The following is a 54,717-nucleotide window of genomic DNA, read 5'->3' on the forward strand; positions in this document are numbered from 1 at the left end:
GTGGCGGTCCTGGGCCACGCTCCGGTGCGGACGGGCGCGCCGTACTGGATGGACGCCGCGCTGATGGGAGATGCGGGGATCGACGCTGTGGTCCTGGGCCCCACCGGCGCCGGTGCCCACGCCACCGAAGAGTGGGTGGACCTGGAGTCGGTACGGCAGACGGCGGAGATCCTGGCGAAGACGGCGGCCTCGTTCTGCGGCTGACGAGCCGAGGGGGGCGGCTACCGCGAAATCATCGGCCCCGCACCTCGATTTCGAAGTGCGGGGCCTCGTCCTCTGCAATGGGTCTGCGCGCTACGTGCCGCGCCGGGCCAGCGAGAACGCGTATGCCGAGACGGCGCGGATCTGCTCGTCGGTGAACTTGCCGTTGCCCTTGGGCGGCATCGGCACACCGAACTGCTCCGTGGCCGGGGCGCCTTCGGTCACCACGCGGATGATCTCCTCGTACGCGCCGGTGCCCTGGCTCCACTGGTCGTCCACCAGGGAGGGCCCCAGCTGCGTTCCCTGCCCCGCCTCGCCATGGCACATCACGCAGGCCGAGCGGTACAGCCCGCGGCCCTGGCCGCCCTGCACGGGGGTGACGCCCTGCGGCAGCTGCCCGGGCGGAGGGCCGGAATCTCCCGGCGCCACGTCCGCGGGCCCGCCCTTGGCTGCCTCGCGGCCGCCCGCGCGCCGCGCTTCCCTGTCGCATCCCGAAACGGCGGCCAGCACCAGCGCCGCCGCCATCCATGTCCACTGCTTCCGCATCGGCTCCGTCCGAAACGTCATGACCGGACCGCCGCCGAACCGAAATGTCCCGGGCGGGGCCGCTGATGGGCGTTCGCTACCGCAAGCGTTGTTCCGGGCGTGACGGAGGCGGGCTTCCCGCGCCCGCCGTACGCGGCGCGCCGCAGGTGGCGCAGAAGCCCCACTCGGGCTCCAGCATGGCGCTGCAGTCCGCGCAGGGCACGGGCACCAGCACCTTGCCGCAGAAGGGGCAGAAGCGCGCCTGCCGCTCCACCGGCAGGGGCGAGCGGCACGCCGGGCACGGCTTGGGACGCGGGCGGGGAGGATCGGCGGGGGGCGCGGCGTCTGCCGGCTTCTCCACGGCGGGCGCGGATGCGGTCCGCGGCGCGGCGGACGCCGGGGCGGAGGCGACCACCGGCGGCGCGGTAGGATCGGGCTGCGGCGGCTGCGCGAAGGGGTTGGGCTGCACGCCCACCTCGGCGTAGTCGCGGTAGATGCCCAGGATGGGGTTGGGCGCCTGCAGCTCGCGCCGGAACTCGTCCATCACCTCCGCGCGGTCCGTTTCCAGGTACTCGCGCTCACCCGAAAGGAGGCGCAGCAGGGCGTGCTCGTACTCCGCCAGCTCCGCGAAGCCCAGCTCCGAGCGGATCAGCCGGTACGGCACCACCTCCTGGTACAGGTCGCCGATGGTCAGCGCCCGCCCGGGGTCGCGCGCAAGCGCCGTGGCGATGCGCCGGTACAGCCGGTCGAGTGCGTCCACTGAGGGTGCGTGAGTGCGGAGGTGCGTGAGTGCGGAAGCGCTGGGCTTCCGCGCGTCAGGGTTGGGCCGGCGCCGGCTCGCGCGGGGCCGAGCGCATCAGCGTGCGCAGCTCGGCGGGGGCGCGGCGCAGCTCCTGGTCGGCCTCGGCGGCGCGGCCCGACTCGCGAAGCGCGCGCACCAGGCCGCCCCACGCGCGGAGCGACTCGCGGTCGTGCCGCAGGGCCACGCGAAAACGCTCCACCGCCTCGGGGGCGCGGCGCGCGTCCAGCAGCAGGTATCCCAGCTCCGCGTGAAGCTCTGCGTGCTCGGGATTGGCGTCCAGCCCCGCCTGCAGCTCGCGCCGCGCGTCCGCCGGGCGACCCGCTTCGCGGTAAATGCGGGCCAGGTACACGCGGGCCAGAGCGTCGCGCGGATGCTCGCCGGCATGGGCGCGGAACTCCCGTTCGGCCTCGGTCACGCGGCCGGCCAGGAACGCCTGCTCGCCCCGCTGCAGTGCACCATCGTCTTCGCCCCCGCGCATGCGGACCGCGGCGACGAGCAGGAGGCCCAGCACGCCGAGCGCCAGCAGCGCCTGCCAGGGAAAGCGGCGGCGCGCCTCGGCGGGCACGGCGTGCACGGGCGCCTCGTCGTCGCGCACCAGCGGCTCGTCGTCGTCAGGGAGCGCGGGGTCTTCCAGGTGCGCCGGCGGGAGCGCCAGGACGTGCGACTCGATTCCGCCCGCGACGGACAGCGCCAGCTCGGCGTCGCGGGGCAGCGCATCCGCCCCGCGGCCGATGCGCTCGGCGGCGCCGTGAAGCTCGTGGAACGCCGCCGCCAGCTCCATGGGCACGCGGTTGCGGCGCCGCAGCTCGGCCAGAAGGTCGGGGGTGGAAAGGTCGTCCTCGGAAAGCGCGCGCAGTCGCAGCTCCACCGGGGCGGTGGTGTCGTCGCGCAGCATGCGGCGCAGCGTGGTGTCGGCCGCGTGGGCCACACGCACGATGGCCCCGGGCGCGCTGGCGCCCGTGCGCAGCGCGTCCAGGTCGGAGGCGCGCTGGCGCAGCGGGCGAAGCGTGCTCTCGGGGCCGAAGGTCACGGGCGGCGGAGCGGGAGGGTGAGGGGCAAGCCGGTCACTCCTCGATGCGCAGCAGGCCCATCCGCGCGCCCGCCTTGAGAAAGGCCTCGGCGCTGTGGACGGGAACGTCGCGGCCGGTGCGCTCGCGGATCTGCCGCGCCGCGCGCCGCATGAAGGCGCCCAGCGGCATCTGCGGCTCGCCGCACGAATCGCGCATCCCCCGGACGATCTCGTCCCAGCTGCCCTGGAAGATGGAGCCCTCGGCCGTGCGCACGCGGTGCATGGACGGCAGCGCGGCGTCGGGCGAGGGCGGGCCCAGGATCTTCATCATGAAGTCCATCTGGGCCGACAGCTCCAGCGCGGCCTGCGCCTGCTCGTCGACCGCGCCCTCGAACGAGGCTTCCACCTCGGCCAGCAGGTGGTCGATGTCGTCGGGCTCGGCGTCGAACTCGGCCAGGCGCTCCTTCCACGGCGCGAACCAGGGGTCGCCCTCGGCCACGCCGTCCAGCTGCATCTTCAGCTCCACGTAGCGCCACACGGAGAGCGTGTCCCAGTGCTCGGCCGGGGGCACCTGCTCCAGCTCGGTGAGCGCGCCGCGCAGGTCGCCGCGGTCGTGAAGCAGGTGCGACAGGTAGATGCGCGCCTCGTGAAGGTCCGCGTCCAGCCGCGTCGCCCGGCGCAGCTCGCGGCGGGCGCCCAGGTCGTCGCCCAGCGCGTGAAGCGTGTAGCCGCGCGCCGCCGCCAGCTCGGCATTGTCGGCGTGCGTCGTCGACAGCGCGGCGAAGCGCGCCCGGGCGTCGGTGAACAGCCCCTCACGATAGAGCGCCCGGCCCACGGTAAGGCCCAGCTCCAGGTCGTCGCCCAACCCCATCTCGTCGATCTGCCCGAAGCAGCTGAGCGCTTCCTCCACCCGGCCGAACTTCAGCAGGGTTTCGCCCAGCCCCACCCAGGCGTCCTCGTACTCCGAGTCCAGCTCCAGGGCCGATTCGAAGCACTGCCGCGCCCATGCGTACTCTTCGCGGGCAATGCGCGTGTAGCCCAGCCCCACGTGCAGGAGCACGGAGTCGGGATACTGCGCAATGCCCTCGCGAAGCACGCCCAGCGCCTCGTCGTAGTCGCCGGCGTCGTAGTGCTTGTGCGCCAGCTCGTCGTACTCTTCGGAGCTGAGATATGAGGTTCCCATTCAGCCTTTGCCCTGGTCAATCCATCAGGCGGGAAATGGGGCACGGACCCGGAGCGGGCCGTGGGGAACGGCGGGCGGGATCGCCCGGACAAATATACACTGGAACAGCCCCGGCATCCAAGCCCTTGCGCGGCCTTGCGGGTGTGGGGGCCGCCGGTCAGATTGATGCCGCTGCACAACCGCTACGGATCGACAACGGGGGACGATGTTCGACTGGCTGCGGCGCCGCCGCCTGAGCAACGAGGCCAAGCGCAAGCTGCTGATCGCCGCCGCGCGGGCGGAAGAGGCGATCGTGGAGACGCACGTGGCCAACGTGCTGGAGCTCATGGCGCTTCTGGGCACCGAGGTGGACGTGGACCGTGGGCTCGAGCTGTACCACGAGATGCTTCCCATGGACGAGCACATCTCGGCGACGGTCACCAACCGCGTGCTTGCGCGCTACGATTCGCCGGGCGTTCCCCCGGCGCCGGGCCGCCGCTTCGAGAACGTGTTCCGCGACGGGGGCCGCTGACGGCCACCTTTTCCGTCACGGGCACGCCTGAATCTCGCAGGCTTCGCGCCCCGGCCAAACCAGAGCCGCCGACCGTGTGACCCATGCAACGCCGCCCTCCCGGGGCGGCGTTCTTCGTTCCCTTTTTCCCGAACCCCGGCGCTGCCGCCGGTCGGTGGACATACACTCGACAGCCGTTCGGGTGCCCCTCCCCCGGCCCCTCCCCGCACAAACTGCGTGCGGAGAGGGGGGAACTTCGATCGGGGTTCGACTGGACCCGGTGCAGACCGCGAGGCCCCCCATCCCCAGCCCTTCCCCCGCAAACTGCGCGGGGGAAGGGAGCCAGTGCCGTGCGTCGGACCGGCCTCTTCGCACAACCCTGTCATCCTGAGCCCCAGGCGCACCGGACCAGCCCGTACAACATGCCTCGCGGGGCGAGGGATCTAGCCTGGGGCACTTCCCCGCCCGGGCGCGGCAGCGGGCACCCGTGCAGAGGCCGCGACCTTAGGGCGATTCGAAGCGGGCCGGCGCATTCCCCGGCTGCCCTCTCCCCCGGCCCCTCTCCCGCAAGCGGGAGAGGGGAGAATTCGATCGCGCTTCGGCAGGTACGGCGCACATCCAAGAGAGTGGACGCGTGTCAGCGCGACCGAGTGAGGAAGTCCGCGAAGGCGGACTTTGGGCCCTTGTTGCCGCGACTTCAGTCGCCCCAGCACAGCTCGGGGGCGATCCGACCATGGGCCGCGGCTCAGGGCTTCGTGCCGCTGCCGCGCCCAGGCTGGTTCGTGGTTCAGGCTAGATCCTTCGGCCCGCATGGTGGCGGCGTAAGGGCAGGTTTGGTGCGCTCGGGCCTCTGGATGACAGACGCTAGGCGCGCACCAGAATGCAACTCGCGCGAAGGCCAGCCAGTCCGCGAAGGCGGACTTCGTGTGGTTGTTGCAGCGAATTCATTCGCCCGGCGAGGCGTGGTCTTTCGTCCGGGCTGGCTCGGTGCGCTCGGGCCTCTGGATAACAGAATCTTGGGCGAGTCACAGATCGTCGGCCGACGCGCGGGTCACCGCACCACCCGGCCAATCAGCTCCGCGGCGCGCTCCAGGCAGTCGATCTCGGCAGGGTTCAAAGCGCGCAGGCGCTCGGCCAGGGAGTGCACGCGCCGGGCGCGGCCCTCGTGCAGAATCCGCCGCCCCTCGTCCGTGGCTCGCAGCACGATCGCGCGGCCGTCGTCGGGGTGCGGCTCGCGCGTCAGCAGTCCGTGCGCCTCCAGGTTGCGCACGATGCGCGTCATCGACGGCGGACGAACCTGCTCCGCGGACGCCAGCTCCCCCAGCGACATCGGCCCGCCGAACACCAGCACTGAGAGCGCCGACAGGTGCGGCGCCGACAGCCCCGACCCGTCGTCCTCGCGGCGAAGGCGGCGCAGCAGGTGAATGCTCGCCGAGTGCAGCCGGTCCGCCAGCTGCTCCACCCGCCCGTCCGTGTCTCTTGCGCTCGTCGCGTCCATGCATCACAATATGCTTAGGAAGGCTAACGAAGCAAGTTCTGTCGATCAACCACGGACGGGAGCGGACACCATGAGCTTTGCGCAGCTGGCGGAGGTGGTGAAGGCGGGTGATGCGGAGGCGCTCCGCGCCCTGCTCCAGGGGGACGGTCACGCGGCACACGCTCGCGGAGACGATGGAGAAAGCCCGTTGCTGATGGCGCTGTACCACGGGCGGCGAGACCTGGCCGAGATGCTGGTGGCACACGGCCGCCAGCCGGACGGGTTCGAAGCCGCGGCCATGGGCGACGTGGCACGCGTGCAGGCGCTGCTGGATGAAGACGAGGGGCTGCTGACCCGCTACACGCACGACGGGTGGACGGTGCTGCACTACGCGGGCTTCTTCGGCCACCTGCCGCTGCTGCGCCTGCTGCTGGAGCACGGCGCCGATCCGCACGCCATCTCCCGCAACGGAATGAGCAACACGCCGCTGCACGCCGCGCTCGCCGGACCGCTGCCGCTGGAAGGCGTCCGCCTGCTCCTGGATGCCGGCGCGGATCCCAACGCACGCCAGCACGGGGGATTCGTGGCGCTGCACTCGGCGGCGCAGCGCGGGGCCATCGACCTGATCGACGTGCTGCTGGACGCCGACGCCGACGTCAACGCCGCCACGGACGACGGACGCACCGCCATCGACTTCGCCGAGGAGAAGGGGCACGCCGCCGCCATGGAGCACCTGCGCAGCCGCGGTGCCGACGAGCCCTCCGCCACTCCCGGCGATTGACGGGGTACGACGGCCCTCGGTAGTGTTGCCGGTCGCCAGGAACAGCAGTCCATCGCGGGAATCGCCATGCAGGTACGCACCGTTCTTCTCGTTCCGCTGATCGCCCTCGCCGCCGCCTGCACACCGCGGCAGCCGCCAGCGCCGCGCCCCACCATCTTCATCCCCGCCGCGCCGGTGGAAGACAACGCCGAAATGGCGTCTCGCGCCCTGATGTCGTGGGAAGAGGGCGTTGTCCTTGGCCGCCAGGCGCGCTGGGGCGAGGCGTCGGAGGCGTACCGGCGCGCGGCGGAGCTGGATCCTGGCGAGGTGCGATATCACATGGCCCTGGCCGACGCGCTGCTGCAGGGCGGGCGCGAGTGGGAATCGGCGGACGCGCTGATGGCTGGCATCCGCGCCGAGGAGGCGAAGCCCAACCCCAACCACCGCGTGCTGGGGGTGGATTACGAGCGGCTGATCCGCCTGCTCACCCGCCTCAACCGACTGGACGAGGCTCGCACCGCGCGCGCGCGGCAGGAGCACCATCGAAGGCTGCGGGACGCGGCCCCGCCGAGGGAATAGTGCGGGAGTACGAGGTAAGGCAGTGCTTCTTGAGCGGAGGGGACGGCAATGGGGCCGTCCCCTCCTTCGTTCTAGTCGTACGCTTCGGGGGTGCGAATCACTGGGTCAGAAAGACACCGACACGGCGGCCATGCCCCCGCGGGACAGGTCCGGGGAAAGGTGAAGCCGGACCTGCTCTCGCCGGGGCTCCTCCCGCTCGGGCATTCCGATGATGCCGCCGACGATCGCACCCGCAGCGCCCCCAACCGCACCACCCAGGAACAAGGAAAGCACGGTGTACTCGTCACGGGGGCCGCTCGTCGTGAACGCGTAGTTCATCCCGGCGAAGCCGACCCCGCCGACCAGTGCTCCGATAGCAAAACCTGTGAGCGCTCCCTTCCCGTGATCCCGACGTTCTTCGTCCCGCTTTGCTGGAGCGAACGAAACGGACGGGTCCGCGGACACGATGGCCGCACCTGGAAGCGTGGCCAAGGCCGCGAGAGGGGGCGTGACAGGTGACGTGCCGAGGTCCTGTGCCTTTGCCGTCTGGACCGACGGCAACAGCAAGCACATGAGAAGCATTACGACTGCTCGCATGAAGTCTCCTGGGATGCAGTGGGTAATCGGTGGATGGACGTGGTCCAAGCCTCGGCTCGCTGCCGAACGCAGAGCGGTGAGGTCAGCGCCTCGGCGCCGAGTCAACGTGGGCCACCGTCCCCTCTCGTGTTCAGCCACGAACGGCGTTGCCTTCGAACGAGGTCTGATACGTCTGGAACTCGCACCCGGGACGCACCGGGACCAGGAGGAGTGCGGGAAGGCGATCTCCCGTTCCCGCTTCGGTGAACAGCGGCGTTCCCTGGTACTCGCCCGCACGCTCCACCTCCCATACGCCGAACACGCGCGGCCGGCCGTACTTGATGTACCGGTACCCGCGGAAGGGGATGGGCTCGTTCAGGATCATCCACGGGGCGGATGCCGCGTACCCGGGCGCGTCGGGCGGAAACACCTCGGCGTAGGGCCGGCCGTTCACCGTCGTGTCGCCCGTGCGCGTGTTGTAGCGGACTTCTACCTCTCGCAGGTTCCCGTTTTGCAGCACGCAGACGCGCAGTTCATGCCTCGTGTACGGGTTCACAGGCAACCGGAGAACAGAATCCGCCTGTGCACGGACCGGCGGCTCGGGTTCAGGCCGCGGCTCAGCCGCTTGACTGCGGGTACACGCCATCGCCGCAATGCCGAGCGCGACGACCACCAAGTGCCTTTGCCGCGGATTCATTCATCCCGCGCCCGGAGCGGGGGACGATCCGAACGCCTCGTCCGTCTTCGCGGCCATGACGAAGTCGTTGCGATGCAGGCCCCGGATCTTGTGCGTCCACCATCCGACGGTGACGCGCCCCCACTCCGTCAACAGCGCGGGATGATGGTCTTCGTCCTCCGCGATGGCGCCTACACGATTGGTGAACTCCAGCGCGCTCGCGAAGTCGGGGAAGGTGAACACGCGCTCCAGCCGCGGGATTCCGCCGGGCTCCACGATGGTCCACTCGGGGATCTGCGGGTGGAGTTCGGCGATCTCGTCGGCGGTAACGGTGGGCGCGCCCTTGCGGCACGGCTCGCAGGTGCGGGTTTTCAGCGGGTCCATCGGGTGCCTTCCGTGAGATGAGGAGGAACGGATTCGGTGTGGCCGCGGCGGTGGGGCGCGGCCGGGGTGTGTGGCGGATCCCTCAGTCGCTGCCGTCTTCGGTGTGCGGGCAGGTTGGCCTTGGCCGCTCCATCGGGATGACATCGCGCGCGAGCCTCGCCCGATCCACGTACCGTCAGCCTTCCCAGGGCTGGGAGTCGGCGAGGTGCTGGCGGAGGGCTTCGTCGCTCAGGGCTGCCAGTTCGCGCTCTGCGTCGCGGACCGTTTCGGAGGCCAGCAGCGAGGTGCGGTTCTCGTTGTCCGTCCGCAGCGAGAACATCAGCAGGGCCGTGCCGTACGACCCGCGGCCGATCGCCACGTCCCACGCGCGGCCCCGTTCGTCGGTGATGGTTCGCATTCAGGTGGCGGCGAGCGACTTCTCGATCAGCCCGCGCAATTCCTCGTCCGTGGCGTGAACCGGGCCCACCTTCTTCCACAGCAGCGTTCCGTCGCTGCCGATCAGAAAGGTGTTGGGCACGCCGACCATGCTGAACTGGCTGGTGACGTCGCCGCTGGGGTCCAGCCATACGTCGAACGACACGCCGTACTCCTGCATGAACTCGCGGACGGCCTGCTGCTCGCTCGCCTGGTCGATGCTGACGCCGACGACGCGCAGCCCCTTGGGGCCGTACTCGCGGTGCAGCGCCTCCAGCGCGGGGATCTCCTGCTGGCAGGGGCCGCACCAGGTGGCCCACACGTTCAGCAGCACGGGCCGGCCTTGCAGGTCCGCGAGCGACGTGCGGTCGCCATCCAGCACCTGCGCCACGTACGGCGGAACCGGCTTGCCCACCGCCACCGCCCCCGCCGGCGCGTCGCCGCAGGCCGTCAGGAGCACGACGGCCGCGGACAGCACCTTCATCATCCGCATCACGTCCCTCAATCCACGGGGAGCGGCATGCGCGCCGCGTTCACGGTGGACGGCTCGCCCGCGGCCGTCCACGCCATCACCAGCTCGTTCCCCGCACGCACTATGCGCGGAAATCCGCTGGACCGCGTGGCGCTCGACGCGGTGACCGTCCGCGGCGCACCCAGCTTGCCATCCGCCCCCACCCGCCGCACCCGCACCTCGACGCCCTTCCCCGCCGCGCGCTCCATCCAGCTCACCAGCGCGGCCCCGCCGTCCAGCATCAGCACGTCCACGCGGCCCTCGGGGTTGCCGCCGTCCACGCGCACCGGCGGGCCGAAGGTGGCGCCCGCGTCGCCGGAGAAGGCCACCTTCACCTGCTGGCTGTCGCGCGCCGCGGTGTACCAGGCCACGGCGACGCGGTTACCGTCCGCCGCCGCCTGCGGGCCGTTGACGGGGCAGGCGTCGATCTTCCACCCGTCGGCGTGCACGGGCCGTCCCTCCGTCCACGCGCCGTTGACCATCCGCGTGTAGTAGATGTCGCGGATTTCGCCCGGCGAGCGGTCGCGGTACACCACCAGGGGACCGCTGGACGTCATCGTCGCGCCCGTCTGGCAGCAGTCGCAGACGCGACCGTCGATCTCCCGCTCCGGCGCGGCCCGCCCGTCGTGCGCAATGGTGGTGTACTGCAGCGTCATCTCGTTCCCCGGCGCGTGCTCCTTAGCCGACGCGCCGTACTTGCGGCCGTCCAGCCACACCATCCCGACGGAATCGCCCTGCTGCCACATCGACACGAACCCGTGCTCGCTGGCCGTGGCGTCGCGGTGGGGCACGAGTCCCTGGCTCCACGTGGCCCCGCCGTCGCCGGAGACGGCCACGCGCACGTCGTAGGCGTACTTGCCGCTGCCGCTCTTCTGCAGCCAGTGCGCCGCCATCCGCCCGCCGGGCAGCGGCGCCAGCGAGGGGAAGTCCGCCCAGTTGACGAACCAGTCCCTGCCCTGCGCGATGGTGCGCGGCGTGGACCAGCCGCCGCCCTCCAGCACGGAGAAGCGCAGGGCGTGCGTGCTGTCGGGGCCCGGCTCGATCCACGACATGTACACGCGCCCGTCCGGCGCCACGCTCAGGTTGGGCTCGCCGCTCCCCGGCGCGGCCGGCGCGGGAATCACCTGTACCCGGACGGTGGATTCCACCGGCTTCGCGTCGTCGCCGGAGCCGCCGCAGGCCGCGAGGGCGATGGCGAGGAGCACGGGGAGGGATGGATGAGCACGCATGCGAAAACCTCAGTCGGGGTTGTCGACGGCCAGGTCGAAGCCGTGGAACGCGCGGGCCACCATCCAGGTGGTAACCCAGCAGGCCGCCAGAACCACCAGCACCGAGGCGGATACGCCGCCCGCGCGGCCCGCCAGCATCCGTCCGGGCACCGCCGCGAGCAGCGCCGCGCCCACGACGACTGTCAGCAGCATGAACTTGCTGAGCATCTTCAGGAACAGGCGTCCCGAAAACGAGTTCTGCTCCGTGCCGGCCGGCGTCACCCGGGTGGGGAACAGCAGGAAGAGCCAGTTCTCCAGCCCCACGCAAATCCACGAGATGGGCCCTGCCAGCAGCATGGCCAGGATCAGCATCATCGGGCGGACGTGCCACCGCACCGAGATTGCCGTGCCCACCAGCAGGAGCAGGCTGGCCAGCGTCAGGATCGCCGCGGGGGTGAACACCTGCGCGACGGCCACCGCCCCCGGCCGCAGCGGCAGCGAGCGCAGGAAAGGGATGCGCTCGGCGTCGCGGCGGAAGTCCAGGTTCAGCGAGCCGCTTCCAAACATGGCGAACACGGCCACCATCACCACCAGGGCGACCCCCAGCGGACGCGGGGTGGACGCGTAGTCGCTCGTCCACGGCAGGACGATGCTGTAAAAGAACGCCAGCCCGGCGGAGAACGCCAGTCCCAGCAGCGGCCGGGGCGCGCGGCCCAGCTCGTACACGTGCCGGCGCGCCAGGGGTGCCGCGGTGCCCAGGAACCCGAACGAGGGCACGGGGATGCGGCGGTGGGTGACCCGTCCCCCGCGACCGCGCACCCGCTGCCACTGCGCCACCTTGCGCGCGCTGAGCGAAAGCGAAGCCTCGCGAAAATCCACCGGCAGCAGCGCCGCCGCGCTGAAGGTGACGGCGATCACGCCCATAGAGGCGGCGGACCAGAGGACCAGCTCCACCAGCCCTTCCGCCGCGAACGCGCGGGCGAACGGCTGCAGCGGCAGCGACAACGCCCGCAGCGGCGCCGACGCCAGCACTTCGCCCATGGCGTCGCCCAGGCCCACGGCGCGGGCGCGGAGGTACAGCAGAACGACGAGCGCCGCCGCGCCGGCGTAGAACGCGGGCTTGAGCGCCTTTACCGCGCCAGGCGCGCGCTGCGCCACGGCCATCTTCGCCAGCGCGGCCAGCAGCCCCGCCACGTTGATGAAGGTGATCGCCAGGATTGCGGTAGAGAGCGCCGCCGCCGGCAACGGCGCGCTCCGCATTCCGATGGTCCCCACCCACAGCCCGGAGAGCAGCTGCAGCCAGGCGCGGCTGGCGAGCTGGTACGCCAGCAGCTCGCGCCGGCCCACCGGGGCGGCAAACAGGTGCTGCACCTCGGCCGGCCAGAAGAACGGCGCCTCGGAATTCACCACCGCCCACCCCAGAAGCGCCATCAGCACCAGGGTGAACCCGGCCGCCGCGTCCCCGGGCGAGGTGGGGCTCTCGTCCAGCACCAGCGCGACCACCTGGCTGCCGACGAGGGCAGTCATCAGCAAAAAGCCGAACACGGTGGTGAGAAAGCCGCGCGCGGTGCGCATCCGCCGCCCCGTCCGGCGAAGGACACCCCGGAAGCCGGCCCGCGCCAGGTACCGGAGGCCAGGGTTCATTCCGGCGCCGCGGGCGGGGGCAGGTAGTCCTCGGTAACGTAGAAGAAGATGTCTTCCAGGGAAGCGCCCGGCCCCAGCTCGACCGCGTACCGCTCGCGCAGCTCGTCGCGCGAGCCGTGGAAGAGCAGCTGCCCCTGCCGCAGGATGAGGAACGAGGTGCACAATCCCTCGATCTGCCCCAGCAGGTGCGACGACAGCACCACCGCCGCGCCCGCCGCCGCGCGCCTGCGCAGGGTGTCGTACAGGGTGCGGATGCCGCGCGGGTCCAGCCCGGTCAGCGGCTCGTCCAGCAGCAGGGCGGCGGGATCGTGAAGGAGCGCGCAGGCGACGGCCACCTTCTGCCGCATGCCGCGCGAAAGCTCGTCGGCCATGCTGTCGCGGCGGTCCGCCAGCTCCAGCTCGGCCAGCAGCCGCTCGGCCGCGGGGTGCCAGTCGCGGACGCCGTACACGCGGGCGGTGAAGTCCAGGTGCTCCCACACCGTCAGGCTGGCGAACAGGTGGGGCTCGTCGGGGATCAGGGCCAGGCGGCGCTTGGCTTCCATCGCCTGCCGCTCCACGTGGAACCCGCCGATGGAGACGTGGCCGCTCGTCGGAGGATGGATGCCGCAGATGGCGCGAAGGGTCGTGGTCTTCCCCGCCCCGTTCGGCCCCACGAGGCCCAGGATCTCTCCGCCCCGCACCTGGAAGCTGAGATCGGCGACGGCCACGCGGCCGTCGTACACCTTGCGAAGCTGCTGGACGTCGATCATCGCGCGGCGGGGCGGCCGCCGGGATTCCACTGGGGACGCGCGCCATCCGCCAGGGTGCGCACGGCGTGGATGGCGGCGTCGATCACGCGCGTCATGTGGGCGTAGTCCAGCGTCTCGGGCTCGTCGCTCGGCTGGTGGTAGTCGCGATGGATGCCGAACGACGACAGCACGTGGGCGGGCACGCCCATCCGCGCGAACGGCGTGTTGTCGCTTCGCTCGAAGAAGTTTTGCGCGGGCCGGGGATCTACGACGATGGGCACTCCCGCGGCGGAGAGCAGTGCGCCCATGGTGGAACGGTCGAACCCCGTCAGCCAGCCGCGGCCGTGGCCGCCAGCCAGCGAGTCCGGCCGGCCGATCATCTCCACGAACAGCCCCGCGACGGTGCTGTCCAGCGGCACGACGGGCTCGCGCAGGTAGTGCCGCGTTCCCAGCATTCCCACCTCCTCGCCGGTGGCGAAGAAGAGGATGACGGTGCGCCGGGGCGGCGCCTTCGCCAGGGCGCGCGCCACCTCGAGCACGGCCACGGTGCCGCTGGCATCGTCGTCCGCGCCGTTGTAGATGCTGTCCCCATCCACCGCCCGCCCGATGCCCACGTGGTCGTAGTGGGCGCCCACGATGACGGCCTCGCCCCCCAGCGACGGGTCCGTCCCCGGCACCCGCGCGACGACGTTGAATGCCTGCCGCACCTGCTCGGGGCGCAGGCGCGCCAGCTCGTCGGCGGTGGCCAGCCGCAGCCGGCCGCCGGGCCCGTCCGCGGCCACGGGCACCGTTTGAAAGTACCCGAAGTCCCCCGCGGGCTGCACGCCCAGCGCCTGCAGCCGCGCGGCGAGGTAGACGGCCGCGCGCATTCCGCCCCGCGTGCCGGTGCCGCGCCCCTCCATGCTGTCCGCGGCCAGGTCGTACAGCGCACGCCGCACATCATCTTCCCGCACCGTGCCCGCGCGCACCGGCGCCTGCTGCTGCACGGGCGCGGGTTCGGGCCCCGCGGCGGGGGCACACGCGGACACCGAGAGCAGGACTACGGCGTTGAGCGCGTGAAGACGGCGGATGAGGGGCATCGGGTCCACGGGGATGCGGGATGGGGGAGCATCGATCGCAGGCTATGCGGAATATGCCCGGGCAGCGGAACGCGGGCAACGGCGGGGAGCCGCACCCGTCCGCGCGAACCCTCACGGGAACCTGGTCCGCAATCTGTCATCCAGAGGCCCAAGCGCACCCAACCAGCCCGCACGTCATCCTGTGCGGGCCGAAGGATCTGGCCGCGGACACGTACCACCTCGGGCGCGGCAGCGGTCACCGGAGCCGAGGCCTCGGCTGCCGTGGGGCCCTCACCCGGCCTCGCCTAGGCTCGTCCACCCTCTCCCACAAACAGCGTGGGAGAGGGGGTACACTTCAGGATGTTGTGCGCTTGGACGGCGCGTAGACTGCGCCACGTTCCGGTCGCGCCACACGGACGATCCCGCGCCATGGTAAGCCAGTCCACGAAGGTGGACTTCGTGTGGTCGTTGCAGCGAATTCATTCGCCCGTGCAGGCCGGAGGCTCGGCTGGGCAGGTGGCGGGCGCGCTGGACGGCTCCCCTCCCCTGCCGGGTTTGCGGAGGCAGGGTCGGCGGGAGGGCCGAGACTCGGCACTGTGACCGCTGCCGCGCCCGGGCTAATACGTGCCCCATGCAAGATCCTTCGGCCCGCAACGGATGGGGTGCGGGCGAGTGCGGCGCGCATGGGCCTCTGGATGACAGATCGGGGATGCCAGCGCTGCTGCGGCATGCAAAACAGCCCGGTCGACCGGGCGAAGTTCTCCCCCTCTCCCGCTTGCGGGAGAGGGGGCCGGGGGGAGAGGGCAGCCGGGGAATGCGCCGTCCCGAGTCGAAACGCCCGACGCTGGCCAGGGCTCCCTCGCGCCTGAATCTTTCCTGCGCGCCGCACCGTATCACCCGAAGGAACGGAACGAATGAGCCTCGGAAATCGAAGGAGACGACCCATGTTCGGAATGATCGCATTCGCCGCAACCATCGCCGCCACGGTGTTCGGATATCTGCAGAGCCGCAGCTTCGTGCGGCGCCGGCTGGCCTACGTGGACGCCGTCCACAACGCGCTCGCCCCTATCCTCGCGGGTGCCGCGGCGTTCATCGTCGCCATCCCGGTGGTCGGGCTCCTTCCGCTGGTGGGCGGGGGCACGGCGCTTCTGTTCGGGGCCGGCGTAGGTGCCGGGGTGGCCGCGGGCGCGCGCGACACGCGTCATCGGCGCATCGGCGTCTAACTCCGTCGCGGGCCAGGACGAAAGCGGCGCTCCGGGTGGACCGGGGCGCCGCTTTCCGTTCAGCGCCTGCGCAGCGCGCGGGTGAGAATGCGGTCCAGCGAGCCGGCGAACGCCTGCTTGTCCTTGGGCCCGTACGGGCGCGAGCCGCCGGTTTCCACCCCCGCGCCACGAAGCCCGTCCATGAAGTCGCGCACCGCCAGCCGCTCGCCCACGTTCTCGGCGTCGAACTCGTCGCCGCGCGGGTCGATCACCGCGACTCCCTTTTCCACCAGCGCGGCCGCGAGCGGAATGTCGGCCGTGACCGCCACGTCGCCGGGCGCGGCCTGCTCCACGATGTACAGGTCCGCCACGTCGGGGCCGCCCTCCACCCGCACCGCGGTGACGAACGGGTTTCCCGGCGGCACCGGCATCCGCTGGTTGGCCACCAGCACCGTCTGCATCTCCAGCCGCTTCGCGGCGCGAAAGACGATCTCCTTTACGTCACGCGGCGCGGCGTCCGCATCGATCCACAGCTTCACAATCCTCCATCATCGAAAAAGGTCGGTCCACCGCCCGCGCCGCGTGCAAGACGAACGCCGGGGCGCCCTGTCGCGGCGGTGCGCCCCTGGCTAATTTGCCGCCGGTTCGCAGACAATCCATCAGCAAAGTGCACGGGCGATGACGGACGGACGCGTTTCGGCGATGGCGGCGGGGCTGGTGGGCTCCGAGATCCTGAAGATCGCCGGGGACATCCGCGCCATGGTGGCGCAGGGCGAAACGATCTGCAACCTGACGGTGGGCGACTTTTCGCCCGCCGAGTTCCGCATTCCCGGCTATCTGGAGCGCGAGATCGTCCAGGCGCTGAGCGCGGGCGAAACGAACTACCCGCCCTCCGACGGGGTGATGCCGCTGCGCAAGGCGGTCGCCGACTTCTTCGAACGCTGGCTGGGGCTGGAGTACGGGGTAGACTCGGTGCTGATCACGGGCGGGTCGCGCCCGGGCATCTTTTCCGTCTACTCCACCCTGGTCGATCCGGGTGACGTCGTGGTGTACCCGGTGCCCTCGTGGAACAACAACCACTACGTGCACATCTCCGGCGCGCGCGGGCTGCCCGTCACCTGCCGCGCCGAGGACGCCTTCCTCCCCACCCGCGCGCTGCTGGAAGAGGCGGTGCGCGGCGCGCGGCTGCTGGCGCTCAACTCGCCGCTGAACCCGTGCGGCACCGCGTTCACCCCCGAGGCGCTGGGGGAGATCTGCGACATGGTGCTGGAGGAGAACGCCCGCCGCGGCCCGGACGAGCGCCCGCTGTACGTGATGTACGACCAGGTGTACTGGATGCTGACCTTCGGCGACACCATGCACGTGAACCCGGTGACGCTGCGCCCCGCGATGGCCGCCTACACGGTGTTCGTGGACGGCATCAGCAAGTCGTTCGCGGCCACGGGCGTGCGGGTGGGATGGACGGTGGCCCCCGTAGACGTCACGCAGCGGATGGCGAGCGTGCTGGCCCACGTGGGCGCCTGGGCCCCGCGCGCCGAGCAGCTGGCGACCGCCAGGATGATCGGGGCCACCGACGAGATCGTGGCCTACCACCGCGAGATGAAGCAGGGCGTAGAGGCGCGCCTCGACGCCCTGTACGCGGGGATCGAAGGGCTTCGCGCCGCGGGCTTCCCCGTGCGCGCCATCACCCCCATGGGCGCCATCTACCTGAGCGCGCAGTTCGCCCTGCACGGCTGGCAGACGCCCGAGGGCGAGGTGCTGGCCACCAACGAGCAGATCCGCCAGTACCTGCTGGCGGCCGCCGGGCTGGCCGTGGTGCCCTTCCAGGCGTTCGGGATGAAGGAGGACACCGGCTGGATGCGCCTTTCCGTGGGCGCCACGAACCTGGCGGAGATCGAGGTGATGTTTGGACGGCTGGGAACCGCGCTGAAAGCCCTCTCCGCCCCCACCGGCGTGCGGCGGATGGAAGGCGGCCCCACGGCGGCCGCCTCCCTGCCCTGAGCGGGTAAACCCGCCGCTGGAAACGCGGAAAGCCCCGGCTCGGGCCGGTATCGCGTCCCGCCCGGGGCTTTGCACGCGCACCGCATCTGCCGAAAGGCGCGCGATGTCATCCCGATGGAGCGGTCCCGGCGAACCTGCACTCGCGCCGAGCTCCGCGGCGACTGAGGGATCCGCCACACACCCGCCCCCGCCCGCCTGAGCTTCCGGCTCGTCCAGCCCATCTTCCTGCGCCGCCCTCGCCCCCGCGCCTGTCGAAGCACGTTCGAATTCTCCCCTCTCCCGCTTGCGGGAGAGGGGCCCGGGGGAGAGGGCAGCCGAGGCATGCGCCGGCTCCCGTCGAAACGCACCCAACCCTCGGCGGGTCCAAGCCGCAGCATTCCATCGACCACAGCATCACGCCGCGGCCGGACGAGCCGCGGGGGTCAGCGCTGCTGCTGGAGTTCCGCGATCCGCCGCTCGGCGACTCCGATGCCGTTCGCCTGGCGGCGAGGGGCGCGCTCCAGGTAGGCGCGGTACGCGGCCAGGGCCGGGTCGCGGGCGCCCAGGTCGTCGTGCGCGGCGCCCAGCCGCAGGTACGGGGCGGCCCAGTACGGCTCCAGCTCCGTGGCGCGGCGGAACGCCGCGGCGGCCGCCTCGTGCTGGCCGGCGGCGGCGAGCGCGCTGCCGTGCTCGAAGTGCATCACCGGGTCGTGAGGCGCGGCCTCGACCGCGGTGGCCGCGTGGCCCAGTGCCTCCTCCACGTTCCGCGCCTGCACCTCCAGCCGCGCCAGGGCCGCGTGCGCCGGGTACAGGGCCAAGTCCTCCACCACCGCGCGACGAAACGCCTCCCGCGCCGCGTCGCGACGGCCCTGTGCCTCGTAGATGCGGCCCAGCGCGTACTCCCACATCCCCTTGCTCTCGTACGCCGTCACGCGCACGGCGTCGATCCGCCGCAGCGTCTCGAGCAGCGCCTCGATCTCCACCGCGGCGCTGTCCAGCTCCTCGGCGCCCACGAACGAGAGCGCGCGGTAGTGCCGGAATCGCACGTTGCGGCCGGGATTGGAACGTACGGCGGCTCCGAACCGCTCCGCCGCCCTCAGAAACTCGCCGCGCGCGTAGTCCACGAACGCCGCCCTGGGCCCGTCCCACCGCCCTCTGAGCCGGGTATACAGCGCCATCTCGACGCCGCGGTGCACGAACGGGTTGCGCGCGTACGCCCGCATCTGCAGCGAATCGTTCGCGATCACGTCCGGCCGCTGCAGCGTGGGGGGATGATCGTTCAGGTAGGCGATGAGCAGCCGTTCATCCTGCGCGAAGAACGTGGCCCACATGGCCATGATGGGCTCGGCGCGGGTGGGGTCCAGGCGCGAGGCCCAGTAGAACGAGGCGTGCGCCGTGGTGTTCAGCTGCTGGTTGAACGATTCCTCGCCCCGCGCAAAGTACGATTCCCAGTCGTTGGGGTCGGCGTCGCGGGGCAGGCGGGGGCGCTCCGGGAGCTGCGCGGCGGCAGGGGCGGCGAGCGCGACGGAGAGCGCCAGGGCGAAAAGTGCGGAGATTCTCACGGGAAGGACGATGAAGGCGTTCCGGCGGATGAAGTTCGTTGCCGGTTACGATTGGTGCGCGCTGCTCCCGCGCAGCCCGATGTACGGAGCGGAGGCCGGCTCCCCGCGCGGAGAGCCGGCCTTCTCGTCATCAGGGGGCGCTCCGGCCCCGCGGCGTCACGGCCCGAAGAGCGGGCTGCGGATGATGTACAGCTCGTCCGTGTCCAGGAACGCCATGGCGTCGTCGCCCGCACGCACCAGCCGGCTGACGAGCAGCGCGGGATGGTCGAGCGAGGGTCCGGAGACGGGAACGGTTCCCAGCTGCTGGAAGGTGTTCAGGTCGTAGACGACGATCCCGCCGTCGGCCAGCACGAACGCCCTGCCGAGCCGGGCATCCACCGTGATCGCGGTGCCGCCGCCGATCGTCCCCACGCGCGTCCGGCGCTCGGCGTCGACCACGGCGCCGTTGGTGCCGTAGATGCGGCCCGCTTCGCCGAAGATGTCGGTGTAGAAGCCGGACACCAGGCCGCCGGTGGTGTGGGAGTGGCGCACCCCCGCGGCATCCACTGCCATGGTGAAGAACTCGAAGCCGGTGTGCGCGTTGTTGTAGCCGTACAGCACCGACGCCGATTCCAGGAACTCGATGCGGTTGCCGCCCGTGTGCCCCGGCGACGACTCCGGACGTGCCTGCCCGTCGTCGTAGATGGTCACGCCGTTCAGCGGCGGGCTGTACCCCGGGCGCTGGCGCGACACCGCGACGGTTTGGGGCCGCCCCGGAGCCACCTCCAGGTCGCCCGCCACCTCGCCGCCACCCAGCGGCCACTGCATCCCCGGCGTCAGGGTGGCAAGCGTCACCCGCCGCACCGCGCTGGCCCCGTCCACGCCCACGTACAGGAACTGCCCGTCATCGGAACGGACGATGCGCCCCGGGTCGCTGCCGACGAACGCGGAACGGACCAGCGCCCCCGTCGCGGGGTTGAACTCGCTCACCGTGTTGGCGCCGCTCGCCGGGCCGCCGCGGACGGAAAGGTAGAGCCGGTCGGTGCCGGGGTTGTACACCAGGTCGCGCGCGGTCACGGTCACCACCCGGCGGCTGGTTACGGTGGCCGCGCCCACGGTGCGCACCGTGAACGCCACCGTGCCCGAAGTGCCGCCTCCCGGTGCCGGGGTGTGCACCGAGATCTGCGCGGTGCCGGGCGACGCGACGGCGTCGGCGCCGATGGTGGCCGCCAGCCGGGTGCTGGCCAGGTACTGGGTGGGAACCTCGACGCCATTCCAGCGGACCACCGAGCCGGTGACGAAGCCGCGCCCGTGCACGTGGAGGGTGAACCCCGAACGCCCCGCGCTCGCCCCGCGCGAGGGAAGCAGCGTCACCTCGGGCACGCCGTTGACCACCGTCAGTGCGAGCGGCCCCGAGGTGCCGCCGCCCGGGAGGCCGTTGAATACGGTGAACGTCAGGGTGCCCGCAGCGCGGAGGTGGGCTTCCCCCAGGGTGGCGTCCAGCGCGGTCGGACTCACGAACGTGGTGGCGACGGCCACGCCGTCGACCCGTACCACCGAGCCGGGAGCGAAGCCCGTGCCGTTCACGCGAACGGTGAGCCCGGCCTGCCCCGCCGTGGTCTGGGCGGTGCCCAGCGACGCCAGGACGGGGACCGGGAAGCGCACCTCGAAGTTCAGCGGCGGCGACACCCCCCCGCCCGGGGCGGGGCTGGCCACCCGGACGACCAGGGTGCCGCCGGTCGCCAGCAGCGTGTCGCTGAGCTGAAACCGCATCTCCGTTGGCGACACGTACGTGCGGGGCCGCTCGTTGTTGCCCACGTATACCCGCGACTCTGGCACGAACCCGGTGCCGGTGATGGTCACCGTCGTGGGGGAGGCCCCCGCCGTGGCGAACGCGGGCGAAAGCGCCACGAGGCTGGGGGCCGGGTTCTGCCGGATCCTGATGATGAACTGCGCCACGTTGGACGAGCCGCCCCCGGGTTGGGGGTTCACCACGAGGACCTGCGCGGACCCGGCGTTCGCCAGGTCGGCGGCCACGAGCTTGGCGTGCAGCTCCGTGCTGCTGACGAACTTCGTCGTTCTGTCGCTGCCGTTGAACCGCACCACGGAGGAGCGGACGAAGTCCGTGCCGATCACCGTGAGGGTGGATATCGTGTCGCCCTGCTCTACCTGGTTGGGTTCCAGGGTGGAGATTCCGGGCGTGGGGTTGTTCGTGGCGGTTCCCGAGTCGCCGCAGGCGGCGAGCAGCAGCGCGAGAACCACGGGGAAATAGCGCCGGAACGTGGTCGTGAGTTGCACCGGAGTTCGTGGATCAGGGGGTGGGAGAAAGCCGGAACGGCCGCCGGAGGCGCGGCCCGTAAAGAAGAAACAAAAGGAGCGTTCCCGCAAGGGTGGGGCGGCTAGCCGTTCTCCGGCGCGGCGTCCGTCGCCGGGAGGATCTCCACGACGACGGCGGTGATGTTGTCGCGGCCGCCGCGGGCGTTGGCCGCGCGGATCAGCCGTTCGACGTGCTCTTCGGGGGTGGAGGGGATGGACAGGATGCGTCCCAGCTGCCGGTCGCTGAGCATACCCGTCAGCCCATCGGAGCACAGCATCAGCAGGTCGCCGGGGCGCAGCTCTCCCCCCAGCAGGTCGGGCGGCACGTCGAACGGGCCGGTGCCCAGCGCGCGGGTAAGGATGTGCGACAGCCGGTGCCGGCGCGCCCCCGCTGGCGTCAGCCGGCCCTCGTCGACCTCGCGCTGCACCCAGGTGTGGTCTTTGGTCACCTGGGCCAGCGCATCGCCGCGCAGCAGGTAGGCGCGGCTGTCGCCCACGTGGCCGATGCGGTAGGTGCCGTCGGTGCACAGCACGCACGCCGTGGTGGTGGTGCCCATTCCGTGGGTGGCGGGGTGGGCCTCCACGTGCTCGCCGATGGCCCGGTCGGCCGCCCCGAACGACTCCACCATCACCTGCGCCAGCTCGTCGGCCTGCAGGCCGCGGTCGATGCCCTCGCGCAGCGCCCCGCCCACCGCCTCGGCGGCCAGGGCGCTGGCGATCTCTCCCGCCGCGTGGCCGCCCATGCCGTCGGCCACCAGGAACAGGCCGCGCTCGGAATCCACCACGAAGGTGTCTTCGTTGCCCCGGCGCATCCGCCCCACGTCGGTGCCGCCGGCCGCCTTCCAGGCAAGCTTCACGGGAAGGCCAGCGCCAGCACGGGAAGCCCGGCAGGGAGGCCGCCCACCGCGGTGGGCGCCGCCACGTTCATGTACACCAGGATGCCTACGACCACCGCGATCACCAGGATCACCAGCAGCAGCCACACCGGGAAGCGCGGGCCGGTGCGCTCTTCGCGCAGCGTGCGGGGCTTTTCGGGGGCCACGTACCCGGCGGCCGCGGCCTGCAGGTCTACCGCCTCCACCTCGCGGAACTGCAGCTGCACGCCGCCCAGGCGCACGGTGGAGCCGTACGGCAGCGGGGTGGGAAGCTGGGGGGCCAGCTTCACCCCCTCGACGGCCGTGCCGTTGGTGGAGCCCAGGTCGGTGAGGCGCCAGGCGCCGGTGTCGAACTCCAGCCGCGCGTGCTGGGCCGAAACGGAGTCGTCGTCGATCACCACGTCGCAGGCGGCGGCGCGGCCCAGCACGACGACGGGCGCGGGAACCGGCAGTTCCTCGCCGTAGCGCGGGCCGGCCATCAGGGCCAGGCTGGCGAGCGGGCCCGGACGCCCGGACGGGACAACGTTGGCCATCGGCGCGGCTTCTCCTGCGTGGGGTTTTGAATGAAACGGTTGTGGCGCAAGGGCTTGCCAACCGGCGCGCAACGTACGTGCCCACCGCGTCCCCTGCAAGTCGCGGGCACGCGCTTCGCTTGACCTGCGCCCCGCCCGCGGGTAGCTTCTCGTCCACACCTTCCCGGCCGATCCCATCCCACCCCAGGTCCTGGTGACCGCCGCCCGTTTCGTCCTGGCAGCCCTTCTGCTCTTCCTGCCCCCGGCCGCGCATGCGCAGGCCGCGGACACGCTTTCGCTCGGGGGCGAGTGGCGGTTCCAGCAGGGCGACGATCCCGCGTGGGCCGCCGCCGGGCTGAACGACCGGGGCTGGCGCACCATGGCGGTGCCCAGCGAGTGGGAAACCACCATCGGTGAATACGACGGGTTCGGCTGGTACCGCCGCGAGGTGGTGCTTCCCCCGTCGCTGCGCGGCGCGCCGGTGGGGCTGCGCTTCGCCACCGTGGGCGACGCCTTCGAGGTGTTCTGGAACGGCGTGCGGGTGGGCGGCAGCGGACGGATGCCTCCGAACTTCGTGGAGGGCGCCCTCTCGGTGCTGATCTTCGTTCCCGACTCGCTGCTTTCGCGGGCGGCGGACGGGCGCCACGTGCTGGCGGTGCGGGTGTTCAACGACTACGCGTACGGCGGGGTGATGGGCTCGGTGCGGGTGGGCCGGTACGACGTGCTTGCCCAGCAGCGCTCGCCCCGTCCCGTGGTCATCGGCGGGCTGGTGTCGTTCTTCCTGGCCATCGGCGTGTACCACCTGGCGTTCTTCCTGCGCCGCCGCGCCGCGCGCGAAAACCTGTGGTTCGCCGGGGTCTGCCTGGCCGTTTCCGTCTACGGCGCCACCTACGCCGACGAGGTGGGGCAGGCGGTGATGCCGTGGATCAATCCGTACCGCCTGGGCGTGCTGGCCATGCTGGCGGGCGGGCCGTTCTTCGTGGCGCTGATCGACGAGCTGTTCGGGCTGCGCGGCGCGCGCCACACCCGCCGGGTGACGGCGGTGCTGGCGGCCTGCTTCGGGGCCACCCTGGCGCTGCCGCTGCGGATGCTGGCGGAGCTGGTGCTGTGGATGGATGCCGCCATCGCCATCGGGCTGATGGTGATCGTGTGGCGCGCGTGGCGGATGGGGCGCAAGGGCACGGCGCACGCGGGCACGCTGCTCTTTGGCACGGCGGCGTTCTCGGGCACCATGCTGTACGACGTGCTCAGCGAGTACTCCAGCCTGGTGCCCGTGGCGCGGCTGCTGCCGGGCACGCCCTCGGCGTTCTGGGTGGGATTCCTGGTGTTCGTGGTGACGGTGGGCATCGCCACGGCGGGGCGCTGGGCGCTCACCGAGGTGACGGCGCTCACCGACCCCATGACCGGGCTGTCGCGCCGCCACGTGCTGGAAGACGCGCTCCGGCGCGAGTCGGAGCGGGTGCGGCGCACGGGGGGCTCGCTGGCGCTGGTGCTGATCGACCTGGACCACTTCAAGCGGGTCAACGACACCCACGGCCACCGCGTGGGCGACCTGGTGCTGGAGCGGGTGGGCCGGCTTCTGCGCGCCACCACGCGCAACCTGGACCTGCCCTCGCGCTTCGGCGGCGAGGAGTTCGCCGTGCTGCTGTACGACACCGACCTGGCGGGCGCGCTGAGCTTCGCCGAGCGGTTCCGCGGCACCCTGCGCGACATGCGCTGCGAGGTGGCGCACGGGCAAACGGTACGGGTGACGGCCAGCGTGGGCGTGGCGGTGGGCACGGACCTGGTGGACCCCCAGATGCTGGTGGAGCTGGCCGACCAGGCGCTGTACCGCGCCAAGAACAGCGGCCGCGACCGGCTCGTATCCGTTACGCTGGATGCCGCAGAGCACGAGTTCGTCGCCGCGCGGTAATCTGCCCAGACTCGTCGGATGAAGGAAGATCGGCCCTCCCGCGCATTCCGCGGGAGGGCCGATTCCGTCCACGACATTCTCCCTGGGCTACATGCTGAGCGCGGCGAACATCAGCGTCGCGATGGCGCCCACCGTCATCCCGAAGATCATGTACGCGCCGCCCAGCGCGCAGAACTTCAGGAACGTGCGGATGATGCCTTGGCCGTACACCTTCCTCATCGCCAGGAACACGTACAGCGTCATCCACAGCGACAGGACGTTGCGCAGCCAGCCCAGCCCCGACACCATCCCCACCGTGAACAGCAGGAACGCCATCGCGTGCACGTGAAGCGCAAAGACGAAGTGCTCCACGTAGAACCGCTTCCGCCGCACGTACAGCAGCTTCAGGATGAAGGCGAAGAGCGGCATCATCAGGAATACGCCCTTGGGCGCGTTCTCTTCCATCGCCGCCAGCACCGTCCGCAGCGCCTCGCGCGGGGGCATGCCTTCCAGGCGGTCCTCGGTGCGCTGCATCCGCCGGTTCAGCGGCTTCAGCCACGCGGGGACCCTGTTCGTGTCGCTGAACGCCAGGTTCAGGCTCACCTTGCCGCTGTCCGGCTTCGGAGGCACGGGCGGAAGGGGCGGAGGCGCCACCTCGCCCCTGGGCACCTCGCCACGCCGGACCGCGGCGATGCGCGCCTTGACGGAATCGGCCCGGGCCCGTTGGTCGACGATGCGTGCCGAGTCGTCCTGGGCCCGCTCGCGCGCATCGTTCTGCTCGCTGTCGAGGGTCACCTCGTCGGCGATGCGGTTTACGTCCGCGACTACGGGGAGCAGGATGAAGAACAGCACCGACGTCACCAGGTACAGCCGGAAGGGCGGCACGTAGCGCATGATGCGCCCCTGCACGTACTCGGCGGTCAGGTGCCCCGGGCGAAACAGCAGCGCGCCGATGGTGCGGGGCAGCGTGGAGTTCAGCGACAGCTGGTCGTCCATCACCTCCATCAGCATGCGCCGCAGCGACACGCGGACGTCGGCCTTGCGCTGCCCGCAGTTGCGGCAGAAGAAGCCCACCGTCGTGTCGCCGCAGTTCAAGCACGGGCGATCCGGCGTTCGCCGCGTTTCCCGCGCCCACCAGCGCTGGCGGCGGATGGGAGAGATGGGCACTGGCGGCTCGCCCCGCGGGTCGGGGGGCTCGGGGCCGGCCGAGGGGAACGGCGGTGGCGCGGCGGTCGGGTCTGGCATGCTGGCGGGGTCGGGGACGGGGCGAACCGGAGGATCGGAGCCGGTTAGGGACCGGCTTCGAAGCCTGGCTCGGGCCCAGGCTCAATGGCCAGGCTCAGGAGCCAGGCTCAGGGACCGGCTCCGAGGCCAGGCTCAGGGACCGGCTCCGAGGCCAGGCTCTGCTGGGGCCAGGCTCGGACCCAGGCTCTGCTGGGCGGATGAATCCGCGGCAACGACCACACGATGTCCACCTTCGTGGGCTACACGCTTACGTGTGACGCGTGTTCCGTGGCACGACTCGGGGCCGGCGCGCTCAGGACTCGCCGGATGGCGGCTTGCGCAGCAGGGTGATGGAGAAGAAGCCCCCAGCCCCAGCGGGTTCCTGGTGCTCCACCACCAGTGGGGTGGCGGCCACCAGCGGACCCAGCTTGCGTGTGATTTCCGTCGCCACCACGCCAGAGACGAGGTTGCCGGCGCGCCGCAGGAGCGAGGGCTCGCGGTCGTCGGGGACCCACTTGTCGAAGACCACTGCCCGGCCTCCGGGCTTCAGCACGCGAGCGGCTTCACGGACGGCGGCCACGGGATCGGGCACCACGGCCAGGACCAGGTGAAGCACCACGGCGTCGAACGAGGCGTCGGCGAACTCCAGCGCCTGGGCATCCATCACCCGCGCGTCCACGCTCCTGCCCAGCCCCAGCGCCCGATGCCGGGTGCGCTCGACCATCGCCGGCGTGATGTCTGTCGCTACGACCTGAACGTCCGCGTGGAGAAAGGCCAGGTCGGCGCCGGTTCCGCAGCCGTCGATCAGGACGCGTTCGCCGGCCCGCGCATCCAGCAGCTCCAGCGACCGCTTCCGCTGTGGCCGAAAGCCGGCCACCGTGTCATACAGCGGGGCCAGCAGGGTGTAGCGGACGCGGTTCCAGGCGAGGGTGTTCAGCGGCATTCGGCGCGCGGCTAGTGGTCGCGGAAGCTATTCCGCTTGCGGAGGTCCGCCAAGTCCCGGGTCCCCCGAGGAGGATGTGAGGCGACGCTGCCCCGGTTCACTGATCCGCAATTGCACGCCCACCTTCCTAGCGACTACCTGCAGTTCGACGTTCTTCTTCCGCCAGAGTGCGGCCAGACCGATGACCGTTACACTTGTGGCGGCAACGATGGACAAAATGATCTCTTCCGTCATCCGATCTCCCGGTGAAGTCGACCCTGCGACCACCGGAAAGAAGGGTCAAGTCCGTATCTCCGCAACAGCAAATGTCCACTTTGACTACTTTTTCGCGCGTAACGTGCGAACTCCGCCATCGTGCGTGCCGTACTGGGGCACAGGCGGGCGTAAAAAGCTGCCGGCCAGATACGGCACTCCCTGAAGCACCGAGGATTTGATAAGAGTCTGGCACGTGGACCTGCGAGGAGGATCAGGCCGACTGGAGCTCGCGCAGCAGCCCGGCGCGGGCCTCGATGATCAGCTCGCGGACGCGGTCGCGCAGGGCGGGCACGTCGTCCAGCGTGAGCCCCGCCGTCTCGATGGGGGGCAGCACCCGCGCGATGGCATTGGCCCGGCCCACGATCCACGACCCCTTGGTGATGCAGGCCCGCGTGCCCGCCACGGCGATGGGCAGGATGGGAGACCCCGTCTCGATGGCCAGGCGAAAAGCGCCGTCGTGGAACTTCTGGATCTCGCCCGTGGACGAGCGCGTTCCCTCGGGCATGATCATCACCGACACGTGTTTGCCCAGCCGGTCGCGGCAGGCGTCCAGCGCCTGCATGCGGCTCTTCACGTCGCCGCGGCGCACGGCGATGTCACCCGCCATCCTCATCATCCACCCCATCAGCGGGATCTTGAAGATGGCTTCCTTGGAGAGCCACTTCATTTCCCACGGCAGGTGCGAAAGAAGGAAGATGTCGGCGATGGACTCGTGGTTGGCCACGGCCACGTACGGCCGCCGCGGGTCGGGAACCAGGAAGCCCGTCGTGCGGAACTTCCAGAACGGGTTCAGCCGCGTGAGCGTGACGGCGGCGCGGCGAAACCAGCGGCCCACGGTGTAGCGGCCGGGGTCGGACGGCACGGTGGCGGCGTACACCAGCGCCAGCCACGGAACCCAGACCAGGACCACCAGTGCGGCCGATACCCAGACCCAGAGAGAAACCAGGCGCTTCAGCATGAGGGCCTCGTACACCGGAACGGCCGATCGGTGCGGCCGGGGCTCAACCCCGGGCGCAGGTGCCGCAGGCCAGCGTCTCGGGGAAGATCTGCAGCCGCTCGAAGGGGATGGGCGCGCCGCAGCCGTTGCAGGCCCCGTACGACCCGTCTTCCAGCCGCCGCAGCGCCGAAAGAATCTGCTCCAGCTGCGCCTTTTCGCGCGCTTCCAGGTTCTTGGTGAAGCCGGCGTTCTGAAGCGCCTCCACGCGCGACAGGCGGCCCACCGTGTCCTGCTCCAGGTCGCGCGGGCGCGCCGCGGCGCCGCTGGACTTGAGGCTGCGCTCCAGCTTGGTGAGGCTGCGCAGGAGCTCGTCCCGGATCATTTCGCGCTCGTGGGGGGCGAGCGGCTGCTGTACTGCGGTCATGCTGGTCCTTCCGTCTTGCTGGTTCTTGCGGGTGAAAACGGCCGCCGGGCCGGGCGCGCGCATTGCGGCCGGGTCCGGTGTCGTTCGGGGGATTCGGTTGATTCAGGGACGATGTGTCAGGCGGTTGCGGCCGGGTGGCCCATCACGTCGTGGTCGGGTTGGCGGAAACATTCCATTGCACGCGGCGGGCCGCCGCCCAACCAGTGCGTACCGGGATCGCGGCGGGCGTTCACACGCGCTCCAGGAACACGTCGAACACGCCGCCGCAGACGGCGGGGCTCCACGAGAACAGGTCTTCGGTCAGGTCGATGCGCAGCATGCGCGGCTGGCCCGTGCTCACCACCTCGCGCGCGGCCTCGATCACCTCGGCCTCGCCGCATCCGCCGCCCACGGTGCCGGTAAGCCCCCGCTCCGGGTCCACCAGCATTTTGCTTCCTACGCCGCGCGGTGTCGAGCCCTTGCAGCGCACGATGGTCGCCAGCACCACCGGCCGGCCCTCGCGCGCCGCCTCTTCGGCCGCGGTGAACACGGCCATGTCTTCGATCATCGAACCTCTTCGTCCAGGGCGTCGGGGAGCCGGTCGGCGATTTCGGCGATCTGCTCGGCTTCGCGCCACATGGCTTGCAATTCGCCCAGCTCGCCCTCCGCTCGCTTTCCTTGTGCAGCGCGATTTCCAAGGCCAGCGAAAGTCTGCCCGCCACCCTCGGCGTTCAACCGGGCACGATCAGCCGCGAGGGCTCCGGCGCGGGAACGCCGTCCGGGAGCGCGTCGGCGATAGCGGCGATCTCCTCCGCGGCGCGCCAGGCGGCCTCCAACTCCGCGAGTTCGCCCTCCATCGCCCTGCGTTCGCTTTCCTCATGCAGCGCCATCTCCAGCGCCAGGCGATCAATGCCGTCCCCGGGTCCGGCGCCCAGCGCCACGCCCGTTCCGCTGGCGTGGCGCAGGTATGCGCCCGCGCTGCCGGCCCCAGAGATCGCCTCAACCGCGTGGTGCAGCGCCCCCCTATTGGCGCCCGCGCCGTTTACCACCACCATAACTCGCGAAAGGACGCGGCGAGCCGTTACGCCATCCAACACCAGGTCCCGCGGGTCGCCCAGGCGATACACGCCTTCTCGGTAATGAATCCATTCGGTGCTGTCGATGCCGCCCAGCTTCAGCCGCAGCTGGCCGTGCTCATCCCCGACGAGATGAGCCCCCTCAATGTGCTTGCGCCTGATCTCCGCCGGTTTTCCGTCGCCGCACTCTTCCGCGTACAGATTCACCACCATGCGCGAGCCCGACAACTCGCGGGACACTTCCTGTACAGCGCGACGCGCCACGTAGACTCCCAGCGCGCTCGCCGTCAACCACGCCGCGCCAGCCACGACCCCGCCAAGCGCTACAACGCCGGCTCCCCCAACGACCAGCGCGCGGCGCCGGCGCTGCACCAGCGACTCTCCGTACCGCCACACCGCCAGCTCGCCCGGAAGGGCTCTGCCCACCCGGATCAGCCGCGTGCCGTCACGCAGCTTCGCGATGCCGATGTTCTCGGACTGGGCGCGCAGCCGCGTGTCGCGGAACAGGCGCTCGGCACTTTCGATCACTTCCCAGCGCTCTTCCAGCGGGGCCAGGCTCCATCGGGTGCACTTTGGGCAAACCGCCCACAGCCGCCCCTTCGCCGCGTCGAACGCGAGCGTCCGGCCCACGGGAAAGCGCTCGATCGACTCGTTCGAGCCCAGCGCGGCCGAGCAGAAGATGCAGGCGCGGTACATCGTCAACCTTCCGTGCCCAGCCGTGGCGGCTCCGGCGGTGCGAGCCCGTCCGGCAGGCGGTCCGCGATGCCGGCAATCTCCTCTGCCTCGCGCCACATGGCCTCCAGCGAGGCCAGTTCGCCTTCCATCGCGCGGCGTTCCGTCTCTTCGTGCAGGGCCAGTTCCAGTGCGAGTGCCTGCACATCGTGGTACCCCGCGCCAGGGCCAATCTGCAGCCCCTGGCGCGCCGCGCGGTCCAGGTACCCGGCGGGCCCGCCCAGACTGGCGATCGTTTTGACCGAGGCGGCAAGATCCCGCGCATCGCCGCCCGCCCGGTTCAGGTGGATCAGGCGACGGGCCGTGAGCAATTGCGCGTGCCAGCCCTCCAGATTCAGGCCCAGCACCGGCAGGTGCACGGCCAGCGGACCCTCGTTGGGGGCTGTCAGCCGCGCTCCGAGCAAGTGCGCACGGGAAAGAGGAATCCGCGCGCCCGGAGTGGGCGACTGCACCCACTTCGTCAAACGCGGCCCCATGCTGCGCCTGTGATCCTGGAGCCGTTGCGCGAGCCGCTGCGTCCACGGGCGCGGGCCCTCCCTGGTCCTGATCAAGGGTTGCGCGAGAACAACCGCAACGAACGTGGGAACGAACAACGGACCAGTCAGCAACGTCAGGATAGACACTGCGGGAAGGGCAGCGGCCACACCGAAGACCGAGGCTACCCTCGCCGTCGTGTGCAGCGCGTGCCGGCGCTGATACGCCTTTCCGTACCGCACGGAAGCGAGCTCCACCGGCAGCGCCTTCCCCACCCGTACCAGCCGTGTGCCATCCCGCAGCTTCGTCAAGCCCACGTTCTCGCTGTGCGCGCGCAGGCGGCTGTCGCGAAACAGGCGCTCGGCGTCGTCGATGGCCTCCCAGCGCTCCTCGATGGGAGCCAGGTTCCACCGCGCGCACTTGGCGCACACCGCCCATAACCGGCCCTTCGCGCCATCGAACGCGAGTGTCTTCCCCACGGGAAAGTGCTCGATGGATTCGTTCGATCCCAGCGCGGCCGAGCAGAAGATGCAGTTGCGGTACATCGCCCATCCATGAAGCAGCCCATCACGAAAGTCCTACCGCCACCCTCGTCCTTTTCGCCCGGGATGACCAGCCCGGGATGATCAGCCCGGGATGATCAGCCGCGAGGGCTCCGGCGCGGGAACGCCGTCCGGGAGCGCGTCGGCGATGGCGGCGATCTCTTCCGCGTCGCGCCACGCGGCCTCCAGCCCGGCCAGCTCGCCCTCCATCGCGCGCCGCTCCTGCTCCTCGTGAAGCGCCATCTCCAGGGCCAGGGCGCCCACGGGGGTAAGCTGCTTCGCTTCCATCCCCTGCCGCCGCCCCAGCACGCTCTCGCGCCGGCCGGCCTCGCGCAGGTATTCCTCGGCGCCGCGCGCGTTCTCCAGCATTCCCACGGCGTCGCGGACGTGGTCGTGCGAGGCGCCCTTGCGGTTCACGTGCACCATCGCGCGGCCCAGCACCGTGCGCGCCTGCGAATCGGGAAGCACCAGCACGTCGTCGCCGCCGAACCGCGGGCGCCCCCATCCGTCCGTCTTGCGGTCCTTGCGTTCGGCGTCGGGAAGGCGAAGCTCGATGCCGTCGTCCGCCGCGCCCACCTGCGCGCCCTGCACGTGCCAGCGGCGGATGGCCACCTCCCGGCCGATGGGTGACTGCGCCGCGGGAATGCGGTGGATGACCCGGCGCGCCTGCCGCTCGTTCCAGGCACCGAGGAATATGTGCCCGAAGCTCCAAAGCCCCGAGGCCACGCCGAGCGCCACCAGCCCACCCACCGCCGCCGCGCCCGCCGCACCCACGGCGGCGCCCGCCACCAGGTACTGCCGCCTGCGCCGCACCAGCTGGCTGCCGTAGCGCCAGGCGGCCAGCTCGCCCGTCAGCGCCTGGCCAATGCGAACCAGGCGCGTTCCGTCCGGCAGCTTGCAGACGCCGATGTTCTGCGACTGCACGCGCAGGCGCGACTCGCGAAAGGCACGCTCTGCCTCCTCCACGGCCTCCCATCGCTCCTCGATGGGCGCCAGGTTCCACCGCGCGCACTTCGGACACACGGCCCACAGCCGCCCGCGCGCCCCGTCGAAAGCCAGGCTGCGGCCGACGGGAAACGGGGCGATGGCCTCGTTGGATCCCAGGTCGGCGGAGCAGAAGATGCACGTGCGATACATGGCCCCACCGATGGCGTTGTGTCAGCCGCCGGACCGCACCCAGCGCTCGGCGACGCGCTCGCGGTCGCGCAGCGGCTGCCCCGTTCCCCCGCGCCGCACCATCACGATTTCCGCCGCGATGGCCAGGGCGATCTCTTCCGGCGTTTCGCCGCCCAGGTGCAGCCCGATGGGGGCGTGCACCCTGCGCAGCCGCTCGTCGGGCACCCCGTCGCGCGCCAGCTGCTCCAGCGCCGCCCGCGTGCGCCGGCGGCTGCCGATCATCCCCACGTACGCCGGCAGCTCGGGGCGATGGAGCACGTCGCGAAGCGCCTCGAAATCGTACTTGTGGCCCCGCGTCACCAGCACCAGGTACGTGCCGCGCCCGATGCGCACGTCCCGGAACGGGTCGTCGAAGCGCGCCGGCCTCACCTCGTCCGCCTCCGGAAAGCGCTCGCGGGTGGCGAACTCGGGGCGGTCGTCCAGCACCGTCACGCGAAAGCCCAGCATGGCGCCCGTGCGGCACAGCGGCCGTGCGACGTGCCCAGCCCCCACGATCACCAGCTCCGGCGGCGCGCGATGGGGCTCCACGTACACCGTGCAGCGGCGCCCCGCGGCCTCCACGTCGTGCGTCTCCGGCCGGTCCGACTCCCCCAGCGCCGTGCGGGCGATACGCAGCGCGGCCTCATCGAGATTCACGTCTCCCAGCGTGCCCTCGTGCCGATTGGCCCAAACGGACATCCGCTCCCCCGCCGCGGGGCCGTCCTCGTCCGACGACAGCACGGCCACGCTCACCACCGCCTCGCCCCCCGCCAGCGCCTCGCGCGCGTGGTGAAGCGCGTCCGCCAGCGTCAGCCGCTGGGGCACGCGGCCTCGCGCCAGCGGCGGTAGTCTGCGGGGGTGTCCACGTCCGCGGGAAGCGCGTCCACCGGCACCTCGCGCAGCTCGCCCAAGTGCGCATGGACCACGGTGCGCGCGCCCTCGGGCAGGTCGGTCCTCGCCAACTCGGCGAAGACGGAGCGCGCGAACAGCACCGGGTGCCCGTGCTTTCCGGCGCGCGAGGGCAGCACGACGGGCGCGCCGGACTCGCTGAACACGCGCGCGAGCTGCAGGGCCAGGTCGGGCGTAACGTCGGGAATGTCTACCGGGCAGGCGATCACGGCGCGCGTTTCGGGCGGAACCGCCGCCAGCCCCGCCTGCAGCGAGCGCAGCTGGGGCGACCCGCGGTCGGGGTTGATGGCCACGGACGCGCCGAGCCGCGTGGCCGCCTCGCGGATGTCATGGGCGGCCGGTTGGTCATCGGGCCCCGTCACCACGATCACGCGGTCGCACGCCGCACCGAGCGCGTGGACCACGCGGTCCAGGAACGTCCCTTCCCCGGCGCGCAGAAACGCCTTGGGCTCGCCCATCCGGCGCGAAAGGCCGGCGGCCAGCACGATGCCAACGATCATCAGGGCTGACGGGTACGCGGGCGGGGTTGGCCGGGGCCGGAGCGGGCGGGGCGATCTGGACGACACCAGGAGTATCGCACGCTCGCTTCACGCCGTCAACTGGCAACGGGGCGAAGGTGTTGCGCACGATGGAGATAAGCGCGGATGAATCCGCCGCGACGGACGCGAAAAGTCCTCACACCCGCGTCTCGCTTGGACCGGTGCTCCTCCGTGAATCAGCGAGCTCGACGGGTTGGTGGAACATGGGGCGGCGCGGAGCATGCAAAACACGGACAGCGAAGGAGCGGTGATCGTCGACTCTCACGCATCCGCGGAGGATGAAATGGCACAGAAACGCGAACTGATCGAGCCCAACCCAGGCGACAAGCGCTACGTGCGGCGCGACGAGAACGGGCAGTTCACGACCGACCAGGTGGACGTGGGCCGTTCGCTGGCGGCGGACCAGCGGCAGCACGCCAAGACCAAGGCCAAGCCTGGCCACGGTGACAAGGGCGACCGCTGACCCGTTCGTTCGGGTTGCTAGCCGAAGCTCCATCAAGAACGCCGCGCGGGATCAGCCCGCGCGGCGCTCTTGCTTTGCTGCATCCGCCGCTCGCCAACAAGCTTGACAACTAACTTGCCAATTGCTTAGCTATTGGCAAGCTAATTCACAAGCTTGCGCCGCGGGGGCCGGGATGACGGTGGAAGAGTTGCGGGAGTCGCTGGAACAGCTTCAGCGCCAGGGAACGGAGCAGACCAGCGTAGAAGCGAAGCGTGCGCGCGATGGCGTGCCCAAGCGCATCTGGGAAACGCTCTCGGCCTTCGCGAACACGCCGGGCGGCGGCGTACTCCTTCTTGGCGTAGACGAGGAGGCGGGGTTCGCGCCCGCGGGCGTTGCCAATCCGGCGAAGATACAGGCCGACCTGGGCGCGGTCGCCGCGCAGATGGAGCCGCCCCTGCGCCCCCTGCTGCAGGTGTTCGACGTCGACGGCGCCTCCATCGTGGCGGCCGAGGTCCCGGAGCTCCCCGCCAGCGCAAAGCCCTGCTACTACCAGGGTGCGGGGCTGCCGAACGGCGCCTTCATCCGCGTCGGGGACGGTGATCGCAAGCTCACCCCGTACGAGGTGCAGGCGCTGTTCGAAGCGCGCGGCCAGCCGCGCCACGACCTGGAGCCGCTGGAGGGAACTACGCTGGAGGACCTGGATCCCGAACTGGTGGGAGGGCTGCTGCGCCGCCTGCGCGGCCGTGAGAGCGGCCCCTACCGAAGCTGGACGGACGAGCAGGCGCTGCGGGCCCTGAAGGTGCTCGTTCCCGCCGCGGACGGAAAGACGGTGGTTTCGCTCCAGGGGTGGACCTGCTTCGCGCAGTATCCGCAGGAGCGCTTTCCCAATCTGTGCGTCACCTTCCTTCGCTATCCCACGCCCGAGGCCGGGCGTCCCGGCCCCCAGGGCGAGCGGTTCCTGGACAACGTGAAAGTCGAGGGGCCCGTGCCGGTGATGGTTGTAGAGACGTTGCGGGCCATCAAGCGCAACATGCAGCGGCGGGGCATTGTCCAGGGGCTGTTTCGCGAAGACCTGTGGGAATATCCAGAAACGGTGCTGCGCGAGGCGCTGGTGAACGCGCTCGGACACCGCGACCTGTCGCCCCAGGCGCGCGGCAGCCAGGTGCAGGTACACATGTTTCCGGACCGCATCGAGTTCCAGAGCCCCGGCGGGCTGTTCGGCCCCATTCAGCCGGACCAGCTGGGAGAGCCCGGGGTGCAGTCGTCGCGCAACGCGTTCCTGATGAAGGTGCTGGAAGACCTTCCGCCTCCGGGCGAGTCGCGGCCGCTGTGCGAGAACCGCGGAACCGGCCTGACTGCCATGATCGAGCAGCTGCGCCGGTCGGGCATGTCGCCGCCTCGGTTCGACGTCAGCCTCACGCGGTTCCGGGTGGTGCTTCCCAATCACAGCCTGTACGACGAGGAGACGCTGCGCTGGCTGGAGGACCTGGCGAAAGGCGAGCCCGTGTCGGAGGCGCAGCGGCAGGCGCTTGCGTTCGCCCGACACAACGGCACCCTGACGAACGGCGACTACTGCCGGGTGGCCGGCCGCGACTCGCGCGTTGCCACGCGCGAGTTGAACGAGCTGGTGGATCGCGGAGTGCTGGAGCGCACGGGCGCGGGGCGATGGTCCACCTACGCGCTTCGCGACCGCACGGAGCCCGGCGCCGCGCCGCGGCCCCGGCGGGATCGCGCGGACGAAATCGTGGACCTGCTCCGATCCTCGGACTCGCTGTCGGCACGCGAGATCGCGGCGAAGTTGGGGCTCTCGGCCTCGGGCGCCCGCCACTGGCTTTCGCGCCTGCGCCGCGCCGGGCGAATCCGCTCGTCCGCACGCACGCCCACATCGCCGGAAACGCGCTATGTGCTGGACGACGTGCGCCAAGCTTGACGACAATGGCTTGCCAATTGGCAAGCTGTTGTCAAGCAAGTTGGCGAGCTGATCGCAAGCTTCCGTTCAGGGGCGGAACTGCGGCTCGACAACTACGGCTTGCCAATTTGGCGAGGTGTTGGCAAGCAGTCGTCAGGCTGATTGGCGAGCGGGCGTGCGGCGGCCCGTCTGGCACCGAACGGGCGTTCGAACCGGCGCCCGCCTTACGTTGACCCTCCCACGGGCGCGGGTTACCTTCGAGGGATGGGTCAAGTACTGCCCGGCGCTTGCCTTGCGGTTCCATCCAGCGCCGTCATCCACCCTTGCAACCGCCCTCATGAAGGACCTTGTTACCCTGCAGGTGAACGGCGACACGCATGAGGTGGCGGTGCCCACGCACTGGACGCTGCTGGAGTCGCTGCGCTACGCCGTGCAGCTCACCGGCAGCAAGCAGGGGTGCGACAAGGGCGACTGCGGCGCGTGCACCGTGTGGCTGAACGGCGTTCCCACGCTGGCGTGCATCACCCCCGTGTACGAGGCCGTGGGGCAGCGGGTGACCACGGTGGAGGGGCTGGTGGGGCTGCGCACCGCGCCGGGCGCACCGCACCCCCTGCAGGACGCATTCGACGTGTGCGGCGCGGCCCAGTGCGGCTTCTGCACGCCGGGCATTTTGATGAGCGCGGCGGCGCTGCTGGAGGAGAACACGGCGCCCACGCGCGACGAGATCAAGGACGCGCTCAGCGGCAACCTGTGCCGCTGCACCGGCTACACCAAGATTTTGGACGCGGTGGAGATGGCGGCGGCGACGCTGCGCCAGCAGCCGGAGGTGGCGGCATGAGCGCGGAGCGGCAGGAGTTCGAAAGCGCCCGCGGCGGCGTTCCGGCGGATGAGCCCGAGGTCGCCGAGCGCGGCACGCCGGTCGTGGACCACGCGCCCTCGCACGCGGGCGAGAAGGTGAAGCTGTACGGCAGCCGCGAGGAAAAGTCTGCGCCGCTGAACGTCATCGGTACGCGGCAGCGCAAGACGGACGGCCTGGAAAAGAGCACCGGCCGCGCGCGCTACACCGACGACCTGGTGCTGCCGGGAATGCTGCATGGCAAGATCCTGCGCTCGCCCCACCCCCACGCGCTGATCCGGTCCATCGACACCTCCGCCGCGCTGGCCCTGCCCGGCGTGTTCGCCGTGGTCACGGGAAGCGAGATGCCCATCCCCTTCGGCATCATCGTGTGGACGCCGGACGAGAACGCGCTGGCGACCGACAAGGTGCGCTACATCGGCGACGCGGTGGCGGCGGTGGCGGCGGTGGACGAGGACACGGCGCTGCGCGCGCTGGAGCTGATCCAGGTGGACTACGAGGTGCTGGAGGCGCTGCTCGATCCGCACGAGGCCGTGCGCCGCACGGACGTGCAGATCCACGAGGCCAAGAAGGCCGGGCACAACGGCAACATCTCCAAGATCGTCAAGCTGGAGTTCGGCGAGGTGGAGCAGGGGCTGGCCGCGTCCGACGTCGTCATCGAGGGCGAGTACTTCTTCGAGGGCACCACGCACACCCCCATCGAGCCGCACTGCGCCATCGGCCAGTGGGAAGCGGGCGGCGCGCCGGGCGGGCGGCTGACCGTGTGGTCGTCCACGCAGGTGCCCCACTACCTGCACCGCGAGCTCGCCAAGGTGCTGGAGCTGGATCCCGCCAAGGTTCGCGTGATCCAGCCGCACGTGGGCGGTGGCTTCGGCGGCAAGAGCGAGCCCTTCGACCTGGAGTTCTGCGTCGCCAAGCTGGCGATGAAGACGGGCCGGCCGGTGAAGATCCTGTACACCCGCGAAGAGGTGTTCTACGCCCACCGCGGCCGCCACCCGTTCTACATGAAGTACCGGGTGGGCGCCACGGCGGATGGAAAGCTCAAGGCGGTAGACGCGCGCACGCTGCTGGACGGCGGCGCCTATTCGTCGTTCGGCCTGGTGACCACGTACTACAGCGGCCAGCTGCTGGCGGCGCCGTACGAGATCCCGGCGTACCGCTTCGACTCCACGCGCGTGTTCACCAACAAGCCCGCTTGCGGCCCCAAGCGCGGCCACGGCAGCGTGCAGCCGCGCTTCGCCTTCGAGGTGTCGCTCGACAAGCTGGCCGAACGGCTGGGTTTGGACCCCATCGAGCTGCGCCGGCGCAACTTCATGGGCAGCTTCCGCCGCACCGTCAACGAGCTGCGCATTACCTCCAACGGCTTCATGGAGTGCCTGGACGCGGTGGAGCGCGCCAGCGGCTGGAAGGAGCGCAAGGGGCGGATGGGGTATGGGCGCGGGCTGGGCGTGGCGGGCTCGTGCTACATCTCGGGGACCAACTATCCCATCTACCCCAACCGGATGCCGCAGTCCGCCGTGCAGCTGCAGGTAGACCGCTCGGGGCGCATCGCCGTCTTTTCGGGCGCGTCGGACATCGGCCAGGGATCCACGTCGCTCGTGGCCTACATCGTCTGCGAAGAATTGGGCGTGCCGCTGGACTACGTGCGCGTGCTTCCGTCGGACACGGACTTCACGCCGGTTGACCTGGGCAGCTACTCGTCGCGCGTGACGTTCATGCTGGGGAACGCCTGCGTGGACGCCGCCCGCAAGCTCAAGGCGCTGGTGCAGGACGCGGTGGGGGCGGAGTGGGAGATTTCGCCGAAGCGCGTGCTGCTGGCGGGCGGACGGGCCATGGACGCGGAGGACACGGGGCGCAACATGTCCATCGTGCGGGCGTTCAACCTGGCGGAGGCGAAGCACGGTACGCTGGGTTCCGTCGGCAGCTACAACACGCCCAGCGACGTGCATGGCGAGTACCGCGGCGGGACGATCGGCGCCTCGCCCGCGTACTCGTTCACGGCGCACGTGGCCGAGGTGGAGGTGGACGCGGAGACGGGGTTCGTGGACGTGAAGGCCATCTGGGTGGCGCACGACTGCGGCCGGGCGCTGAACCCCACCATCGTCGAGGGGCAGATCGAGGGCTCGGCGTACATGGGGTTCGCCGAGGCGCTGATGGAGCAGCACGTGTTCAAGGACGCGGAGCACGGGCGGGCGGGCCTTCACGATGGCCCGTCGCTGCTGGACTACCGGGTTCCCGGCTCGCTCGACACGCCCGAGCTGCAGGCGCTGATCGTGGAGTCCATCGATCCCGAAGGGCCGTACGGCGCCAAGGAGGCGGGCGAGGGTCCGCTACACCCGTCCATTCCCGCCATCGCCAACGCCATCTACGACGCCGTGGGGGTACGGATGGATTCGCTGCCCTTCTCCCCGCCGCGCATGTGGCGGGCGCTGCAGGAGAAAGCCGCTCACGACGCCGAGCCTGAGCGCATCGCTGCGGATTGAGGGTCGGGCAGGCGGACGACACGCGCTTCGATACGCCCCGACGTGTCCGCGGCGCCCCCCATCCCCAGCCCTTCCCCCGCAAACCGCGCGGGGGAAGGGAACCAGCCCGGTGCGTCACGCCGACGGTTGGGAGCCGCACAAAGGCCCGTCATCCTGAGGCCAAGCCACGCCAAACCTGACCGCAAACCATACCTGGCGGGCCGAAGGATCTAGCGGTGGCCACGTACCAGCCCGGGCGCGGCAGCGGTCACCGAAACCGAGGCCTCGGCTGCCGTGGGGCCCTCACCCGTCCGCGCTGACACGCGTGCCACCCTCTCCCACGAACAGCGTGGGAGAGGGGGTACACTTTCGGTGCGGGGCTGTGACGAGTACAGTAGCGGATGCCCGGCCTTGCTGGGGCGACTGAAGTCGCGTCTGGAACATCACGAAGTCCGCCTTCGCGGACTGCACGCGTAGTCGGGTGCGCCAGGGCGAGGGAGGCGCGGTTCAGGTCTCCCCCTCCCCTGCGAAGCGGGGGAAGGGGGCCGGGGGGAGGGGGCTGCCGCGGCATGCACCCGCAGTCAGGATTTCCCACGCGGCGCTCCGGTATTCGCCGCGGCGTGTACCGGGCCAACTCCGAAGCACCCCACAGTCTACCTCCGGGGTGAGATGGCCGAGGCGGAGCCAGCGGTGCTTGGCTGGACTATGACGGTGGATGAGTTGTTCACCTAGCAGCAAGGGCCGCGGCGCCATCGGCTCCGCGGCCTTCTTCATGCTCGATGCAGCGACGAACCCGTCAGCGCAGGATGAGCACGGGGCCGGCGGTGGCCTGGACGGGGAGCGACTCCGCGACCGGGCCGGTGAACCACACGCGCACCCTGGCTCCCGCCACGAGTTCGTCCGCGGATGCCCGAACGACCGTTTCGCCGCTGCCGGCCAGCACATCCGCGCCGGGGAGAACGGTGATGTAGGCTGCTGGCTCCCTCCCAGCGACCGGGGTAGTGGCTTCCACAAGAATGCGCCGGCCGGCCAGGATTGCGCTGGACTGCTGGATGGTACCCTCAATGCTCGGGGCCTCGTCGGGAAGCGTGGCTGCCGAGGGCATGCCGCACCCGGCCGCGAGCGCCGCAGCGAGCAGAATCCACATCCTGTTCATCAGCATCTCCTGATTGCGAGTCCGTCGATCATGCCGAAGAACGTGCACGTCCCGGCAGTCGCGACAGCCGCTTGGCCCTTGGATCGCCTCCACGCGTGATCGATGCCGGAAGTGAGCCGCCGTCGCATCTGCCCGTGAAGGACAGCGGGCGGAATCGCTGGGCGCGGTGGACGGGTGGACGCGCGGGACCGGCGCTGCTGTTCGCATGCGCCGTCGTAGAGGGATGCCTGGTTCCCGCGCCGACGGAGGCCGTGTTCGCGGCGCTGGCCATCGCACGGCCACGCCGGGCGTGGGCGCTGGGAGCGCTCGCGGCGGCGGGCTCCGTGCTGGGCGGCGTCATCGCGTGGCACCTGGGCGCCACGGGCTTCGACCGGTATGGGCAGCCGCTGCTGGCGCGCTACGGGCTGATGGGTGAGCTGGAGGCCCTCGGCGCGCTATACCGGCGGAATGCCGGCCTGGCACTGCTCACCTCCGGCTACACGCCCGTGCCCTACCTGCTGTACGGCATCGTCGGTGGCGCTACGGGCGTTCCACTGGGCACCTTCGTCCTGTTCTGTGCCCTCGGCCGGGGATTGAAGTACGCCGTGCTGGCCGGCGTGGCGCGCATCGCGGGGCCGCCGGTTCGGGGCTGGCTCGCGCGCAACCCGTGGCGGATGGTGTTGATCGTCACCGCCGTCGCGCTGATCGTACTCGGCGCCTGGATGGTCTGACGCCCCGCGCGCGTCCGACGGCCTCGTCTGATGGCCTGCATTGTCCCCGGAAGTGCGCAGAGTGTTCACCCCGTGGCGGAATTGGCGCGGGGCATGCACCGTGTGCTCACATGGCACCGGCAAAAAACACCCCCGATCCGGCCGAAACCATCGGCACGGCGCTGAGCGCGGCGGAGCAGGCCGCCGCGCGCTTCACCGACGCGAAGACCGAGGTGCTGCACCGCCTGGCGGACGTTGACGCGGCGGTGCTGGAAATCGTGCAGCGCGTGTACGACGCCACGCCCGCGGAATTTCAGCGCTCGTTCGTGGCGAGCATCGACGGCGACGACGACGAGGAGCTTGCCCTGCCGGACTTTCTGCGCCTGCTGCTGGAGCGCCCCGGCGGCAGCGAAGGGCGTTTCACCATCAGCGTGATGGAAAACCTTTACGACGACGGTGACGCGGACGAGGACGGCGCAGAAGACGACGAGGACGACGAGTAGCAAACGACGAAGCGGCTCCCGGGGAATCCGGGAGCCGCTTTTTCGTCGTACGATCCAGCCGCGTCGCGCCAGGCGCTAGGACGTGCGCGTGACGTTTACCGTGCGGCCACAGAACGCGCCGGTGAGCGTGTACGTCTGCGTCGCGGGGGTGAGCGTTGCCGTCAGGTCCACCGTGCAGGTGCCGGTTCCGCCCGTGGACCGCGACCAGGCGAAGCTGCCCTTCTGCGTGTGGGTGTGCACGCCGGGCACGCCGTTGGTCCACGCGCCGTTCGCCGCCAGCTGGATGTTGGGGCTGCCCGTGATGGTGACCGTTCCCTCGCGGCGGCCGCGCGCCGGGAGCGTGCACGCCGAGTCCGTACGCGTGGCGTTCATCTGCATGCTGCCGGTGCGAGTGGCCGGATCGCGGGTAACGACGCGCTGGCCCTCGATGGTGCTGGCGCCACCGGCCGGGCAGGCGTGCTGCCGTTTGAAGCTCGTAGTGGACGTGGTGGCCGCGGCCGACGGACCGCCCGCCTCCTGCACGCTGAAGAGAGGCCCGAACCCGGCGATCGCGCCGGCGGCGACCCCGTCCCAGGCCGCGGCCAATTCCCGCGCCTCGGCTTCGCTCAGGGACGCGTCGGCGGGACCGGTGGCTCCGCCTTCGCAGGCGGCGAGGGCAAGCGCAAACGGTGCGGCGAATAGCAGGGCGGTGCGGCGCATCGGGTCCTCGCGGCGTTCGGGTGAGCGGTGGGCGAACGGGTCGCCTTCGATCGTGCGTCAGGAGATACAGCCGGCCGCGCTCACACGTTGGGTGCGGACATGGATGGTGGGTACAACCGGCGGAATGCGCAAGTGTTGGCTGGTCGCATCTCAAGCGTCCCATCAGGCTGCTTTGCCGCATGGCCTCGCATGGAGGTCACGGAGGAGGAGCAGAGGACCGAGCACCCTGCTCGTTGCGCGCGTCGAGTGCACGGGCCGAAGCGCGATTCAGGTCTCCCCCTCCCCTGCGCAGCGGGGGAAGGGGGCCGGGGGGAGGGGGGCTCCCAAGGCCTGCGCCGATCACGAGTCGAGACGCTAGCTCCGCACTAACGCACTCCCGCACTTTCGTTCCCAAAGAAGCCGGCCCCCGCAACATTCGCGGGGGCCGGCTCGTCCGTTCGCCTGGTGCCTCAGTGGCTGCCCTGGCCCTTGAGCACCATGTCCGGGTACCCGTTGTCGGGGTCGCCGCCGCGCTTCAGCACGCGGTCTACCGTGCCGGGGCCGCGGTTGTACGCCAGCAGCGCCAGCTTGGTGTCGCCGTCGTACTTCTTGATCAGGTCGTTCAGGTACTTGAACCCGATCCGCAGGTTGGTGCGCGAGTCGCGAAGGTCGCGGATGGTGACGTCCTTCTGCAGCCAGCGCGCCGTCGCGGGCATCAGTTGCGTGAGGCCGATGGCGCCCACGTGGCTGGTTGCGGCGTTCTTGAACGAGCTCTCGGTGCGCACCAGCCCGAACGCGATGTCCGGGTCGATGTTCTCCTCCAGCGCGATGTCGTAGATGTCTTCCGCAAGCTCGCGGCTGACGTTGTACGACTTGAACGCTTCCAGCTTCTGCTCGATCACCTGGTCGCGCGCGCCTACCTGCTTGTCGGCCACCTCGAGCCGCGCCTCGCGCCACGCCTGACCCACCGCGCCGTCGTTCAGCACCTTGGGGGCGGCGATCTGCGGGATCACCGAAAGCTGCCGCTCGTGCGACGGGTCGGTGCGCATTTCGTTGGCGCGGGCAATGGCCAGCGGCGTCGCCGTGCCCACCACGCCCAGCCCCATCACGCCGTACTTCACCGCCCTGCTGCCGCGCACGCGCTCGTAGGCGCTGCCTCCGCGGCGGCGCGGAAGGAGCACGCCGCCGCTTACGCGCTGGTCCGTGCTCGTGCCGTTGATGCGCGGGTCACCCGCACCGTCGAACGACCGGCGATAGCGCGCGGGAAGCTGGGGCGCGGCCTCCGCGGCGGGAAAGCGCCTCCGGGCGCGGCCCACCGGGTGCACCGGGTCCTGGCTGGTACGCTGCCAGGGGGGCGTGGGGCGCTTTCTCGAAGTGTGCATCGGCGGCTCTCCTGCTTCTGGTTCTCGCCCGGCGGCCTGTCCCTCTATGCGCGCCCGGCAGGCCCCCTGATCGGTGCAGGGTCCGTGCCACCCGGACAAACGTTTGTGTCCACCCGGGGCGGTTGCGGGAACGCGGAACCTTGTGCATTGTAAGGGCGTAGCAATCCACGCGGCACCCGTTTCCGCCTGCCGGCATCCCCCGCGAGGGCGCATGACCTCTCCCGCTCGGTTCCTCCTGTTCGTGATGCTGGTGATCGTGGGCGTAAAGGCCTCCGAGCAGCTGTACGGCTATGTGGCCTTTCGCGACGAGCGCACCGAGGTGAAGACACTGCGGGCGCAACTGGGCGGGGCGGCGGCGCAACTCGTGGCGGTGCGCGCCCGCATGGACAGCCTGCACCGCGACATCGACGCCCAGGACGCGAAGCTCACCCGCGAGCTGGCCGGCCTTCACCGATATCAGCGGCAGGCGCGGCACCGGCAGCTTCCTCCGGCCGTGTACGACTCGTACATGGCCGCGCTGCAGGAGTACAACCTTCGCGTGGAGTCGCGGAACCTGGTGCACCGCGAATGGCAGCAGCTGGCGGCCCGCCGCGACGGCCTGGCGTTCCGCTACGACTCGCTGGCCGACAGCATCCACTCGCTCGCGGTGCGCATGGGCCAGCCCTACTACCAGGCTCCCAGCCCGCTCGAAGCCGCCGCCGAGTACGCGCACTGATCGAGGGTAAGACCAGTTTCACGCAGAGGTCGTAGAGGAAACGGAGAGGACGCAGAGAACTCAACGAGCCCTCTGCGTCCTCTCTTTTCTCTCTGCGTCCTCTGCGTGAAACCTTCTTTTGAACTTGGGAACGGCTCTTGTACACGCTCCCCGCCGTGGAAACGAAACGAGCGAGCAAGGGACGAAAGAAGGCTCCCGCGGAAAAGCCCTGGCGGCGGACGGGGTCGCCCGAGGAGGGCTTCGTGTACCTGCGCGGCGACGGAAAGCCGCTGCGCAGCGCGCCCGCGCTCGCCCGTATCAAGAAGCTCGCGATTCCCCCCGCGTGGACCGGCGTCCACATCAGCCCCGACCCGGCCGCCAAGGTGCAGGCGTACGGCACCGACGCCGCCGGCCGCAAGCAGTACCGCTACCATCCGGACTACGTCGCGAAGGGCGCCAAGCGAAAGTACCGCAAGCTGCTGGAGTACGCCCGCGCCATCCCCCGGCTGCGCGAAGCCACCGAGGAGCACCTGGGCAGGGAGGGCGTGGGACGGGAGCGCGTGCTGGCGCTGGTGGTGCGGCTGATCATGCGCGGCTTCTTCCGCGTGGGAAGCGAGCAGTACGCCGTCGCCAACAAGACCTTCGGCATCGCCACGCTGCAGAAGAAGCACCTGAAGATCGACGGCGACAACCTGGTCTTCACCTACGTCGGCAAGAAGTCCATCCACCAGCGTTCCGTGGTGGCCGACACGCCACTGGTGGAGGTGATCCGCGAGATCCTGGCGCTGCCGGGAAAGCGCCTCTTCCAGTACGTGGACGAAGAAGGCAAGGTGCGCCCCGTGACCGCGGCCGACGTCAACGGCTACATCAAGGAGATGGTGGGCGCCCGCTACACCAGCAAGGACATGCGCACCTGGGGGGGCACGGTGCGCATGGCCACCATCCTGGCAGACCTGGGCCCGCCCACGAGCGCGCGCGACGCACAGAAGAACCTGGTGATGGCCTGCAAGCTGGTGTCGTCGGAGCTGGGCAACACCCCCACGGTGTGCAAGGCGGCGTACGTGCACCCCGCGGTGATGGAGCGGTACGCCGAGGGGAAGACCATCGAGCCCCTGATGCGCGAAGCTCCCCGCGACGACGAGGAGCCCGGGCGATACTATCCGGAAGAGGCCGCGCTGATGCGATTCCTAGCCAAGTGGGGCTAGGCTGGTCCCTCCTCCGCGACCGCGGCGGCCGCACGAGCGAGCCGCAGGCACGTCACCCGCCGCTCCTCCGTTTCCTCCACCCGCAGCTCCATCTCCCCGTCCGGGCCCCACACCGCCACCGCGTCGCCCATCTCGGGCACCCGGCCCAGCGTCCCGAAGACGAAGCCGCCGACCGTGTCGAACTCCTCCTCGGGAATCCGCAGCCCGAAGCGCTCGTTGACCTCGGAGATCAGCACGCCGGCGCCGATCAGCATGTCGCCCTCGGGGGTGGGCTCGAACTCCGGCTCCACCTCGTCGAACTCGTCGTTGATCTCGCCGACGATCTCCTCCAGCAGGTCTTCCAGCGTCACCAGCCCGTAGGTGCCGCCGAACTCGTCGAGCACGATGGCCAGGTGCACCGCGCGCCCGCGCAGCTCCGACAGCAGCTCGTCCACCGGCTTGGTATCGGGGACGAAGTGCACGGGGCGCAGCAGGTGCTTCACGTCGAACGGGCCCGCCAGGTCGCCGCGGCGCTCGTGCAGCACGCGCAGCAGGTCCTTGGTCAGCACCACGCCCACCACGGTGTCGATGGTGCCCTCGAAGACGGGGAGCCGCGAGTGGCCCTCCACCGTGGCCACCTCCAGCAGCCGCTCCAGCGACACGTCGGCGGGCACCGCCACCATCGCCCTGCGCGGCGTCATCACCTCGCGGACCACCGTCTCCGAGATCTCGAAGACGCCGCGGATCATTTCGCGCTCCTCCTGCTCCATCCCGCTTCCCTGCGCTTCGGCGGCGTGCGTCAGCGACAGGCGCAGCTCCTCGGGTGTCTGCACCAGGGGATGCAGCCCCGTGGCGGTGACGCCGAAGAGGCGGACGACGCCGCGCACCAGGAAGTTCAGCGGCCAGGTGACGGGCATCAGCACCCACGCCAGCAGGCGCAGTGGGGCCACGGCCAGGTGGGCGGTGATCCACTCGGCGCGGTGCACGGCGATCAGCTTGGGCACCTGCTGCCCGAGCGTGGCGTGAAGGAGGCTGACGACCAGGAGGGCGAAGAAGACGGCGACGGCGTCGGCGGGGCCCAGGACGAAGCCGGCCACGCGCACGGGGCCCCCCTCCATGCGGGGAAGCGCGTAGGAGCGCGCGAAGACCACGGCCTGGTAGCCCAGCGCCACCGAGGCCAGGCTGCGGGCCACCTGCGCGGCGAACACCAGCTCTTCCAGCCGGTCCAGCGCGGGAAGCACGCGCGCGGCGTTGGCGTCTCCCTGGCGGATGGAGCGCTCGATGCGGATGCGGCGAACCGCGATCAGGGCGAACTCGGCCGCGACCAGAAACGCGTTGGCCGCGATCAGCCCGAAGATGTAGAGAAGGGGGAGACTGCTAGGGTCGGGATCCATGGATGGCCGGGGTTGAACCGCGCCCCGCGGAGCGGGCGGAGCTGCGGCCTCGCGGCGGGGTGAGCGGGAGGCGGACCGCGCCGCCTCCCCGCCCCCGCCACGGTCGCCGTCAGGCGGCGGCGGGCTCCTGCTGCGCTTCGGCGGTCTCGACCGCCTCGGCGTTGGAAATCACCGGGCTGCAGAAGCGCATGCCGATGTTCTCCAGCTCCTTCAGGTCCTTCGGGGTGAGCGACGAAAAGCGCTCGCCCAAAAACTCGATCGTATCCGTCATCCACTCCAGCTGCTGCTCGCGCGAAGCCTTCATGACGCCGCAGCGATGGATGTGGCCAAACAGCTCATTGCGCGCATCGTCGAGCGGAGACGGACGGCTCGGGGCGGCGCGTTGTCCGCGGTCCCTGTTTCGGCTCAAGGTTCCTCCTGGTTCATGTAGGTTGCGGCCTTCCGCGGAAGGCCAGGGATTTTGTTTCCGGCGTACGTACAGCCCTCTAAGATAGCGGAACACCGGGCCGGGCGAAACCGGCCGTGCCCGCCGCCGGTCCGGGGATTGCTTTCGGAGTCCGGGTACGACCGCGCGGCATTCGAAGCCGAACGTTTCCCTGTTACCCCGCAGCCGCCGGAAGTGCCCTTTCGCACCCTCGTTCCGCCGCGTTCCCTTCCCGGCCGCCACGTCCGCTGGCGCGACCTGGACCTGCGCACGCACCAGGCGGACTTCGGCGCTTATCGCATCCACTGGGCCGAAACGGGAGCAGGCGACGACGCGCTGGTGCTGCTGCACGGGCTGAGCGGCTCGTCGCGCTGGTGGGCGCGCAACATTCCCGCCTTGGCCGCCCGCTATCGCCTGTACATTCCCGACGTCGTGGGCTTCGGGCGCAGCCGGGTGCCGGCGTACACGCTCCCCGACGTGCCCGCCGTGGCGTCCGTCCTCGCGGAGTGGATGCGGGGCGCCGCGGGCGAGCCCGTGCACCTCGTCGGCCATTCGATGGGCGGGCAGATCGCCATTCACGTGGCCGCGCGCTTCGGCAAGAGCGTGCGGCGCCTGGCGCTGGTGGACGCCGCCGGGCTTCCCCGCCCGCTCACAGCCCGCCACGTGATGCGGTTTGCGTACGAGGTGGCGCCGCCGCGGCGCTGGGGCGATCCCACCTTTCTTCCCGTGATGCTGGGCGACGCCCTTTCGGCCGGGCCGTGGACGGTGCTGCGCGCCCTGCGCCACATCCTCCAGGACGACGTGCGGCCCCTGCTGGGCGAGATCGCGCACCCCACGCTGATCGTGTGGGGCGAGCACGACACCATCATCCCGCCGGACCACGGGGTGCAGATGCGCCAGGCGATTCGCGATTCCCGGCTCCTGGTGCTCCGCGACGCCTATCACGTGCCCATGGTCGACCAGCCCCACGACTTCAACCAGGCGCTGCTGGCGTTCCTGGCGGGCGAGGAGGTGGGGGAGTGACGGACGGGGCACGCCTGGGCCGCGCGGCGGCTCAGTGGGCGCGGACGCACCGGGCCCACGCGGGGGGCTGGGCCATGCGCTATCGCACGGCGGGCGAGGGGCCGCCCCTCGTGCTGGTGCACGGGCTGGGGTGCTCGGCGGACTACTGGATGAAGAACGGGCCCTGGCTGGCGGCCGCGGGATACCGCGTGCTGGCGATGGACCTGCCCGGCTTCGGGCGCACGGACGGGCCGCCGTTCCTGAGCATCATCCAGCAGGCGTTCGCCGTCTCGGCCTTCGTCGAAGCGCTCCAGCTGGGCCCGGCCGCGTTCGTGGGGCACTCGCTCTCGTGCCAGACGGTGCTGGAGCTGGCGGATACGGAGCCCGAGCGCGTCGCGGGCCTCGTCCTGGCCGCCCCTACGGGCGACCGGCGGCGCAAGCGGCTGCTGTACGAGGCCATCGGGTTCGCGCTGGACGTTCCGCGCGAGCCGCCGTCCCTCGTCCCCGTGATCGCCGAGGCGTACCTGCGGGCCGGGCCGGTGCGGTGGATGCGCACCTGGCTGGGCGGAAAGCGCCACGACACCTTCGGCGCCGCCGCCCGGGTGCGCGCCCCGGCCCTGGTGCTGGTGGGCGAGGACGATCCCGTGTCGTCGCCCAAGTTCGGTGCGGCCCTGGCCCGCGCCATTCCCGGCGGGCGGATGCGGGTGATCCCCAACGCGGCCCACGCCATCATCTTCGACGAGCCGCACGGGTTCAACGACGCCGTGCTCGACTTCGTGCGCGGGATCGGCCTCGCGCCGGCGCCTTCCTCAACGGCCGGGTAACCTGGATATGCCCCATAGATCCGAACGTGACGAGACCATCCGGTTGCGGTATCGCGTCGGGCCCGACGACCCGGAGAGGGGCGTGTACTACACGTTCCCGGTGGAGCCGCGGTTTACCTCCGAGCTACGCATCGGGGCGTACCTGGAGGACGTCGATCCGGATCCGCTGCCCCCGATCCTGAAGGGGGGAGTGCTGCAGATCGAACTGGCGGGGACGCCACGGGCGCTCGAGGCCTTGGGTACGTACTTGATCGCGCTGGCACGCCTGGAAACCCAAGATCCGAATCCGCACGAGCACATCGAAGACGTGATGCACGAAGGGGGCGGGTCCGTGCATCTCATCATTCGGCGGGAACGAGGAACGCCCTGAGCCTACGGCCGCGCGGCGGGAAGGTACTGCGGCGGCAGCGGCATGTCGGGGCGCTCGTGCTCCCAGTAGATCGCCACCACCCACCAGCGCGTGCCGTCGTTCATCAGCTGGATGCTGTTGATGCCGCGCAGCACGGTGCTGTCCGTTTCCGTCCGTCCCTCGTACGTGCTCCACACGTGCACGATGTGGCCGAACTGGTCCGTCTTGCGGGCGAGCTCGCGCTCGCGGAAGCCGTTGGTTTCCAGGTACGGGCCGGAGGTGGCGATGTAGTCGTTCACCTCCATCAGCCGAATGGCGACGGAGCCGTTGGGGCGCTGGCCCGCCGGCATCATGCGGGCGTGGGGGATGAACAGCGACCGCATGCGGTTCCAGTCGCGCTTCTGCCCCACCGGGCCGGAGATCACGTCGTACAGCGCGGCGATGATGGCATCCACGGACTGCACGTCCGCGGGGTTGGCCGCGGGGACGGGGGTGGCCACGGGGTTCGTGGCCTGCGGCGCGGGCGTCTGGGCGTTCAGCCTGCCGCTCGTGGCCAGGAGCAGCCCTGCCGCGAGCGCGATCGTCCGGACCTTCGTGTGTGTCATGGTGGGATCCACAGGAGGGTGGTAAAAAATTAGCGCATTGGGAGAAGTGTAGCGTCCGGGGTCCACACGTCAAGCAGGAAGTTCGCGGACTCATCCACCGTTGACGACCGCGCCCCGTCCAAGGACCTCTGGACGGGGCGCGTCGGCGAACCGGGAGCGGTGAAGCTCAGCCTGCCCGGGGCGGGATGGTGATGGTCACCTGCTCGCCCGGCCTCACGTGGATCTCGAAGCTGTTGGACGTGCGGCTGCTGCCCAGGGGATCGACCATGAACGTAACGCTGCGCCCCATTCCCACGACCGACTCCGGAAGGCGAAGCACCGTGTTGCTGTTGCCGTTCACGTTGCCCAGCCGAACCCTTTGGCCGCTCGCGACCACGTAGACGGTCATTTCCGTCCACGCGTGGTTCTGTACGCGCACGGTCGCCGGCTCCGGCCGGGGCGCATGCCTGTCCCTGGGGCTGCTCGCGCACGCCGCGAGCACCACCGCCACCAGCAGCACCATCAACCTGCCCACCCGTTGACGAATGCCCGAGGCCGTCGGGCGCAGTGTCGTATTCATGAGCAATCTCCGTTGGGTGCCATTGGTATCCGCCTTTCGCATTCCGGATCTACACCTTCCGTGCCGGATTGATTCACGCCTCGATATCATCCCTCGTTTGGAGCACTCGTGCGCTGTTTGAGGTTAAGCCGACAGCGACCCTTGACATAGTTGCACCTTGCAACCATCCTTCTCTCAGGATCGTTGCAAGACACAACCGAGTGGAGCAGGACGATGGTGGATGCGATGGTGGCACGGGGACGCGCGCTCCCCCTGGCGGGCGAGGACCCTCAACTGGAGAGCGACGCGGTAGACCTTCACCGCGCGCTTACCGAGCTGGTGCGCGTTTACCAGTTCCGCGACCGCGACCGCATCTGCTGCTACGACATCTCGGTGACGCAGTGCTACGCGCTGGAGGCGGTGGTACTCGATGGTCCGCTGACGCTGAACGAGCTCGCGTCGCGGCTGTACCTGGACAAGAGCACGGCCAGCCGCGTGGTGGATGCCCTGGAAAAGAAGGGCTACGTCCAGCGGCAGGCGAGCCCTGAAGACCGGCGCGCGCTGCACCTGGTGACCACGGAGGACGGCCGCGGGCTGCACGCCCGCATCGAGTCCGACATCCTTGCCCAGGAGCGCTCGCTGCTCTCCGAGTTCGCCCCCGAGGTGCGGCAATCGATGTCGCGGCTGATCCTGCAGCTGGCGCGCGCCGCGGGCACCCGCATCGACAACTCCGGCGGCAGCTGCTGCACCATCGGCTGACTTCGCGGGACGGCCCTCCGAGGAGGGCCGGTCTTACGCCTGCATAGTTGCAAGAGACAACCACTTGTCACACGAGGAGATTACGGCGATGAGCACGAATGAGAGCGGGACCCGGGCGGGGTTGCCGGTGGTGGTAATCGGCGCGGGGCCTGTGGGCCTGGTGGCCGCGGCGCACCTGGTGGCGCGCGGCGAGCGGCCGCTGGTGCTGGAAGCGGGCGAGGCGGTGGGCGCCAACATCCGCCAGTGGTCGCACGTTCGCCTGTTCTCCCCGTGGAAGTACCTGACGGAGCCCGTGTCGCGCGGCATGCTCGAGGCCGCGGGATGGCGGATGCCGGACCCGGAGGCGCTCCCCACCGGCGGCGAGCTGATCGAGCACCTGGTCCAGCCGCTGGCCGCCCTTCCGGAAATCGCCCCGCACGTTCGCCTGGGCCATCGCGTGGTATCCGTCTCGCGCGCCGGGTTCGACAAGACGAAGACGGCGGGGCGCGACGAGGCCCCGTTCGAGGTCCTCGTGCAGCGCGCGGACGGGCGGCGCGAACGCATCCTGGCACGCGCCGTCATCGACGCCTCCGGCACGTACACCACGGCCAACCCCCTGGGCGCCAGCGGCGTCCAAGCGGAGGGCGAGACGGAGGCGACGGAGCGGATCTACTACGGCATCCCGGACGTACTCGGCCGCCACTGCGCGCGCTACGCCGCCAGACGAACGCTGGTGATGGGCAGCGGGCACTCGGCCTTCAACGCGCTGCTGGAGCTGGCCGCCCTCAAGGAGCAGTCGCCCGCGACGGAAATCGTGTGGGCCATTCGCCGGCGCGACCCCGGGCTGATGTTCGGCGGCGGCGCAAAGGACGCGCTGGCGGCCCGCGGCAGCCTCGGCACCCGGATGCAGAACCTGGTCGAGAGCGGCGCCGTTAGCCTGGTCACCGGGTTCCGCGCGGAGCGGCTGGTGCCGGTCCCTGCCGGGCTGCTGTTGGAGAGCGCGGAGGGCACCATCGGCCCCGTGGACGAGGTGGTGGTCGCCACGGGGTTCCGGCCGGACCTGGACATGCTTCGCGAGCTGCGGCTGGGGCTGGACGAGGCGCTCGAAGCCCCGGTGCGGCTGGCGCCCCTGATCGATCCCAACGTGCACAGCTGCGGCACCGTCTACCCGCACGGCTACGAAGAGCTCCGCCACCCCGAGCGCGACTTCTTCGTGGTGGGGATGAAGAGCTACGGCCGCGCGCCCACCTTCCTGCTGCTGACGGGCTACGAGCAGGTGCGCTCTATCGTCTGCGCGCTGACGGGAGACATGGAAGGTGCACGCGACGTGCAGCTGGTGCTCCCCGAAACCGGCGTCTGCTCCACCGACGTGGGCGGCGCCGCCTGCTGCGCGGCGGAGGGCGACGAGCGCGCGCCGATCGGCGGGTCGTGCGGCGTTGCCACCGGATGCGCGACGCCCGCCAGGCCGGCGGGCCCGGGGCTGCCGGTGGCGGCGTGCTGTGGATGAGCACGCACGCATTGGTCCTCGCGCGCGCTCCGCGGCCGCTCCCGATCGCCTCCACCCCGGCGCTGCCATGACGGACCCCATCATCCGCCCCGCCCTCCCGGCCGATGCGCCCGCCATCGCCCGGATCTACAACCAGGGGCTCCGCGGGCGGCAGGCCACCTTCGAAACGCGCGAGCGCACCGCAGACGACGTGCTGCCGTGGTTATCCATCGCGGACCGCTTCCCCGTGCTGGTAGCGGAATCCGGCGGAGAGGTCATGGGATGGGTGAGCGCATCGGCGTACCGGGCGCGCGAGTGCTACGCGGGGATCGCGGAGTTCTCGGTGTACGTCGACGAGCGCGCCCGCGGGCGGCGGATCGGCGACGCGCTGATGACGGCGTTCGTGCCGGAGCTGGAGCGCGCGGGGTTCTGGAAGGTGCTGTCGCGCATCTTTCCCGAAAACACCGCATCGCTGGCCCTGTGCGAGCGCCACGGCTTCACGCGCGTGGGCACGTACCGCCGCCACGCGCGCCTGGACGGCTGCTGGCGCGACGTGGTGATCGTGGAACGGCTGCTCGGAGCGGCGCTCGAGGACTGAGCGGAGAGGGTGGCGGCTGATGGTGATACGAGGAAACCCGTCCGACGGGCAATCTGTCATCCAGAGGCCCGAGCGCACTGGACTGGCCCGCAGTGCCCCTCGACTGACGCGCCACGTGGCATCCAGAGGCCGAGCGCACCGGACTGGCCCGCAGTGCCCCTCGACTGACGCGCCATCTGTCATCCAGAGTCCCGAGCGCACCGGACTGGCCCGCAGTGCATACTCCGCAGGGCCGTGGGATCCAGCCTGAGCCAGCACGAAGCCTGGGCGCGGCAGCGGCACGAAAGCCCGAGACGGGACGCCCCTGCCTCGGGAGCAGGCCCACCTCGACCAACCCTGCCCCGGCCGCTACTGCGAAGGGCTCCAGCCTCCTCGGGCGAATGAATTCGCTGCAACAAACACACGAAGTCCGCCTGCGCGGACTGGCTTGTTGTGGTGTGGGGAGGACCGTGTGGCGCGCCCCGAGACCCACAATGGTTGTTCAAACCGCGGCTGGGACTCACGAAATTCGCCTGCGCGGTCTGGCCACCATGGGTGTGGGGAGGACCGTGTGGCGCGCCCACGGCTGGGGCGAGGAGTGCGGTGCGGGGGAACTATCTACCGCGGCGGACGTCTGCTGTATCGATGGATGTCGTCGTGGGAAACAACGTCGACGAGCACGAGGTTGGAACCATCGGGGATGTAGATGATCCGGTCACCAAGGTTCACGTACGCTTCCCAATAGTGCTTGTCGGGCTTGACGGAGTGTGCCCGCAGGCTGGGGTGAGACGGATTATCGAACAACAACTTCACTCGCGCGAGAACCTGCTTGCGTACGACGGGTTGAAGCGATGCGAGAGCAGCCCGATACTGCTTCGTGGCTTCGAGCGTCTTGAACGCCGGCGCAGGCTGACGCACCGGAGGTCACGCGAGCCCATCGAGATAGGCGAACGCAGCTTCCCGCGAATCGAATTTCTCGACTCGTCCCCCACGGCGGTCGGCTTCCGCCGCCGCGATCCGCGCCTGCATCTCGGGGTGATCGAACCAGTGCCAGTTCGCCGGCTTGCGGGAGCGCGGCGGCACCACCTTTCGAACCGCTCGCATCACACGCGCGG

61 protein-coding genes (2 of these 61 only partly in view) are annotated in these 54,717 nt (G+C 70.6%); 21 read left to right on the forward strand and 40 right to left on the reverse strand.

Annotated features, from left to right (window positions below; genetic code table 11):
* Positions 1-204, forward strand: the end of a protein-coding gene (locus VF632_RS03085) for a M20/M25/M40 family metallo-hydrolase (RefSeq protein ID WP_331021377.1). Its footprint begins 948 nt before the window's first position; 204 of the gene's 1,152 nt are visible here — the last part of the coding sequence; its start codon lies beyond the left edge, outside the window; it ends in the stop codon at positions 202-204.
* 90 nt (positions 205-294) lie between these two features.
* Here the strand turns inward: VF632_RS03085 and VF632_RS03090 are convergent, their stop codons facing one another.
* Genes VF632_RS03090 through VF632_RS03105 form a run of 4 tightly spaced genes read right to left on the reverse strand, consistent with a single transcriptional unit; the run spans position 295 to position 3,720 of the window.
* Positions 295-768, reverse strand: a complete 474-nt coding sequence (locus tag VF632_RS03090) for a cytochrome c (protein WP_331021378.1) — start codon at positions 766-768, stop codon at positions 295-297.
* Between the two features lie 55 nt (positions 769-823).
* Entirely contained in the window at positions 824-1,486 is a 663-nt protein-coding gene (locus VF632_RS03095) for a zinc ribbon domain-containing protein (RefSeq protein ID WP_331021379.1), read from the reverse strand.
* Positions 1,487-1,541: 55 nt separating this feature from the next.
* The gene (locus VF632_RS03100) at positions 1,542-2,558 is read right to left on the reverse strand and encodes a tetratricopeptide repeat protein (RefSeq protein WP_331021380.1); all 1,017 of its coding nucleotides are present in this window, start codon (positions 2,556-2,558) and stop codon (positions 1,542-1,544) included.
* Between the two features lie 34 nt (positions 2,559-2,592).
* The gene (locus tag VF632_RS03105; RefSeq protein ID WP_331021381.1) at positions 2,593-3,720 is read right to left on the reverse strand and encodes a tetratricopeptide repeat protein; all 1,128 of its coding nucleotides are present in this window, start codon (positions 3,718-3,720) and stop codon (positions 2,593-2,595) included.
* Between the two features lie 205 nt (positions 3,721-3,925).
* Between VF632_RS03105 and VF632_RS03110 the strand changes: the two genes are divergently transcribed.
* Positions 3,926-4,231: a hypothetical protein gene (locus tag VF632_RS03110; RefSeq protein ID WP_331021382.1), complete on the forward strand. Its 306-nt coding sequence runs from the start codon at positions 3,926-3,928 to the stop codon at positions 4,229-4,231.
* A 1,030-nt stretch (positions 4,232-5,261) separates the two neighbouring features.
* On the opposite strand, the gene VF632_RS03115 is transcribed toward VF632_RS03110, so the two are convergent.
* Positions 5,262-5,708, reverse strand: coding sequence for a MarR family transcriptional regulator (locus VF632_RS03115; RefSeq protein WP_331021383.1), 447 nt, complete (start codon positions 5,706-5,708; stop codon positions 5,262-5,264).
* Between the two features lie 70 nt (positions 5,709-5,778).
* Here VF632_RS03115 and VF632_RS03120 point away from each other — a divergent pair, with 70 nt between their 5' ends.
* On the forward strand, positions 5,779-6,468 hold the full coding sequence (locus tag VF632_RS03120; RefSeq protein ID WP_331021384.1) for an ankyrin repeat domain-containing protein: 690 nt from the start codon (positions 5,779-5,781) through the stop codon (positions 6,466-6,468).
* 66 nt (positions 6,469-6,534) lie between these two features.
* The gene (locus VF632_RS03125) at positions 6,535-7,026 is read left to right on the forward strand and encodes a hypothetical protein (protein ID WP_331021385.1); all 492 of its coding nucleotides are present in this window, start codon (positions 6,535-6,537) and stop codon (positions 7,024-7,026) included.
* 105 nt (positions 7,027-7,131) lie between these two features.
* On the opposite strand, the gene VF632_RS03130 is transcribed toward VF632_RS03125, so the two are convergent.
* The 9 genes from VF632_RS03130 to VF632_RS03170 form a co-directional block, all read right to left on the reverse strand.
* Entirely contained in the window at positions 7,132-7,602 is a 471-nt protein-coding gene (locus VF632_RS03130; protein WP_331021386.1) for a hypothetical protein, read from the reverse strand.
* A 130-nt stretch (positions 7,603-7,732) separates the two neighbouring features.
* Positions 7,733-8,101, reverse strand: coding sequence for a hypothetical protein (locus VF632_RS03135; RefSeq protein WP_331021387.1), 369 nt, complete (start codon positions 8,099-8,101; stop codon positions 7,733-7,735).
* 177 nt (positions 8,102-8,278) lie between these two features.
* Positions 8,279-8,641, reverse strand: a complete 363-nt coding sequence (locus tag VF632_RS03140; RefSeq protein WP_331021388.1) for a 4a-hydroxytetrahydrobiopterin dehydratase — start codon at positions 8,639-8,641, stop codon at positions 8,279-8,281.
* A 175-nt stretch (positions 8,642-8,816) separates the two neighbouring features.
* Positions 8,817-9,038: a hypothetical protein gene (locus tag VF632_RS03145; RefSeq protein ID WP_331021389.1), complete on the reverse strand. Its 222-nt coding sequence runs from the start codon at positions 9,036-9,038 to the stop codon at positions 8,817-8,819.
* Positions 9,039-9,548 carry a TlpA disulfide reductase family protein gene (locus tag VF632_RS03150; protein WP_331021390.1) on the reverse strand — a complete coding sequence of 170 codons (510 nt, stop codon included), beginning with the start codon at positions 9,546-9,548 and terminating at the stop codon, positions 9,039-9,041. It lies immediately after the preceding gene.
* A gap of 8 nt (positions 9,549-9,556) precedes the next feature.
* Positions 9,557-10,795: a sialidase family protein gene (locus VF632_RS03155; protein WP_331021391.1), complete on the reverse strand. Its 1,239-nt coding sequence runs from the start codon at positions 10,793-10,795 to the stop codon at positions 9,557-9,559.
* A gap of 9 nt (positions 10,796-10,804) precedes the next feature.
* Positions 10,805-12,418, reverse strand: coding sequence for a putative ABC exporter domain-containing protein (locus VF632_RS03160; RefSeq protein ID WP_331021392.1), 1,614 nt, complete (start codon positions 12,416-12,418; stop codon positions 10,805-10,807).
* On the reverse strand, positions 12,415-13,167 hold the full coding sequence (locus VF632_RS03165) for an ABC transporter ATP-binding protein (RefSeq protein WP_331021393.1): 753 nt from the start codon (positions 13,165-13,167) through the stop codon (positions 12,415-12,417). The genes VF632_RS03160 and VF632_RS03165 overlap by 4 nt, the downstream gene beginning before the upstream one ends.
* Positions 13,164-14,225 carry a M20/M25/M40 family metallo-hydrolase gene (locus VF632_RS03170; protein WP_331021394.1) on the reverse strand — a complete coding sequence of 354 codons (1,062 nt, stop codon included), beginning with the start codon at positions 14,223-14,225 and terminating at the stop codon, positions 13,164-13,166. The genes VF632_RS03165 and VF632_RS03170 overlap by 4 nt, the downstream gene beginning before the upstream one ends.
* Before the next feature lie 923 nt (positions 14,226-15,148).
* On the opposite strand from VF632_RS03170, the gene VF632_RS03175 reads away from it, so the two are divergent.
* Positions 15,149-15,427 carry a hypothetical protein gene (locus VF632_RS03175; RefSeq protein WP_331021395.1) on the forward strand — a complete coding sequence of 93 codons (279 nt, stop codon included), beginning with the start codon at positions 15,149-15,151 and terminating at the stop codon, positions 15,425-15,427.
* Positions 15,428-15,486: 59 nt separating this feature from the next.
* Here the strand turns inward: VF632_RS03175 and VF632_RS03180 are convergent, their stop codons facing one another.
* Positions 15,487-15,945 carry a YaiI/YqxD family protein gene (locus tag VF632_RS03180; RefSeq protein WP_331021396.1) on the reverse strand — a complete coding sequence of 153 codons (459 nt, stop codon included), beginning with the start codon at positions 15,943-15,945 and terminating at the stop codon, positions 15,487-15,489.
* Between the two features lie 139 nt (positions 15,946-16,084).
* On the opposite strand from VF632_RS03180, the gene VF632_RS03185 reads away from it, so the two are divergent.
* Positions 16,085-17,407, forward strand: coding sequence for a pyridoxal phosphate-dependent aminotransferase (locus VF632_RS03185; RefSeq protein WP_331021397.1), 1,323 nt, complete (start codon positions 16,085-16,087; stop codon positions 17,405-17,407).
* Positions 17,408-17,829: 422 nt separating this feature from the next.
* Here VF632_RS03185 and VF632_RS03190 read toward each other — a convergent pair whose 3' ends face one another.
* From VF632_RS03190 to VF632_RS03205, 4 genes are all read right to left on the reverse strand, one after another.
* On the reverse strand, positions 17,830-18,948 hold the full coding sequence (locus VF632_RS03190) for a tetratricopeptide repeat protein (RefSeq protein ID WP_331021398.1): 1,119 nt from the start codon (positions 18,946-18,948) through the stop codon (positions 17,830-17,832).
* 156 nt (positions 18,949-19,104) lie between these two features.
* Positions 19,105-21,225, reverse strand: coding sequence for an IPT/TIG domain-containing protein (locus VF632_RS03195; RefSeq protein ID WP_331021399.1), 2,121 nt, complete (start codon positions 21,223-21,225; stop codon positions 19,105-19,107).
* A 101-nt stretch (positions 21,226-21,326) separates the two neighbouring features.
* Positions 21,327-22,100: a PP2C family serine/threonine-protein phosphatase gene (locus VF632_RS03200; RefSeq protein WP_331021400.1), complete on the reverse strand. Its 774-nt coding sequence runs from the start codon at positions 22,098-22,100 to the stop codon at positions 21,327-21,329.
* Complete coding sequence (locus VF632_RS03205; RefSeq protein ID WP_331021401.1) at positions 22,097-22,651, reverse strand: FHA domain-containing protein; 555 nt, start codon at positions 22,649-22,651, stop codon at positions 22,097-22,099. The genes VF632_RS03200 and VF632_RS03205 overlap by 4 nt, the downstream gene beginning before the upstream one ends.
* Positions 22,652-22,844: 193 nt before the next feature.
* On the opposite strand from VF632_RS03205, the gene VF632_RS03210 reads away from it, so the two are divergent.
* The gene (locus VF632_RS03210) at positions 22,845-24,542 is read left to right on the forward strand and encodes a diguanylate cyclase (RefSeq protein WP_331021402.1); all 1,698 of its coding nucleotides are present in this window, start codon (positions 22,845-22,847) and stop codon (positions 24,540-24,542) included.
* Between the two features lie 87 nt (positions 24,543-24,629).
* Here the strand turns inward: VF632_RS03210 and VF632_RS03215 are convergent, their stop codons facing one another.
* The 12 genes from VF632_RS03215 to VF632_RS03270 all read right to left on the reverse strand — a co-directional run bounded on the left by VF632_RS03215 (position 24,630) and on the right by VF632_RS03270 (position 33,671).
* A complete protein-coding gene (locus tag VF632_RS03215) occupies positions 24,630-25,766 on the reverse strand; it encodes a DUF3667 domain-containing protein (protein WP_331021403.1) in 1,137 nt (378 codons plus the stop codon).
* 292 nt (positions 25,767-26,058) lie between these two features.
* Positions 26,059-26,688 carry a class I SAM-dependent methyltransferase gene (locus VF632_RS03220; RefSeq protein ID WP_331021404.1) on the reverse strand — a complete coding sequence of 210 codons (630 nt, stop codon included), beginning with the start codon at positions 26,686-26,688 and terminating at the stop codon, positions 26,059-26,061.
* Positions 26,689-26,715: 27 nt separating this feature from the next.
* Entirely contained in the window at positions 26,716-26,922 is a 207-nt protein-coding gene (locus VF632_RS03225; RefSeq protein ID WP_331021405.1) for a hypothetical protein, read from the reverse strand.
* A 232-nt stretch (positions 26,923-27,154) separates the two neighbouring features.
* Positions 27,155-27,901, reverse strand: a complete 747-nt coding sequence (locus VF632_RS03230) for a lysophospholipid acyltransferase family protein (protein WP_331021406.1) — start codon at positions 27,899-27,901, stop codon at positions 27,155-27,157.
* A gap of 43 nt (positions 27,902-27,944) precedes the next feature.
* Positions 27,945-28,304: a TraR/DksA family transcriptional regulator gene (locus tag VF632_RS03235; protein ID WP_331021407.1), complete on the reverse strand. Its 360-nt coding sequence runs from the start codon at positions 28,302-28,304 to the stop codon at positions 27,945-27,947.
* Between the two features lie 229 nt (positions 28,305-28,533).
* Entirely contained in the window at positions 28,534-28,851 is a 318-nt protein-coding gene (locus tag VF632_RS03240) for an XdhC family protein (protein ID WP_331021408.1), read from the reverse strand.
* Positions 28,848-29,018 (reverse strand): hypothetical protein, encoded by a 171-nt coding sequence (locus VF632_RS03245; RefSeq protein WP_331021409.1) that lies wholly within the window; start codon positions 29,016-29,018, stop codon positions 28,848-28,850. The genes VF632_RS03240 and VF632_RS03245 overlap by 4 nt, the downstream gene beginning before the upstream one ends.
* Positions 29,015-30,055 (reverse strand): hypothetical protein, encoded by a 1,041-nt coding sequence (locus VF632_RS03250; protein ID WP_331021410.1) that lies wholly within the window; start codon positions 30,053-30,055, stop codon positions 29,015-29,017. Before VF632_RS03250 ends, VF632_RS03245 begins: the two co-directional genes overlap by 4 nt.
* Before the next feature lie 2 nt (positions 30,056-30,057).
* On the reverse strand, positions 30,058-31,110 hold the full coding sequence (locus VF632_RS03255) for a hypothetical protein (RefSeq protein WP_331021411.1): 1,053 nt from the start codon (positions 31,108-31,110) through the stop codon (positions 30,058-30,060).
* Positions 31,111-31,191: 81 nt separating this feature from the next.
* Positions 31,192-32,244 (reverse strand): hypothetical protein, encoded by a 1,053-nt coding sequence (locus tag VF632_RS03260; protein ID WP_331021412.1) that lies wholly within the window; start codon positions 32,242-32,244, stop codon positions 31,192-31,194.
* Positions 32,245-32,265: 21 nt separating this feature from the next.
* A complete protein-coding gene (locus VF632_RS03265; RefSeq protein WP_331021413.1) occupies positions 32,266-33,087 on the reverse strand; it encodes an XdhC family protein in 822 nt (273 codons plus the stop codon).
* The gene (locus tag VF632_RS03270; protein ID WP_331021414.1) at positions 33,072-33,671 is read right to left on the reverse strand and encodes a nucleotidyltransferase family protein; all 600 of its coding nucleotides are present in this window, start codon (positions 33,669-33,671) and stop codon (positions 33,072-33,074) included. The genes VF632_RS03265 and VF632_RS03270 overlap by 16 nt, the downstream gene beginning before the upstream one ends.
* A 322-nt stretch (positions 33,672-33,993) precedes the next feature.
* On the opposite strand from VF632_RS03270, the gene VF632_RS03275 reads away from it, so the two are divergent.
* The 4 genes from VF632_RS03275 (at position 33,994) to VF632_RS03290 (ending at position 39,400) form a co-directional block, all read left to right on the forward strand.
* On the forward strand, positions 33,994-34,173 hold the full coding sequence (locus tag VF632_RS03275) for a hypothetical protein (protein WP_331021415.1): 180 nt from the start codon (positions 33,994-33,996) through the stop codon (positions 34,171-34,173).
* A 172-nt stretch (positions 34,174-34,345) separates the two neighbouring features.
* The gene (locus tag VF632_RS03280) at positions 34,346-36,082 is read left to right on the forward strand and encodes an ATP-binding protein (RefSeq protein WP_331021416.1); all 1,737 of its coding nucleotides are present in this window, start codon (positions 34,346-34,348) and stop codon (positions 36,080-36,082) included.
* Positions 36,083-36,398: 316 nt separating this feature from the next.
* Complete coding sequence (locus VF632_RS03285) at positions 36,399-36,899, forward strand: (2Fe-2S)-binding protein (RefSeq protein ID WP_331021417.1); 501 nt, start codon at positions 36,399-36,401, stop codon at positions 36,897-36,899.
* Positions 36,896-39,400, forward strand: a complete 2,505-nt coding sequence (locus tag VF632_RS03290; RefSeq protein WP_331021418.1) for a xanthine dehydrogenase family protein molybdopterin-binding subunit — start codon at positions 36,896-36,898, stop codon at positions 39,398-39,400. The genes VF632_RS03285 and VF632_RS03290 overlap by 4 nt, the downstream gene beginning before the upstream one ends.
* A gap of 775 nt (positions 39,401-40,175) precedes the next feature.
* Here VF632_RS03290 and VF632_RS03295 read toward each other — a convergent pair.
* Entirely contained in the window at positions 40,176-40,535 is a 360-nt protein-coding gene (locus VF632_RS03295) for a DUF3221 domain-containing protein (protein WP_331021419.1), read from the reverse strand.
* Positions 40,536-40,669: 134 nt separating this feature from the next.
* On the opposite strand from VF632_RS03295, the gene VF632_RS03300 reads away from it, so the two are divergent.
* Positions 40,670-41,245: a YqaA family protein gene (locus VF632_RS03300; RefSeq protein WP_331021420.1), complete on the forward strand. Its 576-nt coding sequence runs from the start codon at positions 40,670-40,672 to the stop codon at positions 41,243-41,245.
* Positions 41,246-41,355: 110 nt separating this feature from the next.
* On the forward strand, positions 41,356-41,727 hold the full coding sequence (locus VF632_RS03305; RefSeq protein WP_331021421.1) for a hypothetical protein: 372 nt from the start codon (positions 41,356-41,358) through the stop codon (positions 41,725-41,727).
* Positions 41,728-41,802: 75 nt separating this feature from the next.
* Here the strand turns inward: VF632_RS03305 and VF632_RS03310 are convergent, their stop codons facing one another.
* Both VF632_RS03310 and VF632_RS03315 read right to left on the reverse strand, forming a co-directional pair.
* A complete protein-coding gene (locus VF632_RS03310; protein WP_331021422.1) occupies positions 41,803-42,426 on the reverse strand; it encodes a hypothetical protein in 624 nt (207 codons plus the stop codon).
* Between the two features lie 449 nt (positions 42,427-42,875).
* Complete coding sequence (locus VF632_RS03315) at positions 42,876-43,787, reverse strand: lytic transglycosylase domain-containing protein (protein WP_331021423.1); 912 nt, start codon at positions 43,785-43,787, stop codon at positions 42,876-42,878.
* Positions 43,788-43,998: 211 nt separating this feature from the next.
* On the opposite strand from VF632_RS03315, the gene VF632_RS03320 reads away from it, so the two are divergent.
* Both VF632_RS03320 and VF632_RS03325 read left to right on the forward strand, forming a co-directional pair.
* On the forward strand, positions 43,999-44,502 hold the full coding sequence (locus tag VF632_RS03320; protein ID WP_331021424.1) for a hypothetical protein: 504 nt from the start codon (positions 43,999-44,001) through the stop codon (positions 44,500-44,502).
* A gap of 155 nt (positions 44,503-44,657) precedes the next feature.
* Positions 44,658-45,686 (forward strand): hypothetical protein, encoded by a 1,029-nt coding sequence (locus tag VF632_RS03325; protein WP_331021425.1) that lies wholly within the window; start codon positions 44,658-44,660, stop codon positions 45,684-45,686.
* On the opposite strand, the gene VF632_RS03330 is transcribed toward VF632_RS03325, so the two are convergent.
* On the reverse strand, positions 45,683-47,059 hold the full coding sequence (locus VF632_RS03330) for a hemolysin family protein (RefSeq protein ID WP_331021426.1): 1,377 nt from the start codon (positions 47,057-47,059) through the stop codon (positions 45,683-45,685). The two genes, VF632_RS03325 and VF632_RS03330, sit on opposite strands and share 4 nt — an antisense overlap.
* A 109-nt stretch (positions 47,060-47,168) precedes the next feature.
* Positions 47,169-47,363 (reverse strand): hypothetical protein, encoded by a 195-nt coding sequence (locus VF632_RS03335; RefSeq protein WP_331021427.1) that lies wholly within the window; start codon positions 47,361-47,363, stop codon positions 47,169-47,171.
* A gap of 315 nt (positions 47,364-47,678) precedes the next feature.
* On the opposite strand from VF632_RS03335, the gene VF632_RS03340 reads away from it, so the two are divergent.
* From VF632_RS03340 to VF632_RS03350, 3 genes are read left to right on the forward strand one after another with little or no spacing between them, the layout of a single operon-like run.
* Positions 47,679-48,506, forward strand: coding sequence for an alpha/beta fold hydrolase (locus VF632_RS03340; protein WP_331021428.1), 828 nt, complete (start codon positions 47,679-47,681; stop codon positions 48,504-48,506).
* Positions 48,503-49,309: an alpha/beta hydrolase gene (locus VF632_RS03345; protein ID WP_331021429.1), complete on the forward strand. Its 807-nt coding sequence runs from the start codon at positions 48,503-48,505 to the stop codon at positions 49,307-49,309. The genes VF632_RS03340 and VF632_RS03345 overlap by 4 nt, the downstream gene beginning before the upstream one ends.
* Before the next feature lie 43 nt (positions 49,310-49,352).
* Positions 49,353-49,679 (forward strand): Imm32 family immunity protein, encoded by a 327-nt coding sequence (locus tag VF632_RS03350; RefSeq protein WP_331021430.1) that lies wholly within the window; start codon positions 49,353-49,355, stop codon positions 49,677-49,679.
* Between the two features lie 2 nt (positions 49,680-49,681).
* Here VF632_RS03350 and VF632_RS03355 read toward each other — a convergent pair whose 3' ends face one another.
* Both VF632_RS03355 and VF632_RS03360 read right to left on the reverse strand, forming a co-directional pair.
* Positions 49,682-50,263 carry a hypothetical protein gene (locus tag VF632_RS03355; RefSeq protein WP_331021431.1) on the reverse strand — a complete coding sequence of 194 codons (582 nt, stop codon included), beginning with the start codon at positions 50,261-50,263 and terminating at the stop codon, positions 49,682-49,684.
* Positions 50,264-50,429: 166 nt separating this feature from the next.
* Entirely contained in the window at positions 50,430-50,822 is a 393-nt protein-coding gene (locus VF632_RS03360) for a hypothetical protein (protein WP_331021432.1), read from the reverse strand.
* A 183-nt stretch (positions 50,823-51,005) separates the two neighbouring features.
* Here VF632_RS03360 and VF632_RS03365 point away from each other — a divergent pair, with 183 nt between their 5' ends.
* The 3 genes from VF632_RS03365 (at position 51,006) to VF632_RS03375 (ending at position 53,623) form a co-directional block, all read left to right on the forward strand.
* Positions 51,006-51,560, forward strand: a complete 555-nt coding sequence (locus VF632_RS03365) for a MarR family transcriptional regulator (RefSeq protein WP_331021433.1) — start codon at positions 51,006-51,008, stop codon at positions 51,558-51,560.
* 88 nt (positions 51,561-51,648) lie between these two features.
* Positions 51,649-53,046 carry an NAD(P)-binding protein gene (locus tag VF632_RS03370; protein ID WP_331021434.1) on the forward strand — a complete coding sequence of 466 codons (1,398 nt, stop codon included), beginning with the start codon at positions 51,649-51,651 and terminating at the stop codon, positions 53,044-53,046.
* A gap of 67 nt (positions 53,047-53,113) precedes the next feature.
* Positions 53,114-53,623 (forward strand): arsinothricin resistance N-acetyltransferase ArsN1 family A, encoded by a 510-nt coding sequence (locus tag VF632_RS03375; RefSeq protein ID WP_331021435.1) that lies wholly within the window; start codon positions 53,114-53,116, stop codon positions 53,621-53,623.
* Between the two features lie 597 nt (positions 53,624-54,220).
* Here VF632_RS03375 and VF632_RS03380 read toward each other — a convergent pair.
* Both VF632_RS03380 and VF632_RS03385 read right to left on the reverse strand, forming a co-directional pair.
* Positions 54,221-54,520, reverse strand: coding sequence for a hypothetical protein (locus VF632_RS03380; protein ID WP_331021436.1), 300 nt, complete (start codon positions 54,518-54,520; stop codon positions 54,221-54,223).
* 6 nt (positions 54,521-54,526) lie between these two features.
* Positions 54,527-54,717, reverse strand: partial view of a hypothetical protein gene (locus tag VF632_RS03385; protein ID WP_331021437.1) — the 3' portion only. 25 nt of this gene lie beyond the right edge of the window; the window shows 191 of its 216 coding nt (coding positions 26-216); the start codon falls outside the window, past its right edge; it ends in the stop codon at positions 54,527-54,529.

Origin of the sequence: Longimicrobium sp. (assembly GCF_036388275.1) — a bacterium.
Lineage (GTDB): Bacteria > Gemmatimonadota > Gemmatimonadetes > Longimicrobiales > Longimicrobiaceae > Longimicrobium.

Bases quoted from the DNA above. Each gene is read 5' to 3' on its own strand.
- VF632_RS03090 (WP_331021378.1), bottom strand. From the start codon at position 768: ATGACGTTTCGGACGGAGCCGATGCGGAAGCAGTGGACATGGATGGCG.
- VF632_RS03105 (WP_331021381.1), bottom strand. From the start codon at position 3,720: ATGGGAACCTCATATCTCAGCTCCGAAGAGTACGACGAGCTGGCGCAC.
- VF632_RS03110 (WP_331021382.1), top strand. From the start codon at position 3,926: ATGTTCGACTGGCTGCGGCGCCGCCGCCTGAGCAACGAGGCCAAGCGC.
- VF632_RS03115 (WP_331021383.1), bottom strand. From the start codon at position 5,708: ATGGACGCGACGAGCGCAAGAGACACGGACGGGCGGGTGGAGCAGCTG.
- VF632_RS03120 (WP_331021384.1), top strand. From the start codon at position 5,779: ATGAGCTTTGCGCAGCTGGCGGAGGTGGTGAAGGCGGGTGATGCGGAG.
- VF632_RS03125 (WP_331021385.1), top strand. From the start codon at position 6,535: ATGCAGGTACGCACCGTTCTTCTCGTTCCGCTGATCGCCCTCGCCGCC.
- VF632_RS03130 (WP_331021386.1), bottom strand. From the start codon at position 7,602: ATGCGAGCAGTCGTAATGCTTCTCATGTGCTTGCTGTTGCCGTCGGTC.
- VF632_RS03140 (WP_331021388.1), bottom strand. From the start codon at position 8,641: ATGGACCCGCTGAAAACCCGCACCTGCGAGCCGTGCCGCAAGGGCGCG.
- VF632_RS03145 (WP_331021389.1), bottom strand. From the start codon at position 9,038: ATGCGAACCATCACCGACGAACGGGGCCGCGCGTGGGACGTGGCGATC.
- VF632_RS03150 (WP_331021390.1), bottom strand. From the start codon at position 9,548: ATGCGGATGATGAAGGTGCTGTCCGCGGCCGTCGTGCTCCTGACGGCC.
- VF632_RS03155 (WP_331021391.1), bottom strand. From the start codon at position 10,795: ATGCGTGCTCATCCATCCCTCCCCGTGCTCCTCGCCATCGCCCTCGCG.
- VF632_RS03160 (WP_331021392.1), bottom strand. From the start codon at position 12,418: ATGAACCCTGGCCTCCGGTACCTGGCGCGGGCCGGCTTCCGGGGTGTC.
- VF632_RS03165 (WP_331021393.1), bottom strand. From the start codon at position 13,167: ATGATCGACGTCCAGCAGCTTCGCAAGGTGTACGACGGCCGCGTGGCC.
- VF632_RS03170 (WP_331021394.1), bottom strand. From the start codon at position 14,225: ATGCCCCTCATCCGCCGTCTTCACGCGCTCAACGCCGTAGTCCTGCTC.
- VF632_RS03175 (WP_331021395.1), top strand. From the start codon at position 15,149: ATGTTCGGAATGATCGCATTCGCCGCAACCATCGCCGCCACGGTGTTC.
- VF632_RS03185 (WP_331021397.1), top strand. From the start codon at position 16,085: ATGACGGACGGACGCGTTTCGGCGATGGCGGCGGGGCTGGTGGGCTCC.
- VF632_RS03205 (WP_331021401.1), bottom strand. From the start codon at position 22,651: ATGGCCAACGTTGTCCCGTCCGGGCGTCCGGGCCCGCTCGCCAGCCTG.
- VF632_RS03215 (WP_331021403.1), bottom strand. From the start codon at position 25,766: ATGCCAGACCCGACCGCCGCGCCACCGCCGTTCCCCTCGGCCGGCCCC.
- VF632_RS03220 (WP_331021404.1), bottom strand. From the start codon at position 26,688: ATGCCGCTGAACACCCTCGCCTGGAACCGCGTCCGCTACACCCTGCTG.
- VF632_RS03225 (WP_331021405.1), bottom strand. From the start codon at position 26,922: ATGACGGAAGAGATCATTTTGTCCATCGTTGCCGCCACAAGTGTAACG.
- VF632_RS03230 (WP_331021406.1), bottom strand. From the start codon at position 27,901: ATGCTGAAGCGCCTGGTTTCTCTCTGGGTCTGGGTATCGGCCGCACTG.
- VF632_RS03235 (WP_331021407.1), bottom strand. From the start codon at position 28,304: ATGACCGCAGTACAGCAGCCGCTCGCCCCCCACGAGCGCGAAATGATC.
- VF632_RS03240 (WP_331021408.1), bottom strand. From the start codon at position 28,851: ATGATCGAAGACATGGCCGTGTTCACCGCGGCCGAAGAGGCGGCGCGC.
- VF632_RS03250 (WP_331021410.1), bottom strand. From the start codon at position 30,055: ATGTACCGCGCCTGCATCTTCTGCTCGGCCGCGCTGGGCTCGAACGAG.
- VF632_RS03255 (WP_331021411.1), bottom strand. From the start codon at position 31,110: ATGTACCGCAACTGCATCTTCTGCTCGGCCGCGCTGGGATCGAACGAA.
- VF632_RS03260 (WP_331021412.1), bottom strand. From the start codon at position 32,244: ATGTATCGCACGTGCATCTTCTGCTCCGCCGACCTGGGATCCAACGAG.
- VF632_RS03270 (WP_331021414.1), bottom strand. From the start codon at position 33,671: ATGATCGTTGGCATCGTGCTGGCCGCCGGCCTTTCGCGCCGGATGGGC.
- VF632_RS03275 (WP_331021415.1), top strand. From the start codon at position 33,994: ATGGCACAGAAACGCGAACTGATCGAGCCCAACCCAGGCGACAAGCGC.
- VF632_RS03280 (WP_331021416.1), top strand. From the start codon at position 34,346: ATGACGGTGGAAGAGTTGCGGGAGTCGCTGGAACAGCTTCAGCGCCAG.
- VF632_RS03285 (WP_331021417.1), top strand. From the start codon at position 36,399: ATGAAGGACCTTGTTACCCTGCAGGTGAACGGCGACACGCATGAGGTG.
- VF632_RS03290 (WP_331021418.1), top strand. From the start codon at position 36,896: ATGAGCGCGGAGCGGCAGGAGTTCGAAAGCGCCCGCGGCGGCGTTCCG.
- VF632_RS03295 (WP_331021419.1), bottom strand. From the start codon at position 40,535: ATGAACAGGATGTGGATTCTGCTCGCTGCGGCGCTCGCGGCCGGGTGC.
- VF632_RS03305 (WP_331021421.1), top strand. From the start codon at position 41,356: ATGGCACCGGCAAAAAACACCCCCGATCCGGCCGAAACCATCGGCACG.
- VF632_RS03310 (WP_331021422.1), bottom strand. From the start codon at position 42,426: ATGCGCCGCACCGCCCTGCTATTCGCCGCACCGTTTGCGCTTGCCCTC.
- VF632_RS03315 (WP_331021423.1), bottom strand. From the start codon at position 43,787: ATGCACACTTCGAGAAAGCGCCCCACGCCCCCCTGGCAGCGTACCAGC.
- VF632_RS03320 (WP_331021424.1), top strand. From the start codon at position 43,999: ATGACCTCTCCCGCTCGGTTCCTCCTGTTCGTGATGCTGGTGATCGTG.
- VF632_RS03330 (WP_331021426.1), bottom strand. From the start codon at position 47,059: ATGGATCCCGACCCTAGCAGTCTCCCCCTTCTCTACATCTTCGGGCTG.
- VF632_RS03335 (WP_331021427.1), bottom strand. From the start codon at position 47,363: ATGAAGGCTTCGCGCGAGCAGCAGCTGGAGTGGATGACGGATACGATC.
- VF632_RS03355 (WP_331021431.1), bottom strand. From the start codon at position 50,263: ATGACACACACGAAGGTCCGGACGATCGCGCTCGCGGCAGGGCTGCTC.
- VF632_RS03360 (WP_331021432.1), bottom strand. From the start codon at position 50,822: ATGAATACGACACTGCGCCCGACGGCCTCGGGCATTCGTCAACGGGTG.
- VF632_RS03370 (WP_331021434.1), top strand. From the start codon at position 51,649: ATGAGCACGAATGAGAGCGGGACCCGGGCGGGGTTGCCGGTGGTGGTA.
- VF632_RS03375 (WP_331021435.1), top strand. From the start codon at position 53,114: ATGACGGACCCCATCATCCGCCCCGCCCTCCCGGCCGATGCGCCCGCC.